The organism is Micromonospora foliorum, assembly GCF_022229015.1.
GTDB classification, from domain to species: Bacteria; Actinomycetota; Actinomycetes; order Mycobacteriales; family Micromonosporaceae; genus Micromonospora; species Micromonospora foliorum.
The window spans coordinates 1-57671 of sequence record NZ_JAKKFF010000189.1 but is presented as its reverse complement, the minus strand read 5'-3'; the positions used below and the strand labels follow the sequence as shown (position 1 = coordinate 57671).

Annotated in this window: 48 protein-coding genes, 2 tRNA genes and 1 pseudogene (1 of these 51 running past the window's edge); 23 read left to right on the top strand and 28 right to left on the bottom strand. The window is 69.1% G+C overall.

The features are described from left to right. From PSH25_RS15315 to PSH25_RS15305, 3 genes are all read right to left on the bottom strand, one after another. Nucleotides 1–920, bottom strand: the 5' portion of a protein-coding gene (locus tag PSH25_RS15315; protein WP_238659729.1) for a glucuronyl esterase domain-containing protein. 670 nt of this gene lie to the left of the window's left edge; the window shows 920 of its 1590 coding nt (coding positions 1–920); it begins with the start codon at nt 918–920; its stop codon lies off the left edge, out of view. A 330-nt stretch (nt 921–1250) separates the two neighbouring features. Further along, on the bottom strand, nt 1251–1946 hold the full coding sequence (locus tag PSH25_RS15310) for a hypothetical protein (RefSeq protein ID WP_238659728.1): 696 nt from the start codon (nt 1944–1946) through the stop codon (nt 1251–1253). Next, on the bottom strand, nt 1939–2439 hold the full coding sequence (locus PSH25_RS15305; protein ID WP_124822440.1) for a sigma-70 family RNA polymerase sigma factor: 501 nt from the start codon (nt 2437–2439) through the stop codon (nt 1939–1941). Before PSH25_RS15305 ends, PSH25_RS15310 begins: the two co-directional genes overlap by 8 nt. Nucleotides 2440–2620: 181 nt before the next feature. Between PSH25_RS15305 and PSH25_RS15300 the strand changes: the two genes are divergently transcribed. Further along, complete coding sequence (locus tag PSH25_RS15300; protein WP_238659727.1) at nt 2621–5851, top strand: S8 family peptidase; 3231 nt, start codon at nt 2621–2623, stop codon at nt 5849–5851. Nucleotides 5852–5953: 102 nt separating this feature from the next. Here the strand turns inward: PSH25_RS15300 and PSH25_RS15295 are convergent, their stop codons facing one another. After that, complete coding sequence (locus PSH25_RS15295; RefSeq protein WP_238659726.1) at nt 5954–6676, bottom strand: SDR family NAD(P)-dependent oxidoreductase; 723 nt, start codon at nt 6674–6676, stop codon at nt 5954–5956. 330 nt (nt 6677–7006) lie between these two features. Between PSH25_RS15295 and PSH25_RS15290 the strand changes: the two genes are divergently transcribed. Both PSH25_RS15290 and PSH25_RS15285 read left to right on the top strand, forming a co-directional pair. Then, nucleotides 7007–8494 (top strand): MFS transporter, encoded by a 1488-nt coding sequence (locus PSH25_RS15290; RefSeq protein WP_238659725.1) that lies wholly within the window; start codon nt 7007–7009, stop codon nt 8492–8494. 109 nt (nt 8495–8603) lie between these two features. Continuing rightward, a complete protein-coding gene (locus PSH25_RS15285) occupies nt 8604–9197 on the top strand; it encodes a class I SAM-dependent methyltransferase (RefSeq protein WP_308193673.1) in 594 nt (197 codons plus the stop codon). Nucleotides 9198–9296: 99 nt separating this feature from the next. On the opposite strand, the gene PSH25_RS15280 is transcribed toward PSH25_RS15285, so the two are convergent. The 5 genes from PSH25_RS15280 to PSH25_RS15260 all read right to left on the bottom strand — a co-directional run bounded on the left by PSH25_RS15280 (nt 9297) and on the right by PSH25_RS15260 (nt 16445). Further along, nucleotides 9297–10826 (bottom strand): non-reducing end alpha-L-arabinofuranosidase family hydrolase, encoded by a 1530-nt coding sequence (locus PSH25_RS15280; RefSeq protein WP_238659723.1) that lies wholly within the window; start codon nt 10824–10826, stop codon nt 9297–9299. 396 nt (nt 10827–11222) lie between these two features. Continuing rightward, nucleotides 11223–12542 carry an acyltransferase family protein gene (locus PSH25_RS15275; RefSeq protein WP_238659722.1) on the bottom strand — a complete coding sequence of 440 codons (1320 nt, stop codon included), beginning with the start codon at nt 12540–12542 and terminating at the stop codon, nt 11223–11225. Between the two features lie 169 nt (nt 12543–12711). Then, a complete protein-coding gene (locus tag PSH25_RS15270) occupies nt 12712–14328 on the bottom strand; it encodes a serine/threonine protein kinase (protein WP_238659721.1) in 1617 nt (538 codons plus the stop codon). Nucleotides 14329–14556: 228 nt separating this feature from the next. Next, the gene (locus PSH25_RS15265) at nt 14557–15075 is read right to left on the bottom strand and encodes a DUF3455 domain-containing protein (protein ID WP_238659720.1); all 519 of its coding nucleotides are present in this window, start codon (nt 15073–15075) and stop codon (nt 14557–14559) included. A 257-nt stretch (nt 15076–15332) separates the two neighbouring features. Beyond that, entirely contained in the window at nt 15333–16445 is a 1113-nt protein-coding gene (locus tag PSH25_RS15260; protein ID WP_238659719.1) for a ricin-type beta-trefoil lectin domain protein, read from the bottom strand. A gap of 341 nt (nt 16446–16786) precedes the next feature. On the opposite strand from PSH25_RS15260, the gene PSH25_RS15255 reads away from it, so the two are divergent. Together PSH25_RS15255 and PSH25_RS15250 are read left to right on the top strand one after the other, a co-directional pair. Continuing rightward, nucleotides 16787–18346 carry a hypothetical protein gene (locus PSH25_RS15255; protein WP_238659718.1) on the top strand — a complete coding sequence of 520 codons (1560 nt, stop codon included), beginning with the start codon at nt 16787–16789 and terminating at the stop codon, nt 18344–18346. 355 nt (nt 18347–18701) lie between these two features. Next, nucleotides 18702–21395 (top strand): IPT/TIG domain-containing protein, encoded by a 2694-nt coding sequence (locus tag PSH25_RS15250; protein WP_238659717.1) that lies wholly within the window; start codon nt 18702–18704, stop codon nt 21393–21395. Nucleotides 21396–21499: 104 nt separating this feature from the next. Here PSH25_RS15250 and PSH25_RS34345 read toward each other — a convergent pair whose 3' ends face one another. The 3 genes from PSH25_RS34345 to PSH25_RS15240 all read right to left on the bottom strand — a co-directional run bounded on the left by PSH25_RS34345 (nt 21500) and on the right by PSH25_RS15240 (nt 24633). After that, nucleotides 21500–21586 carry a hypothetical protein gene (locus PSH25_RS34345; protein WP_502361351.1) on the bottom strand — a complete coding sequence of 29 codons (87 nt, stop codon included), beginning with the start codon at nt 21584–21586 and terminating at the stop codon, nt 21500–21502. Nucleotides 21587–21993: 407 nt separating this feature from the next. Further along, complete coding sequence (locus tag PSH25_RS15245) at nt 21994–22713, bottom strand: PRC and DUF2382 domain-containing protein (RefSeq protein ID WP_238659716.1); 720 nt, start codon at nt 22711–22713, stop codon at nt 21994–21996. 1005 nt (nt 22714–23718) lie between these two features. Further along, nucleotides 23719–24633 (bottom strand): hypothetical protein, encoded by a 915-nt coding sequence (locus PSH25_RS15240; RefSeq protein ID WP_238659715.1) that lies wholly within the window; start codon nt 24631–24633, stop codon nt 23719–23721. A 331-nt stretch (nt 24634–24964) separates the two neighbouring features. Between PSH25_RS15240 and PSH25_RS15235 the strand changes: the two genes are divergently transcribed. Next, nucleotides 24965–26326, top strand: a complete 1362-nt coding sequence (locus PSH25_RS15235; RefSeq protein WP_238659714.1) for a ricin-type beta-trefoil lectin domain protein — start codon at nt 24965–24967, stop codon at nt 26324–26326. Nucleotides 26327–26451: 125 nt separating this feature from the next. Continuing rightward, nucleotides 26452–26784 (top strand): tyrosine-type recombinase/integrase, encoded by a 333-nt coding sequence (locus PSH25_RS34195; RefSeq protein WP_372492798.1) that lies wholly within the window; start codon nt 26452–26454, stop codon nt 26782–26784. Here PSH25_RS34195 and PSH25_RS15230 read toward each other — a convergent pair. The 5 genes from PSH25_RS15230 to PSH25_RS15215 form a co-directional block, all read right to left on the bottom strand. Then, nucleotides 26781–29183 (bottom strand): AAA family ATPase, encoded by a 2403-nt coding sequence (locus tag PSH25_RS15230; RefSeq protein ID WP_238659713.1) that lies wholly within the window; start codon nt 29181–29183, stop codon nt 26781–26783. The genes PSH25_RS34195 and PSH25_RS15230 overlap by 4 nt on opposite strands. A 253-nt stretch (nt 29184–29436) precedes the next feature. Continuing rightward, nucleotides 29437–30249 carry a phospholipase D-like domain-containing protein gene (locus tag PSH25_RS15225; RefSeq protein ID WP_238659712.1) on the bottom strand — a complete coding sequence of 271 codons (813 nt, stop codon included), beginning with the start codon at nt 30247–30249 and terminating at the stop codon, nt 29437–29439. A 99-nt stretch (nt 30250–30348) separates the two neighbouring features. Further along, entirely contained in the window at nt 30349–33312 is a 2964-nt protein-coding gene (locus PSH25_RS15220; protein WP_238659711.1) for a tetratricopeptide repeat protein, read from the bottom strand. Between the two features lie 179 nt (nt 33313–33491). Beyond that, on the bottom strand, nt 33492–33932 hold the full coding sequence (locus PSH25_RS34340) for an ASCH domain-containing protein (protein ID WP_502361350.1): 441 nt from the start codon (nt 33930–33932) through the stop codon (nt 33492–33494). Continuing rightward, nucleotides 33925–35976: a GNAT family N-acetyltransferase gene (locus PSH25_RS15215; RefSeq protein ID WP_238659710.1), complete on the bottom strand. Its 2052-nt coding sequence runs from the start codon at nt 35974–35976 to the stop codon at nt 33925–33927. Before PSH25_RS15215 ends, PSH25_RS34340 begins: the two co-directional genes overlap by 8 nt. A 216-nt stretch (nt 35977–36192) precedes the next feature. Here PSH25_RS15215 and PSH25_RS15210 point away from each other — a divergent pair, with 216 nt between their 5' ends. Next, nucleotides 36193–37647, top strand: coding sequence for a tyrosine-type recombinase/integrase (locus PSH25_RS15210; RefSeq protein WP_238659709.1), 1455 nt, complete (start codon nt 36193–36195; stop codon nt 37645–37647). 127 nt (nt 37648–37774) lie between these two features. Then, nucleotides 37775–38185, top strand: a complete 411-nt coding sequence (locus PSH25_RS15205) for a hypothetical protein (protein WP_238659708.1) — start codon at nt 37775–37777, stop codon at nt 38183–38185. A gap of 181 nt (nt 38186–38366) precedes the next feature. On the opposite strand, the gene PSH25_RS15200 is transcribed toward PSH25_RS15205, so the two are convergent. Then, entirely contained in the window at nt 38367–38738 is a 372-nt protein-coding gene (locus PSH25_RS15200) for an ArsR/SmtB family transcription factor (protein ID WP_238659744.1), read from the bottom strand. Between the two features lie 130 nt (nt 38739–38868). Here PSH25_RS15200 and PSH25_RS15195 point away from each other — a divergent pair, with 130 nt between their 5' ends. After that, nucleotides 38869–39909, top strand: a complete 1041-nt coding sequence (locus PSH25_RS15195; protein WP_238659707.1) for an ArsO family NAD(P)H-dependent flavin-containing monooxygenase — start codon at nt 38869–38871, stop codon at nt 39907–39909. A 53-nt stretch (nt 39910–39962) separates the two neighbouring features. Here PSH25_RS15195 and trxB read toward each other — a convergent pair whose 3' ends face one another. The 5 genes from trxB to PSH25_RS15170 form a co-directional block, all read right to left on the bottom strand. Continuing rightward, nucleotides 39963–40892, bottom strand: coding sequence for a thioredoxin-disulfide reductase (trxB, locus tag PSH25_RS15190; RefSeq protein WP_238659706.1), 930 nt, complete (start codon nt 40890–40892; stop codon nt 39963–39965). 70 nt (nt 40893–40962) lie between these two features. Further along, entirely contained in the window at nt 40963–41370 is a 408-nt protein-coding gene (locus PSH25_RS15185) for an arsenate reductase ArsC (protein ID WP_238659705.1), read from the bottom strand. Nucleotides 41371–41414: 44 nt separating this feature from the next. Then, nucleotides 41415–42161, bottom strand: a complete 747-nt coding sequence (locus PSH25_RS15180; RefSeq protein ID WP_238659704.1) for an aquaporin — start codon at nt 42159–42161, stop codon at nt 41415–41417. 55 nt (nt 42162–42216) lie between these two features. Then, nucleotides 42217–42879, bottom strand: coding sequence for an arsenate reductase ArsC (locus tag PSH25_RS15175; RefSeq protein ID WP_308193671.1), 663 nt, complete (start codon nt 42877–42879; stop codon nt 42217–42219). Further along, on the bottom strand, nt 42872–43573 hold the full coding sequence (locus tag PSH25_RS15170; protein WP_238659703.1) for an arsenate reductase/protein-tyrosine-phosphatase family protein: 702 nt from the start codon (nt 43571–43573) through the stop codon (nt 42872–42874). The genes PSH25_RS15175 and PSH25_RS15170 overlap by 8 nt, the downstream gene beginning before the upstream one ends. A gap of 209 nt (nt 43574–43782) precedes the next feature. On the opposite strand from PSH25_RS15170, the gene PSH25_RS15165 reads away from it, so the two are divergent. Beyond that, entirely contained in the window at nt 43783–44607 is an 825-nt protein-coding gene (locus PSH25_RS15165) for a sulfite exporter TauE/SafE family protein (RefSeq protein ID WP_238659702.1), read from the top strand. 245 nt (nt 44608–44852) lie between these two features. On the opposite strand, the gene PSH25_RS15160 is transcribed toward PSH25_RS15165, so the two are convergent. Then, entirely contained in the window at nt 44853–45197 is a 345-nt protein-coding gene (locus PSH25_RS15160) for an ArsR/SmtB family transcription factor (protein WP_238659701.1), read from the bottom strand. Between the two features lie 63 nt (nt 45198–45260). Between PSH25_RS15160 and PSH25_RS15155 the strand changes: the two genes are divergently transcribed. Next, entirely contained in the window at nt 45261–46370 is a 1110-nt protein-coding gene (locus PSH25_RS15155; protein ID WP_238659700.1) for a flavin-containing monooxygenase, read from the top strand. On the opposite strand, the gene PSH25_RS15150 is transcribed toward PSH25_RS15155, so the two are convergent. Beyond that, on the bottom strand, nt 46342–46719 hold the full coding sequence (locus PSH25_RS15150; RefSeq protein ID WP_238659699.1) for an ArsR/SmtB family transcription factor: 378 nt from the start codon (nt 46717–46719) through the stop codon (nt 46342–46344). The genes PSH25_RS15155 and PSH25_RS15150 overlap by 29 nt on opposite strands. Before the next feature lie 85 nt (nt 46720–46804). On the opposite strand from PSH25_RS15150, the gene PSH25_RS15145 reads away from it, so the two are divergent. From PSH25_RS15145 to PSH25_RS15105, 9 genes are all read left to right on the top strand, one after another. Next, nucleotides 46805–46954: a hypothetical protein gene (locus PSH25_RS15145; protein WP_238659698.1), complete on the top strand. Its 150-nt coding sequence runs from the start codon at nt 46805–46807 to the stop codon at nt 46952–46954. A 15-nt stretch (nt 46955–46969) separates the two neighbouring features. Next, nucleotides 46970–47230 (top strand): hypothetical protein, encoded by a 261-nt coding sequence (locus PSH25_RS15140; protein ID WP_238659697.1) that lies wholly within the window; start codon nt 46970–46972, stop codon nt 47228–47230. Further along, nucleotides 47227–48480, top strand: coding sequence for a M28 family metallopeptidase (locus tag PSH25_RS15135; protein ID WP_238659696.1), 1254 nt, complete (start codon nt 47227–47229; stop codon nt 48478–48480). Before PSH25_RS15140 ends, PSH25_RS15135 begins: the two co-directional genes overlap by 4 nt. Nucleotides 48481–48493: 13 nt before the next feature. After that, nucleotides 48494–48820 carry an ArsR/SmtB family transcription factor gene (locus PSH25_RS15130; RefSeq protein ID WP_196928529.1) on the top strand — a complete coding sequence of 109 codons (327 nt, stop codon included), beginning with the start codon at nt 48494–48496 and terminating at the stop codon, nt 48818–48820. Continuing rightward, the gene (locus tag PSH25_RS15125; RefSeq protein ID WP_238659695.1) at nt 48820–49317 is read left to right on the top strand and encodes a GNAT family N-acetyltransferase; all 498 of its coding nucleotides are present in this window, start codon (nt 48820–48822) and stop codon (nt 49315–49317) included. The genes PSH25_RS15130 and PSH25_RS15125 overlap by 1 nt, the downstream gene beginning before the upstream one ends. A gap of 75 nt (nt 49318–49392) precedes the next feature. Next, entirely contained in the window at nt 49393–50811 is a 1419-nt protein-coding gene (locus tag PSH25_RS15120; protein WP_238659694.1) for an NAD(P)-binding domain-containing protein, read from the top strand. Further along, nucleotides 50811–52064, top strand: coding sequence for an MFS transporter (locus tag PSH25_RS15115; protein WP_238659693.1), 1254 nt, complete (start codon nt 50811–50813; stop codon nt 52062–52064). Before PSH25_RS15120 ends, PSH25_RS15115 begins: the two co-directional genes overlap by 1 nt. Nucleotides 52065–52444: 380 nt before the next feature. After that, nucleotides 52445–52858: a hypothetical protein gene (locus PSH25_RS15110; protein ID WP_238659692.1), complete on the top strand. Its 414-nt coding sequence runs from the start codon at nt 52445–52447 to the stop codon at nt 52856–52858. Nucleotide 52859: 1 nt separating this feature from the next. Further along, complete coding sequence (locus PSH25_RS15105; protein ID WP_238659691.1) at nt 52860–53963, top strand: serine/threonine-protein kinase; 1104 nt, start codon at nt 52860–52862, stop codon at nt 53961–53963. A 753-nt stretch (nt 53964–54716) separates the two neighbouring features. Here PSH25_RS15105 and PSH25_RS15100 read toward each other — a convergent pair. Then, nucleotides 54717–54920: a hypothetical protein gene (locus PSH25_RS15100; protein ID WP_238659690.1), complete on the bottom strand. Its 204-nt coding sequence runs from the start codon at nt 54918–54920 to the stop codon at nt 54717–54719. A gap of 249 nt (nt 54921–55169) precedes the next feature. On the opposite strand from PSH25_RS15100, the gene PSH25_RS15095 reads away from it, so the two are divergent. Beyond that, the gene (locus PSH25_RS15095; RefSeq protein ID WP_238659689.1) at nt 55170–56588 is read left to right on the top strand and encodes a tyrosine-type recombinase/integrase; all 1419 of its coding nucleotides are present in this window, start codon (nt 55170–55172) and stop codon (nt 56586–56588) included. A 101-nt stretch (nt 56589–56689) separates the two neighbouring features. Here PSH25_RS15095 and PSH25_RS15090 read toward each other — a convergent pair. Continuing rightward, nucleotides 56690–56762 (bottom strand) — tRNA-Arg (locus PSH25_RS15090). Nucleotides 56763–56797: 35 nt separating this feature from the next. Continuing rightward, nucleotides 56798–56888 (bottom strand) — tRNA-Ser (locus tag PSH25_RS15085). Nucleotides 56889–57127: 239 nt separating this feature from the next. Here PSH25_RS15085 and PSH25_RS15080 point away from each other — a divergent pair. Further along, a pseudogene (locus PSH25_RS15080) lies at nt 57128–57671 on the top strand (hypothetical protein); the annotation flags it as partial.

Sequence of the window (57671 nt, the reverse complement as noted above, 5' to 3'; positions counted from 1 at the left end):
CCGAGGTTGGCGATGTGCGGGTTGTCCATGATGAACAACCCACGCGGTGCCACCATGGCGACCATCTCGTGGGTGTCCACCGGGAGCCGGTTCGGGCTGCCGGTGAACGAGCCGAACGCGTCGCCCAGCCAGGGTTGCTCCCCGTACGCGCTGCTCAGGCTCTGCGCGCCCTCACCGGGGATGCCCCGGAAGATGGGGACGCCCGCGCTGCCCGACTCGATCGGCATGGTCAGGGCGATGCGCTGGTCGAACACACCGATCGCGAAGGCGCCCTTGCCGTAACGGGAGCAGCCGGTGACGCCCATCGCGTCCGCCTTCAGGATTCTGCCGTCGGACTGTTCGATAACGTCGATGATGCGGCTGACGCCCCAGCCCCAGGCGGCGAGCAGTCCCGTGCTGCTCGACGAGCCGTAGATGCTGTAGAACGCGCCCTGCTTGTTGTTCCGAGGGGTGCCCTCCCGGCCAACTGCCAACGGGTCGTAGCTGATCACGGCGGCGCCGGTGGCCTTGATGGTGGCCGTGTCCGCGCCGAACCCGCCGACGACCACGACGGCCGGGAAGGGACCGGTGCCGCCGGGCAGCTCGACCCGCGCCGAGAAGCTGGAGCTCCTGCCGTTGTGTGACACGTTGACGGTGATGGTGCTGTTGGACACCGTCCCCGTGACGGTCGCGGGCTTGGCGGGCTTGTCGCCGAAGACGAACTTCTCGGCAAGCTCCTTGATCTCCGCCCGTCGGCAGCGCCAGTCGGACCTGGAGCTGATGGTCGTGCCGTTCAGCTTCTTGAAGGGGTCGGGAAGCTTGGCGTTGGTCGGCAGCGAGCCCAGGTCCGGCAGGCCGGACACGGCGCAGTCGGCGCCCTCGTCCTCCACTGCCGCGGCCAGCGGGCCTACGGCGGCTTGAGCGTTCGTCGTTCGTGTCACTACCGATACCGATCCGGCCACCGTGAGCGCTGCTACCGCAAGCGCGACGACCGCCGATCGGGTCCTAGAGCGGCCCGAGCTGATGATCACGGGGCTCTCCTTCCGAGTGGTGATGGAAAGGAAGGAACGAAACGTGATCGATGATCACGAATGCCAGCCACGTAAAGCTTGGGCTTTTCGATCGCCAGGTGTCAATATTTTACCGAAACTTTCGACACCTTCCCGCTGCTTCAGTCGACCCGGCAACCCCACCGCAGGGCGTCTCCAAGCCCGTGAAGCGGGTGGGGTCTGCCGGTGAACCCGCGCCAGATATCGGAAAGGTTTCGACACTCAGCGCGGGGCGGGCCCGCGGTCCTCGAACTCGTACGTGGTGGTCAGGCCCTCCGGCAGGTCGGGGACCAGGGCATTGGTGCCGTCGACCACCTGGACGTAACGCTTCCCCTGGAAGATCGAGTAGCTGCCGTCGGGCACCTGTTCGATCCGGAAGAGCTGCGTCGAGGCGGCGGCATCACACGCCCGGCCGCGTACGCTGCCCGGCGCGGCGTCGTGCACCACGGTCATGCAGACCGCGTTGACACCGGACGCCAGCAGGATCCGATACCTGTCGCCCTCGGGGCGCAGCACCCACAGCGCCCGGTCGTCGACGCCCTGTTCCGAGGTGGCCCGCACCTGATCGCCGTCGCGGTCGATCGCCAGCGTGGCCCCGCGCATGCCGGGCAGCACGATCTGGACCTGCCGCCGGCCGCCGAGGATCTCCTGCGGTCCCGCCGAGGCGGTCGCGGACGGGACCACTGGCGGTGCGACCTGGGTGGCCGGGCCAACCTCCGGTGTATCGACGTCGGTCCGCACCTGCGACAGAGCGGTGCCAGCGGCGACGGCCACCACGGCCAGCCCTGCCGCGCCGACGGCCGCCCGACGCCGCCGACGCCGGTCGCTACGGTGCCGCAACGTCTGCGCCCCGGGCAGCGTGGTGACTCGCCGGACCTCGTCGGCGATCGCGGTGAGATCGTCGCGCGGATCAGCCATGGGAGGTCTCCTCCTGGTGCGCATCGGTCAGCAACCCGGCCATCGCTCTCCGACCACGGGCGAGGTACGTCTTCACGGTTCCGACCGGGGCCTGCATCTCGGCTGCCACCTCCGCGACGCTGAGGTCGTTGAGGTGGTGCAGCACCACGGCCCGCCGCTCGTTGGCACTCAGCCGTTGCAGCGCCTGCAACAGTGCGACGTGGTCCTCGTTCAGTCCGGGCACACCCTGGTCGACCGCGGCCCGGCGGTGTGCGCGTACCCGGTTGAACGCCTTGCGCCAGCTGCTCACCGCGATCCGGGAGGCCACCCGGCGGACCCACGCCTCCGGACTGTCCGTCTCCCGCACCGTCCGCCACCGCTGCCAGGCCCGCATGAACGCCTCGGCGACGGCGTCCTCCGCCTCGGCGCGGTTGCCGGTGAGCGCGTACACGTGACCCACGACCCGACCCGCACAGGCCGCGTAGAGGGCGTCGAACTCCTCGGCGTCACGCATCCGACCGGTGCCCTCCCACGCCTCGTCCCCTGGTCACCGCCGCATGGAACTCGCCCGGGTGGACGGGCCGCGTCGGCGCGGGGCGAGATTGTGGCCTCTGTCACACCGGGGTGATCAACCTGACGACCTGGCCAGGCGTCATCGTGCCGACCCGGGAGACGCCCGTGGCGGAGAGGACGATGTGCGACGACGGCAACGACGCGCCCTGACAGCCGGCGTACTCGCGACCGCGCTGGTTGCGGCGGGCCTGACCGCCCCACCGGCGAACGCGCAGGAGATGCCGGCGGCCACGGTCCCCGGCACCGCCGGGACGTTCACCCTGATCACCGGCGACCGGGTGTCGCTGGACGCAGCGGGTCGCCCGCAGATCCAGCGCGGGCCAGGGCGGGCCGCGATGCGGTTCGTGAGCAGCCGGGAGGACGGTCACCAGTACGTCATCCCGGTGGACGCGATGCCACTGGTGCGGGACGGGCGGCTGGATCGACGTCTGTTCGACCTGACCACGCTCGGCGAGTTCGGCTACGACGACCGGGCGGCCGAGTTGCCGCTGCTGGTCGCGTACCCCGAGAACCTGGCGGCGCGGGCGCGGACCGCGACCACCGAAGGCGCCGGGCGGGTGCGGGCGGATCTCCCGGCCGCGCACGCGCTCGCGGTCCGGGCGGACCGGGACGACCGGGTGACGCTCTGGGCGTCGCTCACCCGGGGTACGGCGTCCGCGCGCACCCTCACCCCGGGGGTCACCCACCTCTGGCTGGACGGCAAGCGCGCGGTCTCCCTCGATCGCAGCGTGCCGCAGATCGGTGCCCCGGCGGCGTGGCAGGCCGGTTTCGACGGCACCGGCGTCACCGTCGGCGTGCTGGACACCGGGATCGACGCCACCCACCCCGACTTCGCCGGGCACCTCACCGAGGTCCGCGACTTCACCGGCGGCAACGACCCCAGCGACTCGGTCGGCCACGGCACCCACGTGGCGTCGACGATCGTCGGCAGCGGCGCCGCGTCCGGAGGCAGGTACCGCGGGGTGGCGCCGGGGGCGAAGCTGCTCGTCGGCAAGGTCTGCGCCACCAACGAATGCCAGGACTCGGACATCATCACCGGCATGCAGTGGCTCGCGCCGCGGACCCGGGTGGTCAACCTGAGCGTGGGCGGCGACGACGCACCCGGCCTGGACCCGCTGGAGACCGCGGTCCAGGAGCTGAGCCACCGGTACGGCACCCTGTTCGTGGTCGCGGCCGGCAACGAGGGGAAGCCGAAGTCGGTCTCCTCGCCGGCCTCCGCCGACGATGCCCTCGCCGTCGCCGCCGTGGACGCCGACGACCAGCGCGCCTACTTCTCCAGCCGTGGCCCGCGCGTCGGCGACAACCACATCAAGCCCGAGATCAGCGCGCCCGGCGTCGACATCGTGGCCGCCGCCCCCGGCGGCGACTACGCCACCATGTCGGGTACGTCGATGGCGACCCCGCACGTGGCCGGCACCGCCGCGATCCTCGCCGGGCAACACCCGGACTGGACCGGCCCGCAGCTCAAGGCCGCCCTGATGGACTCGGCCAAGCCGACCGGCGAGGACACCATCTACGAGCAGGGCGCCGGTCGGGTGGACATCGCCCGCGCGGTCGCCCAGCCGGTCGCCTCCGACATCGCCGCCATCGACTTTCCGGTGCAGCGCTGGCCGCACGCCGACGACAGCCCGATCACCCAGGTCGTCGGCTACCGCAACACGGGCACCGCGCCGGTCACCCTGACGCTGGCCATCGCTCCGGCGCCGGCCGGCATGCTCACCGTCAGCCCGGCCACGCTTGTGGTGCCGGCCGGTGGCCGCGCCGAGGCGACGATCACGGTGGACACCCGGGTGGACGCCCCGGACGGCGTCTACCAGGGGGCGCTGACCGCGACCGGCACCGGTGACCTGCGGGTACGGACGCCCTTCGTGCTGAACCGTGAGATCGAGAGCTACGACGTACGGCTCGACCACACCGGACGCGACGGCAAGCCGGCCACCGAGTACACGACCGTGGCGGCGAACCTGACCACCGGTGAGTTCAGCACCCTCGCCGCGACACCGGGCGGTGGCGTCCTGCGGCTGCCCAAGGGTCGTTACGCGCTGTACAGCACGATCCACGAGGGTGGCGTGTCGACCCTGCTCGCACAGCCGGTCCTGGACGTCCGTGGCCCGGTCACCGAGGCGGTCGACGCCCGCAACGCCAAGCCGGTCGCGTTGACCGTGCCGCAGCACGACGCCGCGCCGATCTCGATCAACGTGAGCGCCAACTGGGACGACGGCATGCGCTACCCGGGCGTCCAACTCAGCGGGGTTTCCTTCGCTGACGTCTTCTTCGGCCGGCTCGGGCCCGCCGTCGCGGCACCCGAGTTCACCGCGACGCTGGGCGTCGGGCTCGCCCGACCGGGCAAGGACGGCACCTTCCGGAACAGCCCCTACACCTACGACCTGGCGTACGTCCGCAACGGCGACATGTTCACCGGCCTGACCGGGAAGCTGTCGCCGAAGAACCTCGCCACCGTCAGAACGACCTACCGGAGCCAGTCCACGACGGCGACGGCCGTGCGGTTCCACCGCGCGTCGGCGCCCGGAGGATCGGGCCCGATCGGGTCGAACACGCCTGTCGACCTGCCGTTCAGGGGCACCGAGTACTACAACACCGACGGCGGCATCGTCTGGACGTCCACGTTCGTCGAGGGAGACAACCTGACGACGCAGGAGTCCACGTTCACGTCGGGGCGGACGTACACCCAGACCTGGAACGCGGCGCCCTTCGGACCCACCGTGGCCCAGGCGCCGACCCTGTCACCACTGGGGTACGCGGGCCGCGACGGCGACACCATCTCGATCGCGTCGGTACCCCTGTTCGGCGACGCGACCGGTCGCCCCGCGAGCCGCGACGATCGGCCGGTACGGTTCCGGCTGCTGCGCGACGGTAGGGAGATCGGCGCCTCGGACAGCCCGTGGGCCGAGTTCGCGGTGCCCGCCGGGAAGGCCACCTACCGTCTGGAGGCGACCGCCACCCGAGACGCCCCGGACACCCTGTCGACGTCGGTCTCGGTGGCCTGGACCTTCACCTCGGCGCACACCACGTCGCCGGAGCGGTTGCCCCTGACGACAGCCCGGCCGACGCCCGTGCTCGACGACACCAACACGGCACGGGCCGGCCGGATCATGACGATCCCGGTGGCGCTGGACCGGCAGGCCGGCTCGAAGGCCACCCCCAACCGCACGCTCGGTGTGTCCGCGTCGTTCGACGACGGCCGGACGTGGGTCGCGTTGCCGGTGCTCCGGACCGTCGCGGTGATCAGTCACCCGCGACGGGCCGGATTCGTCTCGCTACGACTGACCGCCACCGACACCGCCGGCAACACGGTCACCCAGACGATCCAGCGGGCCTATCGGATCGGCTGACGCACTGCCTGGTCCGGGGTGGCGGCGGCTTGAGCCGCCGCCCCGGACCGGGCCTCAGCGCCTCAGTGCCTCAGCGCCTCAGCGCGTCAGTGCCTCAGCGCCTCAGGCGGTGAGGGCGCCGTCGATGGCGATGGACGCGCCGCTGATGAAGGTGGCCTCGTCGCTGAGCAGGAACGCGGTGAGCGCGGCGACCTCGTCGGAGGTGCCGGCCCGTCCGGTCGGCTGCGCCGACAGGTAGCGCTCCGCGATCTCCGGAGCCTGGCTGACCACGCCCTGCCAGAGCGGGGTGTCGATCAGGCCGGTGACCAGGGCGTTGACCCGCACACCGGAGCGCGCCACGTCGAGGGCCGCCGAGCGGGTCAGCCCGATGACGCCGTGCTTCGCCGCGTTGTAGGCGGCCTGGGTCCCGTCACCCTTCACGCCGGAGACGGAGGCGTTGTTGACGATCGCGCCACCGCCGGAGGCGATGATCGCCGGAAGCTCGTACTTCAGGCCGTAGAAGACGCTCGTCAGGTTGAGGGCGAGCGACCGGTGCCAGTTGTCGCTGTCGGTCTCGCGCACGCTGGCCATCGGCCCACCGCCGGCGTTGTTGAACGCGCCGTCCAACCGTCCGTACTCCGTCACCGCGGCGTCGACGAGCCGTGCCATGTCCTCCTCGATGGTCACGTCGGTGGGTACGAAGAGGGCGCTACCGCCCGCGTCCCTGATCTGCGCGGCGACCTCCTCGCCCCGGTCCTTGTCCCGGGCGCCGATGACGACGCGAGCCCCTTCCGTGGCCGCCCGCTGGGCGAACGCCAGGCCCATGCCCTGCGTACCGCCGGTCACGACCAGGACCTTTGACTCCAACCGTCCAGACATCTCGTCTCACATCCACTTCGACTGGTAAGCCGCTGCGGGGTCCGCAGGGCTTCGTGAGACGGAACGCTAGCCTTTTCTGGAACGACCGGCAAAGTAACGGCACTCACAATGGCTGCCCGGCGTGGTGCGCACTGCGTCTCAATCTGCCGACTTTCGCCGTCAAACCGTCCAACCGCACTGAAGTGCAGCCCGAGATGCTGCTGTAACGGCAGGCACATTCTTTGGCGGTCGTTCCATAACTTGGTTAGCGTTGGCCGGGTCGAGTGAATCCGTGCAAACCGCCCTTAAGGAACAACCATGCCCACAAGTCGCACCGCCCCGCAGTCCCAGCGGTGGAAGGCCCTGTTGTTCATCTCCATCGCTCAACTGATGGTGGTGCTCGACGGGGCGGTCATGAACATCGCGCTCCCCTCGGCGCAACAGGCGCTGCACTTCACGGACGGGAGCAGGCAGTGGGTGGTGACCGCGTACGGCCTGGCCTTCGGCGGCCTGCTGCTGGTCGGTGGTCGGATCGGTGACATGGTCGGGCGCAAGCGCACCTTCCTGATCGCGCTGGCCGGCTTCGCGATCGCCTCGGCGATCGGCGGCCTGGCCGTCAACGCCGCGATGCTGCTGCTCGCCCGGGCACTACAGGGGGTGTTCGCGGCCCTGCTCGCGCCGGCCGCGCTCTCGTTGCTCTCCCTGTCCTTCACACAGCCGAGGGAACGCGCGAAGGCGTTCGGCGTGTTCAGCGCGGTCTCGATCGCCGGCGGCGCGGTCGGCCTGATCGTGGGAGGGCTGCTCACCCAGTACCTGAACTGGCGCTTCGCGATGTTCGTCCTCGTGCCGATCGCGGTCATCGGGATCCTGGGCGCCAGTCGCACCGTGCACGACGACGGCGAGCGGCACCGCGCCCGGCTCGACCTTCCCGGCGTCCTGCTGGCCAGCTCCGGACTCGTCGGCCTCGTCTACGGGTTCGGCGTCGCCGAGAGCCGCGGATGGTCGGCGGGTGTGACCATCGGGTCGTTCACCGCCGGGGTGCTGCTGCTGGCGACCTTCGTCGTGGTGCAGGCACGGGTCACGTCCCCGCTGCTGCCACTGCGCGTCCTGACCGAACGCAACCGGGCCGCCGCGTACCTCTCGGTGGGCCTTGCGATCGTCAGCATGTTCGGGATGTTCCTCCTGCTCAGTTACTACTTCCAGCAGGTCAAGGGATGGTCGCCGGTGATGGCCGGTCTGGCGTTCATGCCGATGGCCGTGCCACAGGCCATCGGGGCCACGCAGATCGGCGCCCGTCTCGCGCACCGGATCGCCCCCCGGCCGATCATGGTCGGTGGCTACCTCGTCACCGCGGTCGGTCTGGTGCTGCTCGCTCTGCTCGACGCGAACAGCGGCTTCCTGGAGATCGCGTTCGCCGAGGCCGTGATCGGGCTCGGCATCGGCACCGCGTTCATGCCCGCGATGAGCATCTCCACCCACGGCGTCGAACCCAAGGACGCCGGTGTCGCCTCCGCGATGATCAGCTCGTCGCAGCAGGTCGGCGGGTCGATCGGCACCGCGCTGCTCAACACCATCGCGACCAGCTCGGCCGCCACCTACCTGCTCTCGCACGGTGGCCCTGCGGCGCGAGCCCAGGAGCGCAACGAGGCGCTGATGCACGGCTACTCGGTCGCGTACTGGGTCGCGGTCGGCTTCGTGGTCGCGGCGGCCCTGGTCTCGGTGGCCATGGTGAACGCTGGCGCTCCGAAGCACGTCCCGGCCTCGACGGACGCCCTCGGGGACGTCACGCCGGCGCCCGCGCACTGATCGCTGTCGTACCCGCTGGTCGGGCGCGGTGACCGAGGACACGGTGCACCGACTCCGCCGAGGGGGTGGAATCAGGGTGTGAGCAGAGAAGGCACCGGCGAGTGACGTCGTGAGGTCCACTCTTTCGACCCGCGATCCGGGTCCGTCCAGCGCTGGCACGACGCCCGCGGCGAGCGAACGGGTGACGGCCGCCCATCGGCAGCGGTGGGCGGTGCAGACCATGGCTGTCGCACCCGACGACCAGGTGCTGGAGATCGGGTGCGGTCGGGGAGCGGCCGTCTCCCTGGTCGCCGACCAACTCACGACCGGCCGGATCGTCGCCATCGACCGCGCCGCGACGATGGTCCGGCTCGCGACGCAACGGAACCTGAGCCACATCGACGCCGGCAGAGCCGAGGTCCGGCGCTCCGGGTTCGAGTCGGCCGACCTTCCGACTGACCACTTCACCAAGATCTTCGCGGTGAACGTCAGCCTCTTCTGGTTGGGCGACGCAGCCCAGCAGATCGCCCGGATGCGAAGCCTGCTGGCGCCGGAAGGACGCCTCTACGTCTTCGGCGAGCGACCCACCGAAGCGCACGCCACCGCGAACCTCACCGCGACCGAACTACTGCTCGAAACCCACGGTTTCGCCACGACCACAACGAGCGCCACCCGTGGTCGGGGCCAGGTGCTGACCTGCGTCACCGGCACGCCGATCCGGTGAGCCGGGGCTGATCGCAGCGTTGACATGAGCCGGGCGGGCTCGGCGTGACGCCGAGCCCGCCCGTTCTGGGTCAGTCGAGCTTGATCAAATCAAATCGGGTCAGCGCTGCAGGGTCAGCAGACCCGGCCGGTACGGCAGCAGGCCGTAGTCGACGCCGTCGGAGCTGGGGGAACGCCCCTGGTAGAGCAGTTGCAGGTTGCAGGCGTCGACGGTCATCGTCTGGTCGGCGTTGGTGCGCAGCAGCTCACCGTGGCTGATGTCGTTGGTCCAGGTCGCGCCGCTGTTGACCTTGCCCGCGAACGGGTTGCTCTGGGACGCGGCCTGCGGCGTCCACGAACCGTTCAGGCTGGTCGCCGTGAACGAACGGAAGTAGCGGCCCGTCGAGCCGATCGCCTCGACGATCATGAGGTACTTGTTCAGACCCTGCAGCTTGTAGACCTGCGGGGCCTCGAACAGGTTGTTCGTGGTGTCGCTCATGATGGTCGTGTAGCTGCTGCCGAAGTTGCCCGGGAAGTTCCCGATCGGCATGCTGGCCCGGTAGATCTTGCCGTTGTCACCGGCGAAGAACAGGTACATGTTCGTACCGTCACCGATGAGAGTCTGATCGATCGGACCGGTACCGGAGCCGGTGATGCTTCCGGTGAACAGCGGCTGCGCTGCGGACCAGCCGTTCGGGTTGGTGGGGTTGGTCGAGGTCCGGTAGGAGAAGGCCGTGCCACCCCACTGGTAGGCCAACACCCAGATGTTCTTCGGCGCGAAGTAGAACAGCGACGGCGCGACGGTGCCGGAGTTCATCCCGGTCTGGGTGGCCGAGGCCATCTGCGAGTAGTTCGAGAAGAGGCTGAAGTTCATCGAGCCCCAGCTGCTACCGAAGTCGTGCGTGGTGGCGTAGACCAACTGCTGGCCGTTGTAGGGGGCGACGGTGAAGTCCTTCAGCGACACCCAACCCGACTTCGGGTTCGCCAACACTCCTGTGGAGGACCACCGGTACGTCGACGGAAGGTCGCACGTGCCGCCCGGCGGCGGAGTCGTCGTCGGCGGCGTGGTTCCGTCGACGCGGACGAACTGCCACTGCTGGTTGGTGCCGTTCCAGTCGTCGTACTGCACGATGTTTCCGCCGTCGGCGGTCGAGGCGCCCTGCACCTCCATCACCTTGTTGCTGTTCCGGTTGATCAACCGGACGTAGCCGCTGTCCGAGTCGGCCAGCCGGAACTGCTGGTTGGTGCCGTTGAGGTCACTCCACTGCACGATGCTGCCACCGTTGGCGGTCGAGAAGCCCGAGACGTCCAGCACCTTGCCGGACAGCCGCGACTTCACCCGGTAGTAGCCACCACCGGAGTCGACGAACTGCCACTGCTGCTGGTTGCCGTTGTTGCGGGCCCACTGGGTGATCCGGGCACCGTCATTCGTGGCCAGGTTGTAGACGTCCAGGGCCTTGCCGCTGTTGCGGTTGACCAACACGTACCACGCGTTCGTGTCGACAGTCGCCGCAGCGGCGGGAGACGACACCACCGCTACGGCAGCGCCACCGACCATCAACGCCGCCGCGCTGGCGGCGAGGATGCGGGGCAACCACCAACGCCGCCGCGACGGCGTTGCGATCGATGGAGACCTATCGAGGGCAGACATGATCCTCCTCCAGTGACCAAGAGCCGAACGGCCTGCCCGAGGTGGGCGTACCGCGACGCGTGGCCGAGGCGCAGGCGTCAGAACGTTAGCGTTAACACGACGCCGGCATGCCGTGGCGCACGCCTGATTCGAGATCGACGAGGCAGGGCTTGCCCGGAAAGCCAAGGTGTCGTCGTCCCTAGGCATCGACTGTGAGCGATAACATGCCGTTCGTCAAGACGTAATGTGCTGGGAACATCAGCCGGTGACAGGCCACAGATCTTGGTCCCGAACACCTACCAGCGTCTTCCCGCAGGCATCGCCCCAGATCCCGGCGCGGACCCCAGCCGAGCCCTTGAGGAGGCACCGCGAGCGCGTTAACATCGACGTTTGCCCATTGCTGGCGGTGCCGACGAGTCAGCCCTGAACCTCGACCGGCTGGAGCGTCGGCGCGGCGACGACCGGCAGCGCGGGCGCGTCGGTGGGCGACACGGGAGCCCTCCTCGTGCCCTCGGCGTCGGGGGCGGTGCCGGTCGGGGAATCACCGCCGCGCCGCAGGGCCAGCGGCACAACCACGTCCTTCAGCGACATGGCGGGGCGCTCGACCAGGTGCCAGGAGAGTGCCGCGAGGGCCAGGGTGCCGGCGGACGACACCGCCAGGTACGTGACGAAGCCGTACCGCACGCCGATGAGCAGGGCGACGACCTGCTGAACCGGGAACGCGTAGATGTAGACCCCGTACGAGTAGTCCCGCTTACGGCCGATCGGGTGCAGCCACCGAGGCAGCCCGACCGCCAGGTACAGCAGCAGGAACGCCAGCAGCGGCACCCCGAGGACATAGAAGCCGCCGGCCCGCGCGGTCACCGCGACCCCGACGGCGGCGAGCGCCGCCAGCCAGCCGGTCATCGGCACCCGGTGCGCGTACAGCTTGGCGACCGCACCGAGCAGGAAAGCGAAGGTCAGGTAGATGACGAGGTGCTTCTCGAAGGTCCCCACCACCGGGTACGGACCCAGGACGCCGTGCTTGGCCGGCAGGACGACGAGCCCGTCGCCCCGGACGAAGTCCTCGACGACGACCCCGTACACCCCGAGCAGCAGCAACACCACGGCACCGCGAGCCCGGGCCAGCACCGCGGTCGCCGCCAGCGCAGCGAGCATGAAGTAGCAGAGCACCTCGTACCGCAGCGTCCACAGTGAGCCGTTGACCGGGCCGCCACTCTCGATGCCACGGCCGTAGGGCACGTCCCGCAGGATGCCGGAGATCGTCCACTGGTCCATGGCGAACAGCCAGTTCGACCGCAGGTACTGCAACGGACCCTGCGGGTGACCCCAGAAGCCGTCGAGGGTGCCCCGCTCGTAGTAGGCGATCGCCGGGGCTATCACCAGCGCGGTCACCAGCAGGCACACCCACAGAGCGGGCAGGATGCGCAGCGCGCGGTGCCAGAGGTACCGCAGCGGACCGAAGCGCAGGGCGCTGCTGGTGATGAGGAAGCCGGAGAGCACGAAGAAGCCGTACACCGCGAGCTTGCCGACATCGGCCTGCCGCATCGTCTCGCTGCTGCCGAGCATCGGCCGACCCAGCGCGAGGGGCCAGCAGTGTGCGACGAGCACCGCGAACGCCAGAGCCATCCGCAACAGCCCGATGCTGTTGGCACGAGCGTCGAACCGATCGGCCAGCGTGGGCAGCCCACGACCGACCCGGACCGCCGGAGGCTGCTCCTGCGATGCCTTGCTCATTCCCGCCCCCGTCGTCTGATCCTCAGCTGCCATCCGGCACCGCCGCGCCCGCGTACTGTATGCGGCCCTTGATCAGCAAGGCGTTGGCCGAACGGACCGGAACGCGAGACAACCCGCCAACGGTCCCTCGGACTACTTCCGTCGCTTCAGACGGCGGGGTACGCCCGAGTCAGACCGCGCCTCGGTCGACCAGGCTGAACGTGGTGTCGAGCGGGGCGTCACCAAGAAACTCGACGTAGATCTCCTTCTTGGTCGGGCTCCACTGCACCGGGCCGTACTCCTCGTTGACGATGGCGTAGGAGGTGCGCCCCTTGTCGTCCTTGCCATCACGGGAGATCGCGAACAACGTTGCCTTGGTCGGATGGCACTCGGCTCCCACCAGCGACTTGTACCCCTCTGAGTCGATCTTGACTCCGAGGCACGGTCGGTGGGCGATGTCCGGGTTCACGGATTTGATCATGTAGTCGACACCGACCGGTTCGAGCACGAAGAGCGCATCCTTGCCGGTTCCGTCGCCGACCTCGAGCTCACCGTGCGACGGCAGCGACAGGTCACGGTCGATCTCCACCGCGTGCAGCAGGAATCGCCGCTGACCGGCGAGCATGGCCCGGGTCGGGTCCACGCTGGCCGACGGTGACGCGGTCGGCCTACCCGATGCCGACGTGGACGCGGTGGCCGCCGGCCCGCTCGTTGCCGGACCACCGGTTGGCGTCGACCCGGCCGGGTCGGGTTTGGCCAGCCCGCGCAGCAGTTGCGGGCCGAACAGGTAGGCGGGCACCAGCACCGCGATCACCGCGGCGGTCGCCCCCAGTGCGGTGAGCCAGCCACGCCGACGTGAACCCGCGCGACCGGCCGTGGCCAGACCCGGCGGCATCGACCGCGCGCCCTGGTCGTCACCGGCAGCGGGCGACACACTCGCCGGCGGCGTCGCGCCCAGGACTGGGGCCGGCCCGCCCGCAGCCCCCGCATGCGCGGCGGTCAACAACCCGTCGAGCAACTCCCGGGCGGTGGGCCGGGCAGCGGGATCCTTCTCCAACGCCCGGGAGACCAACTCCCGCAACGGCCCGCCGAGCCCGGTCAGGTCCGGCGGTTGGGTGAGGATCCGCATCGCGGTGGCGGTAGCGGAGTCGCCCCCGAACGGGTTGCGGCCGGTCGCGGCGTAGGCGACCAGGGCACCCCAGGCGAAGATGTCCGCGGCCGGGCCCACCGGACGGCCGGACGTCGTGTCGAACCGCTCCGGAGCCATGTACGAGACGGTCCCGACCATCTGGTTGGTCCGGGTGTGCTGACTCGTCGCCTCGAACGCGCGGGCGATACCGAAGTCGATGACCTTGATCCCACCCGGTGCCACCAGGACGTTCGCCGGCTTCAGGTCGCGGTGGATCACTCCGGCGCCGTGGATGGCGGTGAGGGCGGTGGCCACCCCGACCGCGATGCTGTGCAGCTGCGCCGCCCCCAGCGGCCCGCGGTTACGGACCACCTCGGCCAGGCTGGGGCCCTCGACGTACTCCACCACCAGGTACGGCGGGTCATGGTCCGGGTCGGCGTCCAGGACCTCGGCCGTGCAGAACGGTGGAACCTGGCGGGCTCGGTTCACCTCACTGCGGAACCGCCCCCGGAACTCCTCGTCGTGTGAGAGTTCCGGACGGACGACCTTGACCGCCACCCGCCGTCCCTGCGGCGAGCGGGCCAGGAAGACACTGCCCATGCCCCCGTCGCCGAGCCGGTCGAGCACCTCGTACCCACCGAGGCGTGCCGGGTCACCGGGACGCAACCCGTCGCTCACGCCGGATGCCCGCAGATCGCGACCACCGCGCGAACCGTTCCGCCTATCACCCGTTCCCCTTAGGTCACTCCGACGCCGGCCGCAGCCTATCCCCCGCCCACCGAATCCCGTCGATGCCGTCCACCAGTCGGCCACGAACGCGGCTTGTCGCCTCGTCGCGGTCGGCGCTACTGAAGCCGCCCCTGTCCGTATGAACGGACAGGGGCGGCTTCGCCCGGGACGAGGCCCTTACCGCTTCGAGGCCCAGAAGACATAGACAGCGCCGTACGGCACGGCCGCCGTCGCGCCGTCGGTGCAGGCGCCGGCCGGGGCGACGCCCCCCGACGTCAGCAGACGGCTGATGTACGCGACGTTGCCGAGAATGCCGGTGCCGGTATGGGTGTCCACCGTCAGCAGCAGCTCGGGAATGGTCCCCGCCCGTGGGCTCTCCGCGGTCTTCTTCGCCGTGATCATTGAGCCGTCCCGCTCGGACTGCCAGCTCGGGCCCTTGAAGTGATGGACCCGGCCGCCGGTGCCGATCAACTGGGCCTCCGGCACCGATGCGCCGGTGAACACCCCGCCAGCACATGTGTAGGTCTGCGTTCCGCGAGTGACGACGTACGCACCAACGGGGCGCGATCCCGCCGGTGGTTTGATTGCGGAGGCGATGCGCGGGATCTCGACCCGTCGTGCGTCGGCGCCCACAACAGTCGGCGCGGCTACCTCGGCAGCGGACGCGTGCTGGGTCACCGCGCCGATCGCCGCCACAACACCGGCCATGCCGACGACGGCAACCGCTCGGGCCCGCGAGTGAAACGTGCTGAGCATGCGATTCCTCCGGTTTCAGGCAGGCGCACCTACGCCCACTTGTCTCCTGCACGGACAGCATGCGTAGAACGATCAAAATCGCGCCCGATCTGAACGACCATTCACCTGGCGGAGGTGCCGGCGGGCGGTCGGATGCGCCGACCAGGAACGGTGGTCGGATCACCTGCGATCCGAACCACCCGCCGCGACCGTACGAGCTATCGGCGGCTCCACTGCTGGTTGGTCTGGCCGGTGCAGGTCCAGAGGACGAGCTTCGTGCCGTTGCCCGTACCCACGTTGTAGGGGTCCAGACAGAGACCGGACTGCACGCCGGTGATGGTGCCATTGGCGTTGACGTTCCACTGCTGGTTCGTTCCGCCGTGGCAGTCGTAGATGGTGACCTGGGTACCCGGAGACGTGCCGTAGCCGGCGGCGTCGAGGCACTTGTTGCCGTACACGGTCAGCGTCCTGCCGGTCGTGTAGGTCCACTGCTGGTTGGTGCGGCCGTGACAGTCCCACAACTGCACCTGGGTGCCGTTGGTGGTGGAAGAGCCGGGGACGTCGACGCAGCGGCCGGACAGGGCACCCACGATCGCCGTGGTCTGCCCGGCGCCGCTGCCCGGGTCGCCGATGCTGCCGGGCACCGACTGCAACGCGCTGTACCAGCGGGCAGCCATCTTGTCGTAGCCGCCGGACGTGGGGTGGACGCCGTCGATCAGGTCGGCTGTGGTCAGGGCGCTGTGCATGTCGACCAGGCGTACCCGCTTGCCGGCGTTCACCTTGCTCTGCACGATGCCGGGGATTGCCGCGTTGAAGGTGCGTGCGGCAGCCTCCTGGTTGCTGTTGGAGAGCGGGATGATCTGCGCGACGAACACCTCTGCGGTGGGAGCCGTGGTGGTGATCCGGTCGATCAGGGTGGAGAGCCGGTTCGGCGCGGTGCTCACGTTGTAGTTCTGCAGGATGTCGTTGGTACCGATGTGCAGCAGGACGGTCTGCGGCCGTTGGGTGTTCAGCCAGCCGACGATGTTCGCGTCGATCTGGTCGATGCGCCAGCCGGGATGTCCCTGGTGGTCGTGGTCACCCAGGCTGGCCGGGCCGTTGAACTGCGACCCGACGAAGTCCACCGTGTACCGGCCGTTGACGAGGCGCTGCCAGAGGCCGATCCGGTACCCGCCCGGCACCTGGGTGCCCTCGGTGATGGAGTCGCCGAGAGGCATCACCCGCACTCCGCCGTTGGATTCCGCGCTCGCCGGACCGGTCGAGGTGAGCACCCCGGCGAGGACAACACCGAGTGCGGCTGACGCCGCGAGCCATCTTGCCCTCGTTCGCATAGATTTCTCCCCTGCAGTGGTAGTGCTGACCGAGGAGTCAAGCCGCCGCGACCGCTGCCACATCGGCATGACGATGCCGTCGCAGCACTGGGACGGATTGTTAACGCTAACAGCGATTCCTGTAAATTCTTGTCGCTGATCTGGCCCACGTCAAGCGGGGCAGATGGGCACGGTGGTGCCGCAGTGACGCGTACGCCGAATGTAGGTGTTTTTCGCATAAGGCCGTTTGACGTGAGGATCGCTCGACTACGTTCGCCTTGGTGGCGACAACCGATTTGTCGCCTTCTGCACCGACTGTGACGTGCGGAGACATGGTGCACGGAGAAGGGCTAGGTAGCTCGATGTCCAACTATCTACACCCGAACATGAGCGAAGTGGCGGCAGGTCAGCCGAATATGCCCAAGAAGCGGCGTACACGCTGGCTCGTCGCTGGGGTGGCCGGGTTGACCGGAGTCGTCGGTCTGGCCGCCTTCACGCCTGCGGGGGTGAGCGGAGCCGCCGGGAAGAACGGCGACAACCCGTCGAACGCCGGAACCCAGGTCCTCGCCGAGGGCAGCCGGGGCAGCGGCGACGACCACGGCGGCCAGGACCCGGGCGGCCGCGACGGCAAGGACCACAAGAAGGACAACGACCGTCGGGACGACCGGGGCGACGACTTCCGGTCCGTACCCTGCAACGCGGACGAGCTGATCGCGGCGATCGTCCGCGCGAACGCCGGCTCCGGGGCGAAGCTCCGGCTCGCCGAGAGGTGCACCTACACACTCACGAGGTCCGCACCCCAGCCGCCGGTGCCCTTCGGTGCGGTCGGCCTGCCGATCATCACCCAGCAGGTCGTGATCGACGGCAACGGATCCACCATCGTCCGCGCGGCCAACGCCACCCCGTTCCGGATCCTGGAGGTCGGAGCCGGCGGCGACCTGACGCTGCGCGACGCCACCATCAAGGGCGGCCAGGCCGAGGGTGGGGTCGGCGCCGGCGGCGGCGGCATCCGGATCGACGTCGGCGGCAGGGCCGTCATCGAGAACACCGACGTGGTCTACAACCACACCAACGGCCCGGGCGGCGGTATCGCCAACTTCGGCGTAACGAAGATCGTCGGCGAGAGCGACCACGGCAAGGACCGGGACGGCAAGGACAAGGACAAGAAGAAGGACGGCGGCAGCAACATCAGCAACAACAGCGCCGTGTTCAGTGGCGGCGGCATCTTCAACAACGGCAACCTCACCGTGCAGAACGCTCGGCTGAGCTACAACAACACGATCGGGGTCGTCACCATCCTGCCCATCGGCGGCACTGGCGGCGGGTTGTCGAACAGCCAGGTCGCCGTGCTCGAGAACGTCCGCCTGGACAACAACACCGCAGGGTTCCGTGGCGGTGGCATCAGCGGCGGCATCAACTCCACCACCGAGGCCAGGAACGTCGAGGTCAACGACAACCGGGCCGGCAGCGAGGGCGGCGGAATCTTCTCCGACGGCGTCTTCCACCTCAAGCACGGCAAGGTCCACCACAACGAAGCCGGCCAACGCGGCGGCGGCGTCTACAACCAGATCGGCCAGTTCGTGGCCGAGGACAGCTGGATCAACGAGAACACCGCCAGCACGAACAGCACCATCGAACACGGCGGTGGCGTCTACAACGGCAGCGGCACCGTCGTGCTGCGCCGCACCCACGTCGACCGGAACCGGGCCATCGGCTCAAGCTCCCGGGGCGGCGGAATCTACAACAACAGCACGCTCACTCTCACCGAAAGCAAGGTCACCGACAACATCTCCACCCTGGCACCCGGCGGAATCTTCAACGACGGCGGCCAGGTCACCGTGGACCAGAAGACGGTCATCAGCGGCAACCGGCCCACGAACTGCACACCCAGTTCACCGCCGGTGCCCAACTGCTTCGGCTGATCGTCCCATCGCCCCGACATCCGGGCGGCAAGAGGTAACGGTGCAGGTGAGGGCATCCGGTCCCGCACAGGTTCGGTCACGAAGATCGGACCTGCGGCGGGACCGGATGTCGTCCACCGGAATCCTGGCTTCCTGCTTCCGCATCATCGGTCGCCGACCCTCGACAGTCGGCGGCTGGGCCGTCCGGCCACCGGCGCCACCCGACTGTCCTGTTCGGAGAGACGGGTCTCCTCGATGTCGGCCGACCGTGCGATCCTTCCTCCACGGGCGCTCAACATGCTGCCCGTCATCATCACGGGGGAGGACCGACATGCGTGCCCACCCGCACGTTTCTCGGCGCTTGTTGTCAACCGCCATGGCCCTTGCCATCGGCTGCGGGACGGTGGTCGGCGCGAACGCCACCCCGGCTGCCGCCGATGCCGGCGGGCCGACCGCACTGACCACCGCCGGCCAGGCGTGCGCCACCCAGGCACCCGGGCCCTACCTGAGCCCGGACCTTCTCAACGACGCCCGCGCCGTGGTGCTTCAGGGCTCATTGACCGACGCGCCCCAGAGCGCCGAGCCGCAGGCCGACTTCCAGGTGTGGGACGTCACCAGGCCGGACGAGCCGCAGCAGTGGCGCGACGGGGTCGACCAGCGCAACAACCGGGTCTACATCCAGCTCGAGGACCCCGCCCGCCAGCTCGACGGCGTCACGTACGCGTGGCGGGTCCGCGTCCTCGACGGAGCGGTCACGTCGCCGTGGAGCGACACCTGCTACTTCACGCTGGACCGCACCGGCGGCCCGGCACCGGCCGTCGTCTCGACGACGTACCCGTCCGGGAGCTGGGACAACGCCGGCGGTGCGGTCGGCGCAGCCGGCGACTTCAGCTTCACCTCGGCCTCCGACGACACCGTGAGCTACCGCTACCGGTTCTCCTCGGGGGAGACCGGTGGTGACGACGACTATTCGACGGTGCCGGCGACCGGCCTCGGTGGCCCGGCGACCGTCACCTGGACGCCGAAGGGCGCCAGCCACCACTCGGTGAGCGTGTACGCCGTCGACCGTGCCGGGAACTGGTCCGACCAGACCTTCTACGAGTTCTGGGTACGGGAGACGCGGCCCTCCGTCTTCTCCGCCGCGTACCCGGAGTGGAGCACCAACCTGGACTACGGCGTTGGCGTACCCGGAGCGTTCGAGTTCACCTCCAACGTCCCGGGCACCGAGGCGTTCGCCTGGCGCATCGACGGCGACGGCCCGTCCGGCTCGGTCGCGGCCGACGCCGACGGCAAGGCCGCCCCGATGATCGCCCCGACCCGGGCCGGTCGGCAGACCATGTACGTGCGCAGCGTCACCAGCGACGGCGCCACGCACCCGGAGCGGGCCTACACGTTCGTCGTCGACAACGCGCCCAGGGTCACCGGCGACGTCAACCGGGGCGTCATCATCGGGTCGTCCCTCCGCTTTCACCTGGCCCCGCGGATGCCCGACGTCGAGTCCTACCTCTACTGGCGACGCGACCACAACGGGACCGAGCCCGACCAGAAGACCGTCCTGCCGGCCGGCGCGGACGGCACCGCGGACCTGACCTGGACCGCCACCAACGACAACATGGACACGCAGGCGCTTCTGGTGCAGAGCCGCAGCGCCGACGGCACCCTGTCGGAGCCCCGGTTCCTCCCCATCTCGGTTTGGGACGCGAGCCCGTACGTGACCCGCAGCGGCGGCGACGTGCTGGGGTCGACGGCCACCTTCACGGCGCGCACCGAGATGGAGAACGTCGCGGATTACGAGATCCTCCTCAACCGCGACCCCGCCACCCGGCAGGTGGTGCCGGCCGCCGCCGACGGCACGGTGACCTTCCGCTACACGCTCACCAAGCGCGGCTACACCTACGTCACAGTGGTCGCCCGGAACGCGGCCGGCGTGCGCACGGGCGAGGGCGGCACCTCCTGGTCGGTCACCGACTCCCCGGTGGTCGTCTCCACCGACTTCCCCTCGTCGGGCTCCGGCAGGATCGCGCCGGGCACCTTCACCTTCAAGCCGCGGCAGCCCGGCGCGGTGAAGTACGCGTACCAGACGGCCGGTGCCGAGGGCACTGTCGCGGCGGCGGCGGACGGCACCGCGACGATCACCTGGACGCCGCCGGACTCCGGCAACCACACGCTCTACGTCAAGAGCCTGACGGCGGACGGCGTCGAGTCGATGCAGACCTACTACTCCTTCTACGTGGCACCCGACCCGCTGACCGTGACGTCGGTGTCGCCGGCGTCGGTCGCGGCCGGCGGCGTACGCACGATCACCGTCACCGGCTCCGGCTTCCACCAGGAGGACCGAGTCACGGTCACCCCGACGGGCGGCGCGGCGCTGACCGCGACGGTGCAGAGCGTCTCTGCCGACCACCGGACCCTCACCGCCGAGGTGGACCTGACGTCGGCCGCTGCCGGCAAGGCGTCCGTGTCGGTGCGACCCGACGACTGGAGCGACGCGGTGTCGCTCGCCGACGCCTTCTCGATCACCGCTGCACAGATCCAGTCGGTGACCGCGCCGACCATCACCGGCACGGTGGCCGTGGGGGCGACGGTCAGCGCCTCGACCGGGCAGTGGAATCCCGCCGCCACGGCGTACACCTACCAGTGGGCGGCCGACGGCACCGCGATCAGCGGGGCGACCGGCTCGACGTACGTGATCCCGGCGTCCCGGCTGGGCAAGCGGCTGACCGTGACGGTCACCGCGACCAGGCCCGGCTACTCGTCGGCGCAGGCGACGTCGACGGCCACCGTGCCGGTCGCCACGGGCGCGGCGCCGCAGGCCACGGTGAAGCCGACCATCACCGGTACGGCACGGGTCGGCCAGACCGTGCAGGCGACCACCGGCACCTGGACGCCGACCGCCGACTCGTACCGCTACGAGTGGCGGGTCGGCGGGTTGCGGACCGGCATCACGACGAACACGTTGACGCTGACGGCCGGGATGCGCGACAAGGCGGTCACCGTGATCGTGACCGCGGTGAAGGCGGGCCACGCCGACGGCCGCGCCACCAGCGCACCGGTGACCGTCCGCGCATAACACGACAGGCCGGCCGGTGCGCCGCCTCGCCGACCCCGCCCCACGCGGGACGGCGGGAGGGCGCGCCGGCCGGGGTCCGGGGGACGACTTCCCGGATGAGCAGCTCAGGTTTCGATGATGTTGTTGTTCTCGTCGATGCTGTGGTTATGCCAGTAGACGTCCCACTCGTCGTCGACGTGTTGCGGGACCATGCTGGAGGACTACCGCTTTGGTGTCGAAGACCGCTCGCTCACATCGCAGCCGATGTAACCCCTTGCCCTGCACCCTCCCGGAACCAGTCTCATTCGCTGCCCTGGCGGGTCGCACCGCTCCCGATCGCGCGCAGGTGTGCCAGCCCTTGCGCCCAGGACTGGAACCGCGAGCGCAGCGGCGGTAGCCGTCTGCCACCGCGGCCACCCTCGCGGTCGTCGCCTACCGACACCGTCGGTCCCGCTAAGACGGTTCGACGGAGTGCCGAAACGCTCCACTGGGCGGGCCCGACGCAGTCACAGCCTGAATCCAGCCGAACCTGGAGGCGAGGGCGGGCGGGTCCGCACGACCCGCCCGCCCCCACCGAGCTCTCGCACGGCAACGCGAGTGCGTTGCCGCGCTAAGCCAGTTACCGCCGTCGCCGACTGGGCTCCGGGATGTTCGCCTCAACCTCTTCGTGACGGACCTGCTCGTCGACCGGCTGGTCCTGGACCACCTCGTCCTTGGCCAGACGGACACGCTCGACGGGCACCTGCTCCTTGCCCACCACGGGCCGCTCGGCGCGCAGGGTCATCTCCTGCTCGCTCTCTCCGATGTCGGCCCGAGTGTTACCCGCGTTCGCCGCGGTAATCGGCTCGCGCTGCACATAGGCCTCGTCGTGCTCAACCGGCACCGAGGTGTGCACGTCCTCGGTCACCACGTACTTGCGCAGCACCGCCTTGCCCGCCGGCTGGCTCTGCGTACCGACGCGCAGCCGCTCCTCCGAGCGGATCACCTCGCCAGCGCTCTGCGGAGCCTGTCGCGGCGGCTGCTGCTGGATCCGGTAGTGCGCGAACAACTGCGCGGTTTGTTCCGCGTTCAACGGCTGGTCCGTGTCCGGCTGCACAGTCGGAGCGCTCTTAACCATCGCCTTGTCGTGGGCGACCATCAATCGCCCGTCGCGCATCCGCGCGTCAACCAGCGGAGCCATCGACTCGTGATGACCCATGACGCCGGTCTTCACGCTGACCCACGTCGGATACCCCTCGGCGTCGGCCCACACCTGGCCGACCTTACCGATCTTGGCACCCGCCTGGTCCTGGACGTCCTGGCCATACAACGAACGCACCTGCTCGTCAGTGAGTCGCATCGGTCGTCCTTCCTCTCGCGTGTCAACCCGCCGCGTACCCGAGCACATCCACGCCATGCCCGACCGCCCTCGTCCAGCCGAGGCCGCAGCCCGTGGCAGTCGAGACGAGCGTGCCCTGCCGGCATGACCGGCGACCGATCGGGCAATCACGACCGACCTGCGGCCGTTGTGTCGCACGGCTGCGCCGTGAACCTGGATGGCCAACTGAGGCATCACGCCAGGCACACGTGCTGAAGTTTCGGGAAGGGCAGCCACGGCGCACGACGGGCCAGCCGCTCTACAGCCGATTAATCAGCCCACGTCGACGGAATCGGTGATCCCCCATTTTCGGCGCCGCTCGAACCAGATCGGACACAGTCGGAGCCACACGGACAGGCCGGGACGGAGGGGATGCTCGTCGGACGAGCAGCCACACGTTCAAAAGGGACAGGAAAAGCAGAGAGCGTGACTCGCGTTTCCGCAGGTCACGCCCTCTTAATCTTGTGCGCCCGAAGGGACTCGAACCCCTAACCTTCTGATCCGTAGTCCGAAGTAGATATTAGCCTTCTCCAGATAGCACTCTATGCCAAATCGAGTCGATCCGCAACCTCCCTAGTCCAACCCCGCCCAGCCACGTCCTTGCTGGTCCGGGCGCTGCGTGCGACTACCATCGCAACCCATCGATTAGCGCGAGGGCTCGCGATAGCTGATGAAATCCTGCTCCGTCCCGGTAAACCCACGCCCGTCCCCCGTCGCCCGAGCAGCCACCGAGCAGCCACGGATCTACCGCGGCGTTGCTCGACGTCAGCCAGCCGGCGTTGGGTGCCCGATCGATCGGATCGTAGATCGACCGCCTCGGTCAGAAGTCGCCTTACGCCGCGCAACGGGTCTAGGCACGCACTGTTGCACGGCGGGACGGAGGGGATGCTCGTCGGACGAGCAGCCACGATCGCCGCGGACTCAACCGTCGCCGGGCCCGGCCGCCACCGTTCGAGCAAACGGCATCACCTACACGTGCTGCCGTGGCTACCGGCGGGCCGAGACCGCGTCGATACGAGTCCGCCTCAGGGTGCGGCCCACCTCGGCAGCTCCCTGCCCGAGCGCCGCTAGGGTGACGAGCTCGTCAGGTGGCACCTGGATCGGATGGTTCGGCAGCGTCAGGCTGGTGGCCTGATGACGGGGCAGCCCGCTGACCCGGCCGACCGACATCAATCCCTCGGTACTGACGCCGACGCCGATGGCCACCTGGTCGCCCTCGAAAACCTCCAGAACCTCGACGAGACGCAGCAGTCCGGCGATCTGATCAGCCAGGGCGTCCGGGTCGAGAATGGCGCCCACCCCGTCGCCCGGGAGTGACGCCCACGCCGAGGTCTGCCCGTCGGCGGCCGTGCGTATGCCGAACAGTTGCGGAGCGCGGACTTCGTTCCATCGGCTGCTCCGACCCAGAACGATGACGACCACGGCACCGCCCTGGCGAGTGGAGGTCAGTGGGTCGGCAGTGTCGACCTGACCGCTGGCGTGCAGTCGCGCCGGCAGGAGCTGTTCCAGCTCGGCCATCACCCGGGCCGGCCGGTTCGTCCCGGTGGCCGGAAGAACATGAACCTCGACGGCCGGCGGAAGGCTCGGCGTGTTGCCACGCCGAGCCTCGAAGTCCGAACGCCACGTCACCGTTATCGGGCGCGGCAGCGGCATGAAGGCCAGCGGATTCCCGGCGCTCTCCAGCTCCCTCAGCTTCGCTGTGACCTTGATTTGCAACTCGGCGGTCGTGGCGAACGACTCGTAGAACACGCCCGTGCCGTCCTGGCGACGGCGTAACGGACGCTGCTCTACACCGACGGGATCACCGAGGCCCGTGACGCCGACGCCGACATGGTAGCCATCCGGCGCCTGATCGAGCACGCCGTTCGATACGCGGCCGACGGCTTGCCCACGCCGGAACACTGCACCGGCTTGCGACTGCCGTGGCCACCCCGTACGCGTGTCACCGCGACCCGCACAATCCCGAGCAATCGGAAGCTATCTCTCGAGTCACCTGTCAGCTGGCAATGTACCGGCAACACGGCGTTCATCTGCCATTGACACTGATTGATTCGTGTGGGTAGCGTGAGAGCGCTCTCACACTCTGGTGGCTCGCATTACTTCATCCAGGAAGAGCACTCTCGGTCGGCCCCGGGTGGGAGTGTCCGTCGCCCACTCGCCGTGTCCGGCCGCGGGGTCGCCCCGGGCATGGCGTCGATCCGTCATCCCCAATGGAAAGGCGAGGCTCCCCGACATGAAGATCAGGAATGCAGGTTTCGCGGACCGAGCGCTGTCACGCAGCCGCCGGCGCCTCATGGTCCTCCTCACCGCGGCCGTCACCGCGCTGGTCGGCAGCGTGGTCATCCAGCAGCAGCCCGCACACGCCGCATGGAACCTCGTGTGGGCCGACGAGTTCAACGGGTCCGGCGCGCCCAGCAGCGCCAACTGGAACTACAACGTCGGCAACGGCCTCAACCCCGGCCTCAATACTTTCGACGGCTGGGGCAACGGCGAGTGGGAGTGGTACCGCCCCGAGAACTGCACGCAGTCCGGCGGCAACCTCGTAATGCGCGCCAACTGGCTCACGACGCCCATCACGGTCAACGGCCGCAACTTCTACCAGACGTCGTGCCGCATGACGACGGACACGAAGAGGTCCTTCCAGTACGGCCGCATCGAGGCGCGCATGGCGCTCCCGACCGCCGCCGGCTCGTGGCCGGCTTTCTGGATGCTCGGTGACTCGTGCGACGAGACGTCCACCAGCGCCTACAACCCAGCGCAGACCTACCACGACCGCCTGCCCACCAACTGGGCCAGTTGCGGCGAGGTCGACATCATGGAACACGCGAACGCGAACGCGACCGTGACGAACAACATCTTCTGGGATCTCCGAACCGGCGTGTTCCCGTGGACAGCGGGTCAGAACGCCAACTACGTCGCGAACCCCGCCGTCAACAACGCCGCGGCCTTCCACGTCTATGCCATCGAGTGGACGGCCGCGCAGATCCGCTGGTACATCGACGGCGTGCAAACGCACGTGATCGACACGACACCGGCGACCTTGGAGGAGTTCCGCAAGCCGTTCCACGTCATCTTCAACCTGGCGCTGGGCGGCACGTACCCCGGACAGAACCCCGTGCAGAGCCAGTTCCCGCTCACCGCATCGATCGACTACGTGCGCTACTACCAGGACGGCGGGGGCACGACGCCGCCTCCCACAGGCGGACCCGCGACGCAGATCAACGGGCCGGGCGGCAAATGCGTGGACGTGGGCGGAAACGACACGGGCGGCAATGGCGCTGCCGTGCAGCTGTGGACGTGCCAGGGGCCTTCTGTTTCAAGGGACCAGCAGTGGAGTTGGGACGGCCAGACCCTGCGGACGTTGGGCCGGTGCCTCGACGTCACCGGCGCGGGTACGGCCAACGGCACGAGAGTGCAGCTCTGGGACTGCAACGGCAGCGGCGCCCAGAACTGGGTCCAGGAAGGTAACCGGTTGCGCAACCCCAACTCCAACAGGTGCCTGGACTCCCCGCAAGGCTCGACAGCCGACGGCGCGCGACTGCAGATCTGGGACTGCAACGGATCGGCCGCACAGTCCTTCGTGAAGGCCGCGTGACGGCCGGCCGAGGGGCACGCTAACGGTCAGGGCGCGGGAGCGGACAGGCTCCCACGCCCATTCCGTGCGTTCCGGGATACGACCAGCGCCGGGTTTGTCCGGCGCGCTTCGGCCGGCACACCACGGTGTCCTTCCTGACCGCCGACGAGTTCGACGCTCTGCTCGCCGCCCCGAACGCCAGCCGCCGCTGGGAAGGCCGCCGAGACCGCGCCCTGATAACCCTGGCCGTCCAGACCGGTCTGCGCCTGTCCGAACTCATCGGCCTCAACAACAGAAACGTTCAACTCGACGCCGGCGCACACGTGTTTCCCCCGCTTTGTTGGAGCGGTGGCTACCAAGCACTCCGGGCCCTTCCATGTGAGGCGAACTGGCCAGAATACGACCGGCACCCCTCACAGGCGAACAGTTCTTCCTGCAGGAGCAGGATTACGGACGAAACTCCCGGGCCAGGCGCTTAATAGCCGGGGCCTACGTCGATGTCGGGATCCTGGTTCGCGAGGCGCTCCTGGCGAGTGAGGTCTTCGAGCCGTTGCCGGAAGGTCGGGAAGTCGATGATGGTCCTGGTCGGGTCAGCCCGGAGTGAAAAGTCTCGCCGTAGCGCTGCAATCTTGATTCTGAGGTCGTCGTGGGCGGCGGAGTCGTCGAGGCTGCTCTCGATCTCGCGCAGGCGGCTGTCGGCGACGGTACGACTTGCGCCGTCGCGATAGTCGTCGAGGAATCCGCGGACGATGCGGCCCATGCGCTTCCCGCGTCGGCGTTGGGTCTCGCTGATCGCGGCGTCTTCGAGAAGGTCGGTCAGGTCGCTCAGGAGTGCGATGAAGTTGTCCTCCAACGTCTTGACCTCTGCTGGGCGCCGGCCGTCAAGTGGGACGTGGTTGAGATAACTGACGACTTCACGAGCGAAGCCAACCTTGTCGATACTTGCGTCGAAAGCCTCGGCGAAGGTGTCTTTGAGGCAGTCCCACAGCGGGCGGCCTGAGTCGAGCCGCGCCTTGATGCCTGTTTCCTTCAGCTTGGCGGCCTCGTCGTCACTGAGGCCCAGCAGTCGAGTGGCGTATTTCCGCGCGGCATGCATCGCGATGCGTACAGGGACGAAATCCTCGATCTCGGTCACGTCACCGGACTTGGTAGACGCGACCACCTTGATGTCATCGGGTGCCGAGGCTGCGCGGTTGGTGACCCAGGTGTCCAGGCAGACGACGAACTTCGCGTCGAGGACCGGCTTGCGGTTCGCTTCGCTGCGCCGCAATTTGGCGACGGCTCTCCGGCCGGCGTCGTCACCGTCGAGAAGCGCGACGCACGGGGGTTTGATCGGGTCGCGACCGCGGGCGAGGTAGGCGATATAGGGGACGCTGTCGGCACTGCCGGCGGGAACGATCGTGACTTCGTTGAGGTCCAGCATCCGAGCGACTTCGGGCCGCCGGACGCGCAGCGCGTTGGACATCCCGGCCAGCATCACCTGGTCGGCGGACCCTTCGACGATGAGGTTTTTGCCACCGATGAAGGCTGTCTCGGCAACGTAGCTGCCGAGTGAGGAGCGCAAGGGCTCGTAGTGGGTGCGGGCGACGTCCCTGACGACGCGGGTGCCCTCTTCTTGAGCACCTTTGTCGAGGACCCGCAGCCGATCCGCAGCGTTCTTGTTGATCAAAAAAGGTGAGTGAGTGACATAGATGACCTGATCGGTCCGGCGCCGATCGTCCGGGATCGCAAAGTTCTCGAGCACGCGCAGAAGGTCCTGCTGGCCGGAGTTCGACAGGTATGCGTCGGGCTCGTCCATAAGCAGGATCTCGTCGCGGTCCTCGGCCGGCCGGTGGGCCCGGAGCTGAACGAAGTAGGCGAGGAAGTGGGTCAGGCCCCGGCTGCGTTCGCCGAATGAGTACTCCGCCCCGGTGCGGTCGCGGATGGTGAACACCAGCTCGCGTTCGCGGGTGGTGACGCGGAGCTTGAAGTCGTTGTCCTGGCTCCACCAGCGCGACAGATTAAGATGCCGCGCCAAGCTCTCGTTGATCTTGCCTTCAAGGCCGCTGACTTCGCCTTCCTTGCCCTCATTGATGGCCTCCTGGAGTTCCTTGAAGATGCTCTCGTCGATGTGGGCGACATCGATGAGCAGCTTTCTGGCCAAAGCCCGTGCCTCACCTTGACGTGCCTGTTCAGGGCTGGCCGCCGTGGGGAAGGGACGGCGGAAGAACGACCACAACCGCTGGCCCAACGCCGACGCGTCGGCATCGTCGTCGGCTTGCTCGGCCGCTTCTAGGAACTCCCCGCGGAGGCGGCGGTCGGCCAGGCTTCCCAGCCGGCCACCCCACAGCGACGCGATCGGCACGCTGTCGGGGACAGCGATGCTGGTGGAGAATCGCAGCACTTGCGGCAGGATGTCCTCGAGCGCCTTCACCTCGGCTGGGTCGTCGAGCTCGACGAGGGCCTCGCTCGCCAGGATGAAGGGATGTCCTTCGCCGGGCCGCATGAACAGGAAGGCTTCGCCCACCGCCCTGGTCACGCCTAGTGTTGTCAACACCTCCGACTCCGCCGACCGGGTGACCGTGAAGACAGCGCCGACATCGGGTATCCGGACTTCGTCGGTCTCCACCGAAAACAGCTGCGAGTAGCGGCAGAAGTCGCTACGCGAAACCTCGCGCTTGCCCACGACGCACTCGATGGCGTCCAGAAGGTGGCTCTTACCCGACTCGTTCGCCCCGACGATCGCTGTGATCTGCGGGTCGACGTCCAGGCGCACATGGGGATACCAACCCTCCGGCAGGACCTCCCACGTTGCGCGCTCGGCCTTCTCGTTCGCGCGGCGCTCGTAGTCGAAGTTGAAAGACTTAAAGAATCTGACGTACACCCGCGTGAGGCGCACCGGCCCTCCTCGGCATCCCATGCCGCCTGGCACCACACGCCAGCCGCGCAAGAGAGAATCTAGCGAAGGGGTACGACAGGCGGCTGAACCGCCCGGCATCGCGTCATTGGCCGGGGGCGATACGCACTGAAATCAAACAATAATAAAGAGCTGGCTGTAGAGACGGCCCCGGCAGCGGAGGACCGCAGTGACGCCGACCGTTGGATAGCACGTGCGCTCTACTCCCGTCTGGCGCTGGGCCGAGGGCGGGGCGTTAGTCGCCGAGGTCGGTGAGCCGTAGTTCTGCCGCCGCTTCCGCCATGGCCGCAAGGTCGTAGTCCGGCAACGTCCGTTCCGGAATGTGCACGTCGGCGTCCGGGTCGACGCCTTCGGAGCTGCTGATCAGGTCCAGTAGAAATGCCTCGGCGCCGCGCAGAAGCACCGGGTCCTCCGTCCAGAAGCCGAACTCAAGGCTGCGCCGCGACGACGCCGTGAAGTTTGCCGACCCGATCCAGAGTCGCTTCGGCGTAAACGCGGTGACGTCGGCCGGCCCGAAGTCGTCCTCGTCGTGATCCCAGAGGCGGCCGAGCAGCGCCAGCTTGGCGTGGAGGATTGGCGGCATGGACCCGTTGGCACCCGCACCCTTGCGGAAGCCGATCGTCCGCACGGTCGGGATCGTCTCGTCGCCCGGCGACAGCGACCACCCGGGCCCGATCACCGGGGGCTCGCCGTCGACCAGGGTGGTCAGTTGCTCCAGCGAGGGGAAATAGCGCACTGGGAGTCCGGGTGTGCGGGCGTTGAGGTCGGCCAGACGGCGCAGCTTGTAGGGCAGGTCCTGCGGCTGCACCTTCTTGTCCCGGGACTGCTTGCTAACCACCACGCAGGCGGCCTGCAGTTTGGCGAGTTCGTCGAGCAGATCCGGGTCGTCCATCCACATCGCGCAGCCCAGCAGCGTCGCTCCAGGCCCGTGGTAATGCTTCCACCGTTGCTGCCGGTGCTGTCGGAAGTCCCGAATTCCACGCACCAGGCCCGCCAGAACGTCCCGACCGAAGAATGCCTGGTTGCCGACTGGGCCGACATCGAGCACCCGGTCGTACCACTGCTCGAACTCCGGCCGCGCTTCCTCGTCTGCCATAACGGCAGGCTAGAGATCGGGCGCACCGGCTCTCGCACCGGACGGACCGGCCTATGCCCGGACGGTCCCGCCTGTCGCGCCTCGCAGTTGGTCGAGGAACTCGTGGGTGGCCTTCGTGTGTGGATGTTCCGCACCGAGGGCGATGGTCCGTCCGGTAAGTGTGTTCTGCAGCCACCCGACGGCTTCATCCGGGTAACCGGCGTATGCGAGCCACTCGCCGAAGTTGTGCATGCTGTTTAACGTTGTCGGAGCATATTGGCCGAGAACACGCTCACTGTCGTCGATGAGATCCATCCAGGCGTTTGCCGCCTCGTCCGCGTCCATCTCGAGAGACACGCCGAGCAGATGGTTATTACGCGCGGTCAAGGTTTGCGGATGATCCGAGCCCATCACCCGCACGTGGTCGGCCCGCACGGTATTCAGCTCTTCGGCCGCCTCCCGGGCCTCTCCGGCCGCTCGGAGTGCTTGGGCGAGGTTGCTTCGAGTCGCGAGTGTGTCGGGATCGTCGGGGCCGAGCTTGGCCAGGCGCGTGTTGAGCACACGTCGCAGAAGTGGGATGGCCGCCCGCGGGTTACCGCATTCCATGATCCAGCGAGCGTGCGAACCCTGCGCGGTGAGGGTGTCCCGGTGGTCCGGGCCGGACGTTTCGAACCGGTCGGCGGCCAGTTGGGCGAACATCGCACGGGCCTTCTCGTACTCCCCGACCTCCCCGTACATATCGGCAAGGTGCCCCCGTGCGTCGAGCGTGTGGATGTTTCGCGGCCCAAAAAGCCGCTCACAGTCGACCAAAATCTCCTTCATCTCTTGGACGCCTCGGGCCAGGGCACCGGCGTTAGCTCGGCAGATGGCTAGGTTGGCGCGGGCCACGATGGTGCCAGGGTCGTCGGGCCCCTTGTGGAGCTCGAAGTCGTCGACCAGTTCCTCGTGAATGGAGATGGCGCTGACGAGATCTCCGGCTGCTGCCCGCCAACGGGCGGCAAGACCGCGGATCTCCAGAATTCTCGGGTGGGGCGGCAGATGCTGCATCGCTGAGGCCAGCAGATCGTCGAAGTACTCGGCGGCACCCAGCGGATCTCCGCGTTCGCCTTGACGGACTCCGGCCAGGATCAGTACCGGGTGCACGACCGATCCGGTGAGCTCGCCGTGGTCATGGCGCCGCAGCGCGTCGACGTTGGCCCGCATCGTCAGGGCGAGTTCCGAACTATGCCCGCCGTTGAGCCAGTACTCGAGCAGCAGATCAGCAGCCGCCCAGACCACCGACGAACGACGGTCGACGTCGAGTTCCTCGCGGGTGACACGCTGCACGAGCGCATGGACCCGGACGATGTCACTGTCGTGGCGAAGCAGGCTCAGCCGGTGCAGCGTCAGCAGCCCGTCCTGAAGTGTGTCGATGTCGATCGTCGTGAGCGCACCAGCAGTACCGGCATCCGAGTGCACCGCGTAGGAAAGCCAATTCCGGGCAGCGTGCCCGGTCACGAGGCCGGCCAGGATGCTGTCGGGGTCCAGAACACTGAGCAGCTCCATCAACGGTCGGGCGACGCCGGCCGGCGGAAGCCGATCTGCGACCTCCATCGATAGTGACCAAGTGGTCGCGACCGTGTGACGGTGCTCGTCCGGTAGCGCGTCCGGTTCGGGTAGCAGTTCGATCAGGCGCCTGCGTCGGTCCGCGAATCGGTGTCGGTACTGGCTGCACCGTAGCTGCCGATCAAGCATGAACGCCGCGGCCTGGGCAAGTGCGAGCGGCAGTCTTTGCAGGTCGTCGACAACGCCGTCGATGTCGTCAGCGAGTACATGGCGTTGCTGGAGCGCCGACCGCAAGTAATCGACCGCCTGTTCGGCGCTGAAGACATCTACGTCGACGATCCGTCGCTGGGATCCGGAAAGGGCGGCGTCACGACGCCTAGTCGTGACGGCGACGCGTCCAGCAGGTCCTCGCGGCCAGAGACCGCGTAGGTCGGCAGTCGTCTGCAGATCATCGAGAACGACAATCCAGCCATCCTGCGTGGTTGCCAGCCAGGCGAGAAACCGCTCGGCTGCCAGTTCGACATTGTCCTGCGGGCCAAGCACCTCACGAGCCGCCTCCGTGTATGTCGCCAGTACCTGATCCCGAGACGACGCGGTCACCCAGACGACTACGGCAGAGTCTGGGCCGTAGGCGCGGACGAAGTCAGCGGCGAGTTGTGTCTTACCGACGCCACCCAGACCCGTTAGGACAACTGTCTCCCCGGGGCGGACATCATCATGAAACCCGCCACGCGGCTGAAATGACGCCGCGAGGGCAGGCACGAGCCCGACGCGGCGTGGTACCGCAACCCGCCGTTGGTCCACAGGGCGCTGTGTCACCGCGACCGCTGGATCCAAGCCGTGCGGCTCGGGAGAAAGCGCGCGCGTCAGGGTTCCGGCGAGGGCCTGGACTGCCTCCTGGCCGCAGAAGCGTCCGACCCATGCCCGCCCGAAGAAGTCATCGACCACACGCGGCTGGTCCTTTAGAAGCGTGGAGATTTCCTGCAGACCCCACGGGACGAAGGCAATCCTGAGCCCGGCCAACCGTTCGGTCTGCTCCCGGATCATGATGTCGAACTTCGTGTCCTGAAGATCGAAGGAGGTGGCGAAGTAAAAGGTCGCCGTCCGATCGGCCCATTCACCCTGCAACAGGTCATCGACAGCCTTCCTGATCTTGGCGGGGGTCAGCGACCTAACCCTGCGGGACTGCAAGGTGATGTAGTCGCGCCCGCCCTGCCCATCCGGAGTCAGGTCGATCGGGAGCCGGGCGTAGGCATCGATCCCCGCTTGGGCCTGCCCTCGAACACCGAAAAGCTTGACGAACTGCAGCGGCTGGACCGTATCCAACAGCCTGACAAACAGACGCTCGGCGTCAGCCCACTGCAGGTCACCGATCGGCAGCCTCTGAGCCCGGGTGTCAAGCGGTGGCGCTGGAAGGGGACCTACACGGGCAGCGGCCCACGAAAGCGCCTCGGTCCGGTTTGCAACCTCCGCCTCGTCGGCGTGATCCATATCGGCCTTCCCTCGCCGCGACTTGCCGACGGCCCCGACTGTGCCGGGTACCGATCACCCGCTGCTAACCTGTCGCATCAAGCCCGGAAACAACACCTTGGTGACCCCTGCTTGATACCGCGTCCGCGGGTGCCGTCCTCGCCGTTCAGCATTCCTACGTAACCCCCCGGTAGATCAACTTACGCCCACTGGGCCGCGAGTTGCCGGATAGCAGTCGGGTCAGATTCGGCCACGTATCGGTAGCTCTGCGGTGGATGGAACGCTCGACTGCTTCTCAGATCGTTTAGTGGCAGGGGGGCGCCCAAGGGTGATGCCTTGGCCAGGAAGAGCAGGCAGGCTGTCTCAGTCCCAGCCAGGTAGTCATCGAACTCGCGTCGGTTGATGCCCATCGCGTGTCCATGGCTGCTCCAGGCGTCCTGCACGCTGAGCGTCTCGGACCGTTCAAGCTGCGCGGTTCCCACGACGGCCATCACCGGCGAGCTGGCGTACAGAACCACAGGAGAGCCCTCACGGGCGGCGACCCTGCGGCGACGCACCTCGACTGTTTTTTGTCCTGAGAGGATTGCTTCGGCGAACCGCGGCCGAACGGACAGCAGTAAGGCTGGTGGCTCTTCACGCATCCTGATCGAAGCCTTCCCGGTAAAGTTGAGCGAACAATTCAGGTTCGATCTTGCGTGGTGATAGCGGGTAGAGCAGGCCCGTTCGTGGTCCGCTGAGGGCCTTCAGCCGCGGTAGCGGTATGGGGTGAGGGAATATCTCGGTGTTGGTGACGCGCAGGGCTTGGCGTCGTTGGCTTCCCCCGGTGCCTTGGATTTGCGACAGTTCCCAGACGCCGAGGTGTTGGAAGCGGTCGTGCAGGTCTGCTGGTGTGCCGATGACATCCAGCTCTAGCTGGGAGCAGCCGATGATGCCGGGTGCGGCTGGCGTGTTGCCGCTCATGTACCACAGGATGCGGGCGGGTGCGGCGGGGCCGCCTGTGGCGGCGCGGTAGTAGACGTGTTCGCGGCTGAGGCCGAGGTCTTCGCGCCATAGTGGTGTGGGTACGCCAAACAGCTGGTTGGACCACCGCTGCTGGATCGACACGACGTAGGTGGGCAGCGCGGTGTCGATGATTTTCGCTGGCCACCAGTTGCGCTCGAGTTGAGCGACGACAGCGGCGGGCATAGTGGATCTTAACGGGGTTGGCTCGGGTAAGTCGAGATGGCGCGCTACCGCGCTGGCGTCCCGTTCGACGTCGGCTGCCGTGCCGCAGGTGTCGATCACGAATGCTATCCATCTGCCGTTGATTTGCTGGAAGCCGTCGTCGAGCAGTGCGCGTTGCGTCCCAGGTGACATATGAGGGTCATCGACCACGATCGCGGCGAGCTTGCTGGCGCGGCAGTGGTTGCGCAGGATCAGCAACAGTTGACGAGCCATGGTGTCGGCCAGGGGCCGGTTGGCCACGCGCAGCAGCGGCACCGTGAGCGCGAAGCCCTGCTGGCCGGTCACATATAGGGCGGCGATGTCCCCGTCTGGGGTGATCACGGCACGACGCTGGGTGCGCGCGACGGCGAGGGCATGAATGTGGCGGAGGAAGTCCTTGCGGCTTTCGCCGCTGACCGTCGCGGCCAGGTGCTCGACCGCCTGGTCTTGCTCCGATCCCAGGGCCTTGAGCTGGTAGCCGGTGCCGAGCAACGCAACGGGTTGGTATGCCTCGGCTCGTGTCAGTTCGTCGAGGTGCACGACGACATCGGCGGGCTCGAGGATGCGCAGCCCCAGGGCTCGGGCTGGCTTCCTCAGGACGCTGATTAGTCGAGCGTCGTGCGTGACGAAGACGCCGACCTTCGCCGCCACGGCCGAGGCGACGTGGCGTAGGTCGTATTCATCGCGTCGCCCAGCGGGATACGGACTGTGCTCCGCGTCGACGCGGTCCAGGAGAAACTTCTGGGCGGCTTTGACGGCTTGTGAGGCAGGCGCCGCAGGTGTGCATCTGCTCATTACCTCCTCGCAGGCGTCTCTTGTCGCGCCGGGATCCAGGTCGGAGATCTCACGGCGGACCGAGGCGGTGACCACCAATTCGAGTTGGTCGGTGAGGTGGTCGGCGAGCAGTGACAGCGATTCGCTGGCGCCTGGTCGGCTTTGGGCCGGTCCCAGGTCACGGATGATGTTGTTGTCCAGGGCGGCTCGCAGCAGAGGCGGATCCTGCCGGGAGAACAAATCTGGGTGCCCGTGGTCATGCCACCAGACGTCGAGAAGGTGGCCGGTGTGGCTTCGCCCCCGCACCTGTGATCTCTTGTGAAATCCAAGATCGATCCACAGTTTGTCGATCCCGTAGTCCTGGCGGCACTTGACGCTGATGCCGGCCAGATCGTGATGCTTCGCCGAGAGGTGCTCCACGAGCATGGTGGCGATTCCGCCGCGGCGGTGCTCCGTGCTCACGCACAGATAGGCGAGACGGACTCGCTGGTAGGCAGTTCCGTAGAGCGCGAACCCGATCACTCTGCCGTCTTGTTTGACTACCAGCAGGTGCCCGTCCCCGGCCGCTTGCTCATAGGCCCCCCGCATCTGCATACCGAGTCGAGCCTTGAATTGGCAGCCGAGCTCGAAGGCCTGCGTGATCGCGTCGTTGTCGTCAGGTCGCACCGTCTCTAGCTGGATAGGTCTGGGCGAGGTCGAAGTCGACATGCACGCAGTGTGCCGGTCCGGTCGCTCCTACGACATCATCCGCGTGTCTTAAAGATCGACACTCAACTGACTGACGAGACGTGATCATGTCGGAATGCAAACCGCATAAATCCTATACCGCCCCTACCCCACGAATGGCGAATAAATATCGCTAAAGCCGGCCGATGCACTCTCGGGCATGGCGACGATGAATCCCTACCAGGTCGAGGGGGGATCATGAACAGTCAGGGTGTCATCGTGAAGCGGTGCCGGTGTGTGGACCCGGAGACGGGCCGGCGGCGCGGCGCGTCCTGTCCGCAGCTGACGCAACGCGCTCACGGCAGCTGGTACTTCCACTGCTCAACCCGCAATCTGCTCGGGCAGACCGAGCGGATCCGCCGGGGTGGCTACCCATCGGAGGCGGCGGCGCGCACAGCGCGCGACGAGTTGCTGGCGTTGTCCCGGGAGGAGCAGGCCGGCCGGTCCTGGACGGTCACCCGCTGGTTGCGGTACTGGCTGTCGACGAGGACCCGGATCCGGCCGACGACGCGAATGCACTACAGCCACGACGTCGAGCGGTTCCTCATCCCGCACATCGGCCAGCTGATCCTCGGTGACCTGAGCTCACGGCAGCTCGCCGCGGCGTTCGCCCAGATCGCGGCCACCCGCAACCGGTCCGGGCAACTGCAGAGCGCCTGCACGTTGCAGCACATCCACACGACGCTGCGGGCGGCGCTGACCGGCGCGGTGCGCGAGGGCCTGCTCGTCACCAATCCGGCCCGCCACCTGGAGCTACCTTCGCGCCCTCGTCCACAGGCCCAGGTGTGGACCGAGGCCCGCGTCGCCGAATGGAGGGCCACTGGTGAGCGGCCCACCGTCGCGGTGTGGACACCCACACAACTGGCCGCTTTCCTGGACTATGTCCGCGACGACGGCTTGTTCGCCCTGTGGTGGCTGATCGCCCTGCGGGGTCTGCGCCGCGGTGAGGCCGCCGGCCTGCGGTGGAGCGAGGTCGACCTGCACGCGGGCCAGTTGTCGGTGGTGCGGCAGCGCACCACCGCCGGCTACGACGTGCACGAGGGGCCACCGAAGTCCGCGACCAGCCGCCGCAGCGTGGCCATGGACCAGCACACGGTGCGGGTGTTGCGTCAGCACCGCGAGCGGCAAACCCAGCGGCGCGACCTGCGGGCCACGGCCGGGAAGGTGTGGCATGACAGCGGTTACGTGTTCACCGGACCCGACGGGATGCCGATCCACCCGGGCTATCTCACCCAGCGGATGCGGCTGTTGGTCGATCGGGCTGGGCTGCCGCCGATTCGGCTGCACGACCTGCGCCACGGGGCGGCGACCCTGGCGCGGGAGGCCGGCGCCGACCTCAAAGCGGTGCAGGACCAGCTCGGGCACGCCACCATCCAACTGACCGCGGACATCTACACCAGCGTCCTGCCCGAGTCTCAGCGTGAGGCCGCGGAAGCCACCGCGCGTCTGGTCCTTGACGCTGCCAAACCTGGGGAGGAGATCCGGCGCCAGCTCAGCCACCATCCGAAGCCACCGCAGGAACGCCCCGCCGAGGCGCGGCCGACCGGGGCGCCTGCCTGCCGCCCTCGGTGGAAGCCGTCCTCGGCCCCAGGAGGCGCCACGCTTCGGTCCTCGGCAGGCCGGCGGACCGGACGGGCGCGCGGATCCCGCTGAGACGTGTCGTCGGTGGAGTTCCGGGCGGCGTGGCGACAGGCGAGTATCGCCGTCGCCTGCCGTCCGGGGTCCGTTGGCGGTCGTCGCGGGGAAGGGTGCCTTTGGCGGCGCGTCGTAGCATCGGCGCATGCCGACGAAGGACCAGCAGGTGAAGCATGTGGTCGAGGGGATGGCGCTAGGTGTGCTCGCGCAGGGCGTGGAAGCGGTGTCCAGCGCCAAACTGAATCTGGAGCTTGGGTTCAACCACGCCTGGCGCAGGTGGGCACCGGCGACACAGTTTTCGAGTCTCGCTGGCCCCCGGAGCGATCCGGGGAATCTGTTCTGGATCGGCATGAGCAGGTCCGAAGGGCACCAGGGCACCCGCGCGGCGTGGCGCAGCGGGCGGTGGTGCGAGCCGTATGTCACCTACGAGGACTGGACCGTTGACGAGTGTCTTGAGCTGCACGCCGATGAACGGGCTTCGGTCCAGGACTGGCAGGACCTCGGCCGGCTCTTCGTTTCGCGGTTCGGGCCGGATGAGGTCCGCCGCGTGTCGTGACACAGCCCGGGGCGCCTGGGGTGGGGAGGCCGTTGTCCGGCCGAGGCTGTGGTAGCCGGTGACAGCCGCAGGGTTTGAAGTCTCGATGTGCACGTGCGGCGAACGCCCTGCCGTGGGTCGATGACGGTGTGTCGGGTTCAGGCCGGTCAGCCGACGTGGTCGCCGTCTTCGACGGCGACGTTCAGCGGGTCTTCTTCGTCGCGCGTTTGCGGGGCGGCGTCAGCAGCTCAGCGATCGCGGCGATCGCGGACGGCATCAGCCGGTAGTACGCCCAGACTCCGCGCTTGTCGCGCTCGAGCAGGCCGGCCTCGGTGAGGATCCGCAGGTGATGACTCACAGTCGGCTGGGAGAGCCCGAGCGGCGCGGTGAGGTCGCTGACGGACGCCTCGCCCTCGGGAGACGACTGGATCAGGCTGAGCAGTCGTAGCCGGGCCGGGTCGGCGAATGCCTTCAGCACTGCGGCGAGCCGCTCGGCGTCGGCACGCTTGATCGGTTCGCCCGCAAGTGGCGAGATGGCAGGCGTCATCGTTTCCGCAGTTCCCACGTTCTGCATCGTTGCAGCAACACCGCGGCTAGAGCGGTGTAACGAGGCCTTGATCACGGTGAGGTTCTCGGTTGGGGGCTTCCCGCATCCGTTCGGGTCGTCTCGGCATGATGATCTGGGTGGCGGAGGAGGTGTTGGGGTGCCCGGATCGTGTGATGTGGTGGTCGTCGGGGGTGGGCAGGCGGGCCTGGCGGCGGGCTACTACCTGCGCCGTGCTGGCCTGGATTACGTCATCCTCGACGCCCAGTCGCAGCCGGGTGGCGCGTGGCGGCATGGTTGGGACTCGTTGCGGTTGTTCTCTCCGGCGCCGTACAGCCCGCTGCCGGGGTGGGGGATGCCAAGTCAGGACGGTGAGGAGTTCCCGAGCGCCGGGCACGTCGTGGATTACCTGCGAACCTACGAGCAGCGCTACGACCTCGCGGTGCGTCGCCCGGTCCGGGTGCGGGAGGTGCGGCCGGCGGGTGAGCGCTTGGCGGTGCAGACCGACGCCGGCACCTGGTCGGCCCGGTACGTCATCTCCGCGACCGGGACGTGGCAGTGCCCGTACCTGCCGGACGTCCCCGGTCGGGAGGAGTTCGGTGGCCGGCAGTTGCACACCGTGGACTACGCCTCGCCGCTGGAGTTCCGCGGGCAGCGGGTCGTCATCGTCGGTGGGGGCAACTCAGGGGCGCAGATCCTGGCCGATGTGTCGCGGGTCGCCGAGGTCACCTGGGTCACCCGGCGCCCGCCACGGTTCATGCCGGACGACGTCGACGGGCGGGTGCTGTTCGATGTGGCCACCCGCACAGCCGCCGGCGCCGCGGGTGGGGTGAGTGACCTGGGGGACATCGTGATGGTGCCCAGCGTCCGCGACGCCCGTGAGCGCGGCGTGCTGCATGCCCGCACGATGTTCGCCCGCCTGGACGCGCACGGCGTGTGGTGGGCCGACGGCACCGGACAGCCGTGTGACGCGGTCATCTGGTGCACCGGGTTCCGCCCGGAGCTCGCCCACCTCGCGCCGCTGCTGCCCGGGTGGCGGCAGGGTGTGGCGCCCACCGACGGTACGAGGTCGGTGGACGAGCCCCGTCTGTATCTGTTGGGGTACGGCGACTGGACCGGGTCGGCGTCGGCGACGCTGGTGGGCGCGGGGCGCACGGCCAAGGCCACGGTCGCCGACATCACCGCCCGACTCGCCGGATAACCCCTGCAGGAACCCGCCACCTGTGTTCTGGCGAGGGTGGCGGCCGGTGCTGGTTAGGGCAGGGTGGCGAGGTGGCGCTCGGCGTCGAGGGCGGCGGCGCAGCCGGTGCCGGCGGCGGTGATGGCCTGGCGGTAGGTGTGGTCGACGAGGTCTCCGGCGGCGAAGACGCCGGGCAGGTTGGTGCGGGTGCTGGGGGCCGCGACGGTGACGTACCCGTCGGGGTCCAGGTTGATCTGGCCGCGGAACAGGTCACTGCGGGGGTCGTGGCCGATGGCGACGAACACTCCGGTGACGTCCAGGACCCGCTCGGCGCCGCTGTGGGCGTCACGGACGCGAACGCCGGCGACGACGCCGTCGCGGCCGAGGATCTCCTCGACCAAAGTGTTCCACTCGACGGTGATCTTGTCGTTGGTCAGGGCGCGGTCGGCCATGATGCGGCTGGCACGGAAGGTGTCGCGGCGGTGGATGATGGTGACGCTGCGGGCGAAGCGGGTGAGGAAGGTGGCTTCCTCCATCGCGGAGTCACCGCCGCCGATGACGGCGATGTCCTGGTCGCGGAAGAAGAACCCGTCGCAGGTGGCGCAGGAGGAGACGCCGTGGCCGAGCAGTTCGGTCTCGCCGGGCACGCCGAGGGGCCGCCACGCGGACCCGGTGGCGAGGATGACCGCCCGCGCCTGGTAGCTCTGCTCGCCGACCCACACGGTCTTGACGTCGCCGGTGAGGTCGACGCGGGTGACGTCGTCGGTGACGAACTGGGCGCCGAAGCGGTCGGCCTGCTTGCGCAGGTTGTCCATCAGCTCCGGGCCGGTGATGCCGTCGGCGAAGCCGGGAAAGTTCTCCACCTCGGTGGTGGTCATCAGAGAGCCACCGGACTGGGCGCCTTCGATGAGCAGGGGTGTGAGGTTGGCGCGGGCGGCATAGATGGCGGCGGTGTAGCCGGCGGGCCCGGAGCCGATGATGATCAGCGGGTGCGGGTCGGACACGAAGGGCTCCTGCTCACAGGGGTGGACCGCCCGCCGGTTGTTGGGCCGGCGGGCGGCGGTGAGGGTGGCGTCAGGCGCTCGGGCGCAGCTCGGTGAGGAGCTTCTCCACCCGGGTGCGGATGTCGTCGCGGATCGGGCGCACGGACTCGACGCCCTTGCCGGCGGGGTCGTCGAGCTTCCAGTCCTCGTAGCGCTTGCCGGGGAAGACCGGGCAGGCGTCCCCACACCCCATCGTCACGATGACGTCGGACGACTCCGCGGTCGCGTACTCCAGCAGTTTCGGGGTCTGGTCGGTGATGTCGATGCCGACTTCCCGCATGGCCTGCACGGCGGCGGGATTGACGGTGTCGGCGGGGGCGGAGCCGGCGGAGCGGACCTCGACGGTGTCACCGGCGAGGTGGCGCAGCCAACCGGCGGCCATCTGGGACCGGCCGGCGTTGTGCACGCAGACAAACAGGACGCTGGGCTTGTCGGACATCAGGAGCCTTTCTGGCAGTGCGGTTCGGGTGCGCGGGGCTGCGGTCATGAGCGCTGGTCGGCGGCCGGGTTGCGCTCGTCGGTGGGCACGACCACCTGGTCGGCGGCCTGCCCGGCGTCGGGGTAGAGCACGGCCAGCAGGCCGATGCCGACGGCGAGGCCGACGATCTGGGCGATGACGAAGCCGGGCAGCGAGACGGGGGCGATGCCGGCGAACGTGTCGGTGAACGCCCGTCCGATCGTCACGGCCGGATTGGCGAACGACGTGGACGAGGTGAACCAGTACGCGGCTCCGATGTAGGCGCCCACGGCGGCCGGGGCCACGGCGGCGCGGCCAGAGCGTGCCAGGGCGAAGACGAGCAGGATCAGGCCGGTGGTGGCGACGACCTCGCCGAGCCACAGGTTGCCGGCGGCACGGTCCTTGCCCGACCAGGTCACGGCGGCCAGGTCGAACATCAGATTCGCCAGCACCGACCCGGCGATCGCCCCGGCGACCTGGGCGCCCACGTAGCCGCCGAGGTCGCGGACGGTGAGGCCGGTGCCGGCGCGGCGGCCGAGGAACCAGTCGGCCGCGGAGACCACCGGGTTGAAGTGCGCGCCGGAGACCGGGCCGAAGATCAGGATCAGCGCGCCGAGGGCGAACGCGGTGGCGATCGAGTTCTCCAGTAACTGCAACCCGACGTCGTGCGGGGACAGAGTGGTGGCCATGATGCCGGAGCCCACCACGGCGGTGACCAGCAGGGCGGTCCCGAGAAACTCGGCCAGCAGGCGCCGCCAGAGTGCGATGGTCATCAGTTGGTTCTCTCCTAGTGCGCTGACGGTGCGAGCCGATGTCGGGCCGGCGGGTCTATCGGGTGGCGGTGACGTTCAGGTCGTCGAGCAGGCGGCGGACGCGGCGTTCGATCTCGTCGCGGATCGGCCGGACGTCGGTCAGGCTCTGGTCGGCGGGGTCGTCGAGGTCCCAGTTCTCGTAGCGGGTGCCGGGAAAGACCGGGCAGGCGTCGCCGCAGCCCATGGTGATCACGACGTCGGCGGCGCGGATCACCTCGTCGGTCCAGGGCTTGGGGAACTCGTCGGTGATGTCGATGCCGCGTTCGGTCATCGCCGCGATCGCGGCGGGGTTGACCTCGATGCCGGGCTCGCTCCCCCCGGACCACGCCACGGCGTTGTCGCCGGCGAGGTGGGTGAAGAAGCCCAACGCCATCTGGGAGCGGCCGGCGTTGTGGGTGCAGAGGAACAGCACCACCGGGCGGCCGTCGCGGTGGTGACCCTCGACCCGGGCGAGGGCGCGCAGGCGCTGGCGGGCGAACCGCTCGGCGAGCAGGGGCAGGTAGTTGGGGATGCTGCCGGCGGTGGCGAACTGGTCGTAGCTGGACTGCAGGAACGCCTCGATGGTCTCGGCGCCGTAGATGCCGGCGAATTCGGCGGCGAGGCGTGTGGCCGCGGTGCGCAGGGCGACCTGCTGGTCGACGGAGATTTCCTGAAGCGGGTGGGGGCTGGTGTCAGTCACGGTGTCCTCCCGGATCCATGGCGGGGGTGATGACGGGGGCGACGCGCTCGACGCGGGCGGCGAGGTCGGCGAACGCGGCCTCGAACGCGTCGTCGGTGTCGGCCCGGACCGGGTCGGGCACCGACCAGTGCAGCCGAGGCCGGACCGGGCCGGTGAGTTCCTCGTGGGCGTTGTCGCAGACGGCGATGACCAGGTCGTCGTCGCGGACGATGTCGGCGATGTGAAAGGTGCCGGTCGGGTTCAGTGCCAGCCCGTGCCGGTGGGCGACGGCGACGGCACGCGGGTGGACCCGCTGGGCGGGTTTCGTGCCCGCGGACGCCGCTGCGGTGTGGGTGCGATCCGACCAGAGGGCGGCGGCCAGTTGCGAGCGGGCGGAGTTGCGGGTGCACACGAACACCACCCGCCGCACCCCGGTCAACGGCGCCGGGTTCAGCGCGACGAGGGCCTCGGGCCGCAGCCGCAGGTAGGTGCGACGCCGATCGCCCTCGGACCGGCCGCGCCCGACCAAGCCAGCTTCGGTGAGCACCTTGACGTGGTGGGCGACCAGGTTGGTCGGCATCTGAAGGTCCTGGGCGATCTCTCCCGGGGAGGCGTCGCCGAGGGTGAGCGCGTCCACGATCGCCAGGCGCGCCGGGTCGCCGAGCGCGGCGTGGATCCGGGCGCGCCCCTGCAAGGAAGCCAACTCAGTAGTCATTGACTCAATGATTACTGAGTGATCACCTGAATGTCAAACGGGAGTGAGGGAGGTGCTCCTGGGTGCGCCTTCGCAGTTCAGGGCGGGAGAACTTGACGCTGCTGGGCGTTGACCCGTCGCCTGGGCCGTCCACCCGATGACCTGCTTCGAGGTGGCCGGTAGTCGCTCAGCTCTATTGGGTTTCACCGCGGCCTCGTAGGGTTCGAGCGGTGCTGACACCGCCCGCCGCCCGCCACCTCGTGGGTCGCTCCTCGTTGCTGCTGGCTGTCGCAGCCGGCGCCGCCGTCGGGGTACTCGGCGGCATGATCGGTCTCGGCGGCGCCGAGTTCCGGCTACCCCTGCTGATCACGCTGTTCGGGTTCGCCGCGCTCCAGGCCGTGATCCTCAACAAGGCGCTCAGCCTGGTGGTGGTCCTCACCGCCCTGCCCGCCCGCCTCGCCGCAGTGCCCCTGTCCGCGCTGGCCCCGCACTGGAGCGTGGTGCTCAATCTGCTGGCCGGCAGCCTGTTCGGCGCGTGGGTTGGCGCGTCCTGGGCCACCCGAATGCGCTCATCGACGCTCTACCGCGTCCTGGCCGCGCTCTTGGTGCTCATCGCCGCGGCGCTGATCGGCAATCATGTCGGCACGCTCGGGCAGCTCACGCTGACCCCGGTGGCGGTCATCGCGGCCGGCGTGGTCGCCGGCTTCTTCATCGGCGTCGTCGCCGCGATCATGGGCGTCGCCGGTGGGGAACTGCTGATTCCGACGATCGTGCTGCTGTTCGGCACCGACATCAAGATCGCCGGAAGCCTGTCCTTGGCGGTGTCCCTGCCGACCATGCTCGTCGCGTTCGCCCGCTACAGCCGCGACGGCAGCTTCGTTGTTCTGCGCCGTCATGCCCGCCTCGCTGGCGCCTTCGCCAGCGGGTCGATCGCCGGCGCCATCCTGGGCGGGCTGCTGCTCGGCGTCGTTCCCGACGCCATCCTCATCCCCGGCCTCGCCGCGTTGCTGGTGCTCTCCTCGATCAAGGTGTGGCGCCACGCCACGGCCGAATGACCGCTTTGATGGCCGGTCGCATGATCCGGGCGAGCCGCCGCCTGATCCGCACCGTTGCTGGCAAATACGGCTGTCCCCGGATCGCCGTCGTCGTGAACGGACCCAAGCTGCGGTCACGCCTGGTGCCGTCGACGGTGAGCAGAGCGGCAAGTTGGCGCAAGATGGCCCCCTGGCGCGGTAGTACACCCAGGTGCCGCGGTGCTTGACGTCGCCGGGCAGTCTGCCGCCCTCGGGACGAGGTCGGTTCAGCAGCAGGTCTTGAGGTAGGACTGCAGTTCGGCCAGCGCTGCCTGCGCGCCGTCGCGGTCGGCCCGGTAGTAGACCGTCTTGCCGTCGCGCCGCGAGGCAACGACCCGCCCCCGTCGCAGCAGGGTCAGCTGCTGCGACGCGGTCGCCTGGCTGATCCCGATGCGCTTGGCGACGTGCCCGACGGACAGCTCGGCACCTTGGGCGAACAGCATCATGATCCGTTGGCGGGTGGGACTGCCCAGCGCCTTGAGGAACTCCTGGGTGTCCGGCGCCAACCCGCTCGGGCCGCCGGGCGGCGCCGTCGCGCGCGGGGTCACCTGCGAGGGCGAAGGCTCATCCATGCCTGACACCTTCCCGCACCGCAGTCATATTGTCATTCAACGAAATGACGATACGATATTGGCGTGACCACCTCTGGAGATCCTGTGATCATCGTCGGCGGCGGCCAGTCCGGCCTCGCCGCCGCCCACGCCGCCCTGACCGCTGGCCTGCGCCCCCTCGTGCTGGAGGCAGGCGCCGAGGCGGTGGGTTCGTGGCCGGACTACTACGACAGCCTCACCCTGTTCTCCCCGGCCCGCTTCAGCGCCCTGGCAGGCCTGGCGTTCGACGGGGGCGATCCGCAGCGGTACCCGACGCGTGACGAGGTCGTCGCCTACCTGCGTCGCTACGCCAGCGGGATCGACGCCGAGATCCGTACCGGCGTACGGGTCGCCGCCGTGCGTCAACGCCCCGGCGGCGGCTATCTGGTGAGCACCGACAGCGGCGACGAGATCGCGGCGGCGGGGATCATCGCGGCCAGCGGCTCGTTCGGCAACCCGCACCTGCCGGCGCTGCCCGGTCTCGGCGACTACACCGGCGAGGTGCGCCACGTCGCGCAATACCGGCGGCCCGAGACGTACGCCGGCAAGCGGGTCATCGTGGTCGGCGCCGGGAACTCCGCCGTCCAGGTCGCCCACGAGTTGGCGCCGACCGCACGGGTCACCCTGGCGACCCGGGCGCCGATCCAGTTCGTGCCGCAGCGCATCCGCGGCCGGGACCTGCACCACTGGCTGGATGTCACCGGGGCTGACCGCCTCCCGCGCGCGGTGCTCACCCGCCTGATCCGTCATGCCGCGGTGCTCGACACCGGCGTCTACCGCGACGCCATCGCCCGCGGCCTGCTCGACCGCCGGGACATGGTCACCGCCTTCACCCCCGAGGGCGTCAGATGGCCCGACGGCACGTGCGAGCCGGTCGACGCGGTGATCTTCGCGACCGGCTACCGGCCGAACCTCGGATACCTCGCCACGCTCGGCGCCCTCACCGCTGACGGCACGCCCGAACACGTCGGCGGGATCTCCACCACCCACCCCACGCTGACCTACCTGGGGCTGGAGTTCCAACGCTCGTTCGCGTCGAACACCCTGCGCGGCGTCGGCCGCGACGCCACCCACGTCGCCACCGCCCTGGCCGAGCGCCTACCCGCCCCGGGTCGCCGCGCAGGCCTCAGGCCACGGCGGCCGGTTCGACGCTGAGCAGTCCGGCGAGCTGACGCAGGATGGCCGGCCGGGCCCGGTAGTACACCCAGGTGCCGCGGCGTTCGGCGTCGACGAGGCCGGCCTCGCGCAGCGTCTTGAGGTGGTGCGAGATCGTCGGCCCGGTCAGGTCGAACGCCGGGGTCAGGTCGCAGACGCACGCCTCCCCGCTCTTCGCGGAGGCGATCATCGACATCAGCTGCAGCCGCACCGGGTCGCCGAGCGCCTTGAACGCCAGCGCGAGCACCGCGGCGGTCTGCGCCGGCACCGGGCTCTGCGCCAGCGGCGGGCAGCACGGCGTGTCGGCGGTGAGGTCGATGACGGGAAGCGACCCGGCTTGCTTTGACATGCCTCTAGGTTGACAGGTGTCTAAGCAGCGTGCAACTCTCTGATTCGACAGACGTCGAGACAGGCGTCGTGGGAAGGGAGTCGTCATGTTCGGCACAGCACGACGTACGGCGAAAGCCCAGGCGGGGGCGCGGTTCTGTGACTCCTGCGCGCGGGTGTCCACCGCGGCGCAGCGGGCGCAGCGGCGCTTCGACCAGGTCCGTGACACCGCCTACGCCCTGATCGGCGCCCGGTAACCGAAAGGTTGTGTGATGAGCGAGAACACCCAGATCAGCCCCGCGACGGCGGGCGGGTTCGCCGGTGATCCGGTCGCCGCCCTGGCCGTGAGCGGCTCCGGTTCCTGCTGCGGCAGCCCCGCGCAGGCGGTCGGCTCGATCCTCCCGCCCGCTGGGCAGTTGCCGACGGCGGGGCCGTGCTGCGGCAGCCAGCAGGCCGCCGAAGCGGCCGGCTCCTGCTGCGGCACCGAGGCGAAGACCGAAGCCGTCACGACGGGTCAGGGGTGCTGCGGATGACCGCCGGATCGGAGTCGGTCGCCCACCTTGACGCGCTACTTCCCCTGGTGTCGGCAGAGCGGATGGCCGCCACGGTCACTGCTCTCGCCTCGGCTGAATTCACCGGCCGGCGGGTCGGCACGGCCGGCGGCGCCGCCGCCCGCGCCTGGCTCGTCGCGCACCTCGCCGACCTCGGCGCGGCGGTCGACACTGATGACTTCCCGGTCCGCAACGTGCCCGAGCTGTACGCGGCGCCGGCGGTCGTCTGGGGTGAGGGTGAGACCTCGACGCGGCTGACCTTCGGCCGCGAGGTCGCGGTCCACTCCACCTCAGCCGACACGTCTGAGGTCAGGCGCGGCCCGTTGGGTGTGGCCGGCAGCAACGACCCGACCGGCCGGTGGCTGGTGGTGCCTGCGGGCGGGAACCCTCTCGACGCCGCCCGCGACGCCTCGGGCGCCGCGGGTCTGCTGGTGAGCCGGGCTGTCGACGCCGACGGCTGGCAGTACACGGTCCTCGCCGGACCGGACCCGGGACCGCTGCCCATCCTGACCCTCGACGCCGGCACCCACCGCGCCGTCCTGGCCGCCGCCACCAGTGCGGGTTGGTGGAGCGCGAACACCCCACTGCGCCGCCGCGACGTGACCGGCGCCAACATCCACGCGAGGTTCCCGGCGGCTGAGCCGGGTGGGATCGAGGTGTTGCTGACCGCGCACTACGACGGCGTCGGCGACCATCCCGGCCTGCGTCAGCCCGGGGCGTCCGACAACGCCAGCGGCGTCGCGGTGGTCCTGGAAGCCGCCCGCATCCTTGCCGCCGCCCGCCCTGCGGGGGTCGGGGTAGCGGTCGCGCTGCTCGACGCCGAGGAGGTCGGTGCGCTGGGCTCGGCCCACCACAGCCAACAGCTGCAGTCCGGCGACGTTCGGCCGCTGGTCATCAACATCGACGGCGCGGGGCTGCTCGACCAAGCCGCCGCGGTCGAGGCCGGCGGGCCGGCCCCCGCGCTGCTCGCGCTGCTCGACCAGGCCGGGCGGCACACCGGCCTTCCGCTCGCCGCCGGGCCAGTCGCCTCCGACAACCGCCGCTACGCCGCCGCCGGCCTCGCGGCGGTGGGCATCGGCGCCGGCATGGCCGGCTACCACAGCCCCGCCGACACCCCGGACCGCGTAGACCCGCACACCCTGAAGGCGATCGCCCGCCTCGTTGTCGCCACCGTTCACCTGGCCGCTTCGGCGCCCGCTACACTTTCATCGCCGATCGGCGATAAACGATAGAAGGGGTGGGGTTGTGGACGAGTTGCTCGACCGGAGCACCGCGCAGCAGTACGCGTCGTGGTTCCGGGCCCTCGCGGACCCGACCCGGGTTCAGATCGTCGAGTACCTCGCCCGTCACGCCCGACCGATGAGCGTCGGCGAGATCGTCGCCGCGATCGGCCTGGCCCAGTCCACCGTCTCGCAGCATCTGAAGATCCTCACCGAGGTGCGGTTCGTCCTCGTCGAGGCGGTCGGCACCGCCCGGCACTACCGGATCAACGACGCCTGCGTCGACTGCTTCCCCTCCGCCGCCGACGTCGTCATGGGCCGACCCGCCCCCCACCCGAACGGAGCGTGCTGATGGCTGAGGTCACCGTTCGCCCCATGACGGCCGGCGACGCCGCACGGGTGCTCGCGATCTACCAGGCCGGCCTCGACGGCGGCGACGCCAGCTTCGAGACCACGGCGCCGACGTGGGCGCAGTTTGACGCCGGCAAACTACCCGCGCACCGCCTCGTCGCCGTCGACGGCGACACCACGGTGATCGGGTGGGTCGCCGTCTCGCCCACCTCCGCCCGCGCGGTCTACGCCGGCGTGGTCGAGCACTCCATCTACGTCGACCCCACCGCCCGCGGCCGCGGCGTCGCCCGCCTCCTGCTCGACGCCCTGATCGCCTCCACCGAAGCCGCCGGCGTCTGGACCATCCAGTCCGGTGTCTTCGGCGAGAACACCGCCAGCCTCCGCCTGCACGAGCGCGCCGGTTTCCGGGTCATCGGCGTACGCGAACGGGTCGCCCGCCACCACGGCCGGTGGCGCGACGTGATCCTGCTGGAGCGCCGCAGCCCCGTCATCACCTGACCAACCCTCGACCCCGCCGCACCGCCGCCGTCTACCTGTCTGATTCGACAACCCTCGACACAGAGGAGATACCTGATGAACGCCCTGCATGACCTGCCCGTCGTGGTGATCGGCACCGGACCGGTCGGCCTGGCCGCCGCCGCGCACCTACACGAGCGTGACCTACCGTTCCTCGTCCTAGAAGCCGGCGACACCCCCGCCGCCGCCGTACGGCAGTGGGGACATGTCCGGGTCTTCTCCCCCTGGCGCTACAACATCGACCCCGCCGCCCGCCGACTCCTCGACGACGCCGGGTGGGTCGCCCCCGACCTTGAGGACCTGCCCACCGGCGCCGAGTTGGCCGACGACTACCTCCAGCCCCTGGCGGAGGTGCCGCAGCTCAAGCCGCACCTGCGCTACGGCGCCCGCGTCGAGGCGATCAGCCGCCTCGGCCTCGACCGGCTGCGCACCGCCGGCCGCGACACCACGCCATTCCTCGTCCGCCTCGCCGACGGCCAGGAGATCCACGCCCGTGCCGTCATCGACGCTTCCGGCACGTGGGACACCCCCAATGTCCTGGGCGCGTCCGGGTTGCCCGCCCGCGGTGAGAGCAGTGTCGCTGCGTTCCTAGAGCACGCGTTGCCCGATGTTCTCGGCGCGGCCCGGGACCGGTTCGCCGGCCGGCACACCCTCGTCGTCGGGGCCGGCCACTCTGCCGCGAACACGCTGCTGTCCCTGGCCGAGTTGGCCGAGTCCACGCCGGGCACCGAGGTGACCTGGGCGATCCGCACCGCCTCACCGTCGCGCACCTACGGCGGCGGGGACGCCGATGCTCTACCCGCACGCGGTGCCCTGGGCTCCCGGCTACGCGCGCACGTCGACGCCGGCCGGATCCGCCTGCTCACCGGTTTCGCCGTGCACGCCCTCACCCCCACCGACGGTCGGGTCAGCGTGGTCGTGCGCCACGCCGACGGCGGCGAAGAGTCCGTCACCGTGGACCGGATCGTCGCGGCAACCGGCTTCCGCCCCGACCACTCCATCGCCGCCGAACTGCGCCTCGACCTTGACCCGGTCCTGGGCGCCACCCGCGCCCTGGCCCCGCTGATCGACCCCAACGAGCACTCCTGCGGCACCGTGCCCCCACACGGCGTGGACGCGCTCACCCACCCCGAGGCGGGCTACTACGCCGTCGGGATGAAGTCCTACGGGCGGGCGCCAACGTTCCTGATGGCCACCGGTTACGAGCAGGTCCGCTCCGTCGTCGCCGCCCTCGCCGGCGACTGGGCAGCCGCCCGCGACGTCCAACTCGACCTCCCCGAGACCGGGGTGTGCAACAGCAACCCGGACGAGTCCGCCACCGCCGACAGCTGCTGCGGGCCGGCACCGGCCGCCCAGAGCTCCGGACGGGGCCTGGCCACCGGCATCTCCGGCGGGCTGCTCGCCGCACCGTTGAGCCTGCTCACCCTCGACGCCGCACCCGCCGACACGCAGACCGGCGGCTGCTGCGCCAGCTGATGCCCACCACCGTCACGGTGCCCGCCGACCCTGTTGTTGGCGGGCACCACGGGTGGCGGATCGTCGCCGCCCTCGCCGTCACCTCCACCATCGGCTACGGCACCCTCTACTACGCCTACGCCGTCCTGCTCACCCCGATGGCCGCCACCCTCGGCGCCTCCACCACCGCCGTCACCGGCGCGCTCACCGCGAGTGTCCTTGCTGGCGCCCTCGCGGCGATCCCCGTCGGACGGTGGCTCGACCACCACGGCGGACGCGCGCTGATGACCGCCGGCTCGATCACCGCCACCGCCCTGCTGATCGCCTGGTCCCAGGTCCACACCATCGAACAGCTGTACGCGGTGATGATCGGCATCGGGATCACCGGCGCGATGGTCCTCTACGAACCCGCGTTCGCCGTCATCGTCGCCTGGTTCACCCCCCAGCGGCGCGCCACCGCCCTGCTGGTCGTCACGATCGTCGCCGGGTTCGCCAGCACCATCTTCATGCCCCTCACCGGTATCCTGGCCGCCCACCTCGGCTGGCGCGGCGCCCTGCTCGTCCTCGCCGCCATCCACGGCGCGGTCACCGTGCCGCTGCACGCCCTCACCATCCGCCGGCCCCGACTGGCAACGACGACGGCGCCCGCCGGCACCGAGCGGTCAGGGCATGCCCAGCGGCGCGCTGTGGCCCGGGCCGCGATGCGCGACACCGGGTTCTGGATCCTCGCCGCGACCCTGATCGCTCACGGCGCGGCCACCAGCACCATGACCGTGCACCTCATCGGCTACCTCACCAGCCGCGGCCACCCCGCCACCGTCGCCGCCACCCTGACCGGGCTGCTCGGCGTCCTGTCCGTCACCGGACGACTCGTCCTCACCGCCGCCCGCCGACACCTGCGCGTCACCACCATCGTCGCCGCGGTCTTCGCCACCCAGGCCGCCGCGGTGCTCGCCATGCCGCTGCTCGCCGGCACCCGCACCGGCGCGGCCATCACCGTCATCGGCTTCGGACTCGGCTTCGGCATCACCAGCCTCGCGACCCCCGCCCTACTCACCGACCGGTACGGCACCACCGCCTACGCCACCATCGCCGGCCGACTCACGGCCCCCGTCACCATCGCCAAAGCCGCCGCGCCCCTCGCCGCCGCCACCCTCCTGCACACCACCACCGCCTGGACACCGCTACTCGTCGCTGTCGCCGGATGCTGCGCCTTCGCCGCTATGGGCATGCTCACCCGCACCACCACCGCATCGTCCACCCCTGCCAGCTAGGCGGGGGTCCGCACGACAGCGCCTCGGTGTGTGCTCGACGAGTGTCCTATTCGGTCAGCTCGGGTAGGCGTGCGTGCTCGGTCCACAATGTCAACTTCTAATACTGGGGCGCGTCCGGTACCTTTTTGGCGTGTCGGTCGGGGGACCTCCTACCAGGTAGCCCTGCCTTTCGACGCTCGGGCGGCACCTTGGCGACCCAAGCCTCCTGCAGTCGGGCCGCTCCACCATCCGTCCGGTACGCGCCTGCGGCCCCGGTGCCGGCCGGGAAACGACACGTGCCAGACCTACCTGGTAGGCGTGGGGACGGACCGCTGTAGGTCGGGAGGGCGTGGAGCATGGTTACGCTCGGTGTCGCGTGCACGTCGTCGTACGCGTACCTCGTGGTCGCCGATGACGGGGGCATCCTGGACGGCAAACCCGAGCGGCTGGCTTTCCGAGACGGCCTCTCCGAGCCTGAGCGGTTGGTCGAGTTCGGGAAGGACGCCGCTCGCGCGCTGCGCGACGCCGGCGGGTCTGAGGTGGTAATCCTGCGAGCCGTCTCGAGTCACATGGACACGCACACCGGGTGGACGGACCGGCTGGCCATGGAGACGCTGCTGCGGTTGGAGTGCGCAAAGGCCGACATTCCGTGCCGGTACATCTCGCACCAGGCGGTCAAGGGCGTGTTCTCGTTGACTGGGCGCGGGAAGCTGACGGAGCTCGGCGAGGGTCTAGTCACGCGCAGTGGCCGCTACTGGGGCGATGGCCGCAATCTGGCCGCGCTCGCTGCCGCCGCGGTGAGGGCGGGGGCCTGAGGTGCTTCACGGCGATCGGCTCGATCAGCCGTCGTACTCGTTTCTCCGGACTCTGCCCGGGGGTGCAGTCGGCGAAGTCCGGCTCGTCTGGCATGAGCCGCTGCAGCGGATGCTGGTGCAGAAGACCATCGACCTTCTCGGCCTCGAGGACGCCGTCGCCTATCAGGAGCCGAGGCTGCTCGACCGGGTTCAGCACGATCATGTCGTCAGAATCCGCGACGCCCAGCCGGACCCCGAGATCAACTTTGGGTTGACGCTCGTCATGGACTACCAGCCCGGCGGGAGTGTCCACGACGCGCTGAAGGAGGGCCACCGCTTCGGGGTTCGTCGGGCGCTGCTGCTCGCGGGACAGGTCTTGGACGCGCTCGATCACCTCCACATCCAGCACAAGTTTCTGCACCGCGACGTCAAGCCGGGCAACATCCTGCTCGATCAGGACCGCAAGACGGCGTACCTCAGCGACCTTGGGTCCGCCGCTCCTCTGTCGGACGGTGATCCGACCTGCAGCGCGCACGGCGGGACCTTGCTTTACCGGCCGCCGGAGTACGCGTCGGGGGTACTGGACGCGCGGTCGGACGTCTACAGCCTTGGCGTGACACTGCTCGAGATGCTGCGAGGACCGTTCCCCTACGATCGGATGGACCCCCTCCAGATGGAGGAGGCGTTGGGGCGCAACCGGCGGGCGTTCCCGGACGGCCTCGCCGAGTTTCCTCCGCACGTCAATCCGCAGGTGCGTAGGGCAGTCCGGTCGATGGCCGCGCAGGCGCCGTCATCGAGGCCCGCATCCGCCATTGACGCGCTTCGCCGGCTACAGGAGTGCAAGACGATCGACTGGCGGCTGTGCGGGCCCCGCGACGGCGGGCCCCGCGAGTGGGAGGGTTCGGGGCTGCCCGGCCGCGATGGAAGAGCCCGTTGCTACCGCGTCGAGGCTGTGCCGCTGGGCGCCGGGCGACATCGTGGCCGGATGCGCGTGAACGTTTTCTACCGCAACCGAGATGGCGCAGCCTGGCGACGACTCGAACCCGAAGCTGTGGTGGATCCCGATGACCGAGATGCCCTGGACCGGGCCTTCTCGACAGCGCACAGCGACGCTTTCCAGCGTTGAGCAGCCCAAAACAGTAGGTCTGGATTAGCCAGACAGGTGCGAAGGCCACCATGCCTGGCAGCCATCGCGGCCTCGGCGGTCAGCTCCCACCCCGCCGACGCCCCGGACCCGACCGGCACGACCAAGCCTTCAACCCTGAGCGAGCGCAGCGCCTGATCCGCTCCAACGACGCGGACGCCGACGTGCGGGTCCGGCCGGGTCAGCGCCCCGTTCAGCGGATCGGCTAACCCGGTCGCCAAGGCCCTCTCGCGCAGCTCAAGCAAGGCACGGTGCAGCGGCCATGCTGGATCGACCGGCGCACGCGTCACCGGGCCGCTGGCAAGCAACGCGCACACGACGTCGGCAAGGGGCAGCCTCATACGCTGAGGTTCGGAGGTAGATACGAGCCGGAGCTGAACCATGCCGCCTCCCCCGTTGCATCGTGCTACCGCTACGGCACCAGCATGCAGCACCGGACCCATGGTCACCAGATACCCGAAGCGGTTCACCGGCCGCTATGAGCATCGGACGGTGGGCGGTGGCATCGGGCACAACCTGCCGCAGAGGCGCCGCAGCAAGTCCCCGACGCGGTGCTCCAGGTCAGCGCGTGGGGCGAGGTACCCGTCCCGACCAATAGGCACAGTTCATCACCGGCATCGAGCAAGAAACCGCTTCGGGACGACCTACGAAGTTTGCCGGGCGGCCGAGCGTTGCTTGGTTGTCGGCTCCGGACGACCCCAGCCCCCGCCAGGGATCGCCCGGATACCGGGGGCGTCACGCGTCGCGGCCGGACAGGAACCGGATCGCGGTGAGGACGAGGGCGCAGCAGCCGCCGAACGCGACCCCACCCGACAGCAAAGCCTGGCCGATGCTCGGCTCGATGGCCCAGGAGATCCAACTGGTAATCGTCGCGGTCAAGCCGCCCGACAAGACGGCGATGACCAGGCACAACAGCCGGATCAGGGAACCACTCTCCATGCTTCCACCCTTCGCTAAACAGACCCCTCCCCAATGGGGGTGTCTGAAGACGCGTGGGAGCGATGGAGTTGTTCGTCGTCCGTCCATAATGGCTGGCTCTGGGGACGGCCGCAAGTACTGGTGATCGGGGTCGCCGCCAGCTCCGCACCGCGCGACGGACTGGCTGTCCGTCTACCCCCCAACACCACCACGAAGAATGTGACTAGTCCTCACAAATACCTCCTTAGCGCACAAGAAAAAGGAAGAATCGTGGCCAGTTCGGGAACTATCTACAAGCGGTGTGGCTGCCGACACAATGAAACCAAGAAGCGGCTCGAAGCCAACTGCGCACGCCTGCCGGAACGCGGCCATGGCACTTGGTACTTCGCCTGCTCCGCGACCGACGCGTTCGGCAGGCCGACACGGGCCCGTCGAGGTGGCTTCCGGTCCAAGACTGCCGCCACCCAGGCGCGCAACGATTGGCTGAGCCAGACCGGCGAAGAACGCACCGCGCAGGGATGGACCCTCGAACGGTGGCTGCGATATTGGCTGTCCACCCGCACCAAGATCAAGGACACCACCAGGGCCCAGTACGCACGGGACGTCGAACAGTTCCTCATTCCCCACATGGGCAGGATCACCCTGGCCGACCTCAACATCCGCCGAATCCGCGGCGGCTTCGACGACATCGCACAGACCACCAACGGACGCGGCCAGCCACAGTCGCCCTCATGCCTGCAGCATCTGCGGACCACTCTTCGCGCGGCACTCAACCTCGCTGTCAGGGAGGGCCTGCTCGACGCCAACCCGATCCGGCACCTCGAACTCCCGTCCTACCGCAAGCCGCACGCCAAGGTGTGGACACCGGCACGGGTCGCGGAATGGAGGGCGACCGGTCGACGGCCAGCGGTCGCCGTCTGGACCGCGCCTCATCTCGCCGCGTTCCTCGACGCGGTCACCACCGACCGGCTCTTCGCCCTGTGGTGGCTCATCGCGCTGCGCGGCCTACGTCGCGGCGAGGCATGCGGCCTGCGCTGGTCCGACATCGACCTCGACCACGGCGTGCTGTTCATCTTCCGCAGCCGCACCGTTGTCGGCTACCAGGTCATCGAAGGAGAACCCAAAACGGCCGCCAGCACGCGCGCCGTCGCTCTCGATAAACACACCGTGGCCGTGCTTCGCGAGCACCTACGACGTCAGCGTCAGCAACAGGCCGCTCGCGAGGCGGCGGGCAGAGCCTGTTATGACAGCGGTTACGTGTTCATCCGCCCCGACGGCAGGCCGCTACACCCCGGATACGCCACGCGGCACTTCACCCAACTCGTCAAGCGAGCCGATATCCCACCGATCCGTCTGCACGACCTGCGCCACGGCGCCGCGTCCCTCGCCCACGAAGCCGGCGCCGACCTCAAAACCGTGCAAGACCTACTCGGCCACGCAAGCATCGTCACCACCGCTGACACCTACACCAGCGTCCTGCCATATGCCCAGCGTAAATGCGCCGAAGCCACCGCCCGACTGGTCCTCGCCGCAGCCCGCCGCACCCGCGAAAAGATCAGGAAGAGCGGCCGGGGCAACCGCCCCACACCCCGCCCAAAAAACAAGCACACCGCCCGTCAAGCACCAGTGACCCCGCCACAAAAGCGCAGGTCAACACCCATGCGACCCAAGCATGACTACGGAAAGTGACGGCGCCCACATGACACCCACGCGACACCCACTGTCCAACCGTGACGATCAACAAAAAGCGCCTGACCGCGTTTCCGCAGGTCAGACGCCTGATGATCTTGTGCGCCCGAAGGGACTCGAACCCCTAACCTTCTGATCCGTAGTCAGATGCTCTATCCATTGAGCTACGGGCGCTTGTGCTCAGCCAGTGTACACACCCGGCTTTCGCGCGGAGACTCCGGGATTCGAACCCGGGAGGGGCTTTAAGACCCCAACCGCATTAGCAGTGCGGCGCCATAGACCAGACTAGGCGAAGTCTCCCTGGTGATCCTCAGACCACCGCGCCCGAGGATACAGGTCGCCACCCACCGGGAGCAAAACGACTTCCGGGGTACGCACACCAGGGCCCGCCCGCGCCCGTGTTTCAACGCTGTGCGCCGGCGTGATCGGGACTACGCTCCATCGATATGCAGGAGCAGCCGCCCAGCGAGTCGACCCGTCGAGAGCCTGCTGAACGAGCGCGTCGGCGCTCCCCACGGGCCACCTTCCGGCCGCCGATCGTGGCCGACGAGCCCACCGAGACGGTGGAGCCCGCAGATACGGCGGCCCCGCCGGCAGCCGCTCCGGTCAGCCAGCGCCCTCGACGGGGCAAGCCCGCCCCGGCGGTGCTCTTCCAACCACCGGAGCCGGACCGTCCCCTGCCTCCACAGCCCCGGCGCCCACCGACGGAGCCGACCACCGACGCGGGTGCGGAGCCACCAGAACAGCCGGGCGTCGACCAGCCAGGCCCGGAAACAGGTGCCGCACCGACACCGCCGAAGGCCCGGACCACCCCCGTTCGCAAGGCGGCTCCCCGGAAGGCAACCGAGACGCCCACCGAGGTGACCCCGGCCACGCCGGCGCCCCGCAAGCGCGCCGCAAACTCCAGCAAGGCCGCAAACCCCACCAGACCCGCGAGCAGCGCCAAGGCCGCGAGCACCACCGAAGCACAGAGCACCACCACAGCCGCGAGCCCGACCGAAGCCCCGAGCCCGACCGAAGCCGCGAGCCCGACCGAACCCGCGAGCAGCACCGCAGAGGCGAGCAGCACCGCAGAGGCGAGCA

Coding starts and splice junctions, on each gene's coding strand:
- PSH25_RS15275 (WP_238659722.1), bottom strand. CDS start 12,542: ATGAGCAAGGCATCGCAGGAGCAGCCTCCGGCGGTCCGGGTCGGTCGT.
- PSH25_RS15220 (WP_238659711.1), bottom strand. CDS start 33,312: ATGGATCACGCCGACGAGGCGGAGGTTGCAAACCGGACCGAGGCGCTT.
- PSH25_RS15290 (WP_238659725.1), top strand. CDS start 7,007: ATGCCCACAAGTCGCACCGCCCCGCAGTCCCAGCGGTGGAAGGCCCTG.
- PSH25_RS15135 (WP_238659696.1), top strand. CDS start 47,227: ATGACCGCCGGATCGGAGTCGGTCGCCCACCTTGACGCGCTACTTCCC.
- PSH25_RS15160 (WP_238659701.1), bottom strand. CDS start 45,197: ATGGATGAGCCTTCGCCCTCGCAGGTGACCCCGCGCGCGACGGCGCCG.
- PSH25_RS15185 (WP_238659705.1), bottom strand. CDS start 41,370: ATGTCCGACAAGCCCAGCGTCCTGTTTGTCTGCGTGCACAACGCCGGC.
- PSH25_RS15145 (WP_238659698.1), top strand. CDS start 46,805: ATGTTCGGCACAGCACGACGTACGGCGAAAGCCCAGGCGGGGGCGCGG.
- PSH25_RS34340 (WP_502361350.1), bottom strand. CDS start 33,932: ATGCGTGAAGAGCCACCAGCCTTACTGCTGTCCGTTCGGCCGCGGTTC.
- PSH25_RS15150 (WP_238659699.1), bottom strand. CDS start 46,719: ATGTCAAAGCAAGCCGGGTCGCTTCCCGTCATCGACCTCACCGCCGAC.
- PSH25_RS15255 (WP_238659718.1), top strand. CDS start 16,787: ATGTCCAACTATCTACACCCGAACATGAGCGAAGTGGCGGCAGGTCAG.
- PSH25_RS15200 (WP_238659744.1), bottom strand. CDS start 38,738: ATGCAGAACGTGGGAACTGCGGAAACGATGACGCCTGCCATCTCGCCA.
- PSH25_RS15140 (WP_238659697.1), top strand. CDS start 46,970: ATGAGCGAGAACACCCAGATCAGCCCCGCGACGGCGGGCGGGTTCGCC.
- PSH25_RS15245 (WP_238659716.1), bottom strand. CDS start 22,713: ATGCGACTCACTGACGAGCAGGTGCGTTCGTTGTATGGCCAGGACGTC.
- PSH25_RS15115 (WP_238659693.1), top strand. CDS start 50,811: ATGCCCACCACCGTCACGGTGCCCGCCGACCCTGTTGTTGGCGGGCAC.
- PSH25_RS34345 (WP_502361351.1), bottom strand. CDS start 21,586: ATGGTCCCGCAACACGTCGACGACGAGTGGGACGTCTACTGGCATAAC.
- PSH25_RS15120 (WP_238659694.1), top strand. CDS start 49,393: ATGAACGCCCTGCATGACCTGCCCGTCGTGGTGATCGGCACCGGACCG.
- PSH25_RS15235 (WP_238659714.1), top strand. CDS start 24,965: ATGAAGATCAGGAATGCAGGTTTCGCGGACCGAGCGCTGTCACGCAGC.
- PSH25_RS15210 (WP_238659709.1), top strand. CDS start 36,193: ATGAACAGTCAGGGTGTCATCGTGAAGCGGTGCCGGTGTGTGGACCCG.
- PSH25_RS15180 (WP_238659704.1), bottom strand. CDS start 42,161: ATGACCATCGCACTCTGGCGGCGCCTGCTGGCCGAGTTTCTCGGGACC.
- PSH25_RS15280 (WP_238659723.1), bottom strand. CDS start 10,826: ATGTCTGCCCTCGATAGGTCTCCATCGATCGCAACGCCGTCGCGGCGG.
- PSH25_RS15215 (WP_238659710.1), bottom strand. CDS start 35,976: ATGTCGACTTCGACCTCGCCCAGACCTATCCAGCTAGAGACGGTGCGA.
- PSH25_RS15305 (WP_124822440.1), bottom strand. CDS start 2,439: ATGCGTGACGCCGAGGAGTTCGACGCCCTCTACGCGGCCTGTGCGGGT.
- PSH25_RS15260 (WP_238659719.1), bottom strand. CDS start 16,445: ATGCGAACGAGGGCAAGATGGCTCGCGGCGTCAGCCGCACTCGGTGTT.
- PSH25_RS15310 (WP_238659728.1), bottom strand. CDS start 1,946: ATGGCTGATCCGCGCGACGATCTCACCGCGATCGCCGACGAGGTCCGG.
- PSH25_RS15170 (WP_238659703.1), bottom strand. CDS start 43,573: ATGACTACTGAGTTGGCTTCCTTGCAGGGGCGCGCCCGGATCCACGCC.
- PSH25_RS15125 (WP_238659695.1), top strand. CDS start 48,820: ATGGCTGAGGTCACCGTTCGCCCCATGACGGCCGGCGACGCCGCACGG.
- PSH25_RS15205 (WP_238659708.1), top strand. CDS start 37,775: ATGCCGACGAAGGACCAGCAGGTGAAGCATGTGGTCGAGGGGATGGCG.
- PSH25_RS15100 (WP_238659690.1), bottom strand. CDS start 54,920: ATGGAGAGTGGTTCCCTGATCCGGCTGTTGTGCCTGGTCATCGCCGTC.
- PSH25_RS15250 (WP_238659717.1), top strand. CDS start 18,702: ATGGCCCTTGCCATCGGCTGCGGGACGGTGGTCGGCGCGAACGCCACC.